Origin of the sequence: Mycobacterium sp. E3298 (genome assembly GCF_001666895.1) — a bacterium.
Taxonomy (GTDB): Bacteria; Actinomycetota; Actinomycetes; order Mycobacteriales; family Mycobacteriaceae; genus Mycobacterium.
The window spans coordinates 1-47,683 of sequence record NZ_LZJB01000399.1 but is presented as its reverse complement, the minus strand read 5'-3'; the positions used below and the strand labels follow the sequence as shown (position 1 = coordinate 47,683).

The 47,683-nt window shown below is 69.1% G+C and carries 53 protein-coding genes, 1 tRNA gene and 4 pseudogenes; 23 read left to right on the top strand and 35 right to left on the bottom strand.

Going from position 1 to position 47,683, the window contains the following annotated elements; translation table 11 throughout:
• Window positions 1–182: pseudogene (locus A9X05_RS31205) on the top strand (hypothetical protein); the annotation flags it as partial.
• Here the strand turns inward: A9X05_RS31205 and A9X05_RS19050 are convergent.
• From A9X05_RS19050 to ssd, 8 genes and pseudogenes are all read right to left on the bottom strand, one after another.
• Window positions 164–976, bottom strand: a complete 813-nt coding sequence (locus tag A9X05_RS19050; protein ID WP_082971012.1) for a prolipoprotein diacylglyceryl transferase — start codon at window positions 974–976, stop codon at window positions 164–166. The pseudogene A9X05_RS31205 and the gene A9X05_RS19050 overlap by 19 nt on opposite strands.
• 28 nt (window positions 977–1,004) lie before the next feature.
• Window positions 1,005–1,295: an Rv3654c family TadE-like protein gene (locus A9X05_RS19045; RefSeq protein WP_368664938.1), complete on the bottom strand. Its 291-nt coding sequence runs from the start codon at window positions 1,293–1,295 to the stop codon at window positions 1,005–1,007.
• 14 nt (window positions 1,296–1,309) lie between these two features.
• A pseudogene (locus A9X05_RS19040) lies at window positions 1,310–1,629 on the bottom strand (TadE family type IV pilus minor pilin); the annotation flags it as partial.
• A 23-nt stretch (window positions 1,630–1,652) separates the two neighbouring features.
• Complete coding sequence (locus A9X05_RS19035; RefSeq protein ID WP_067749537.1) at window positions 1,653–1,856, bottom strand: DUF4244 domain-containing protein; 204 nt, start codon at window positions 1,854–1,856, stop codon at window positions 1,653–1,655.
• 15 nt (window positions 1,857–1,871) lie between these two features.
• Window positions 1,872–2,468, bottom strand: coding sequence for a type II secretion system F family protein (locus A9X05_RS19030; protein ID WP_197499127.1), 597 nt, complete (start codon window positions 2,466–2,468; stop codon window positions 1,872–1,874).
• The gene (locus tag A9X05_RS19025; RefSeq protein ID WP_067749539.1) at window positions 2,465–3,268 is read right to left on the bottom strand and encodes a type II secretion system F family protein; all 804 of its coding nucleotides are present in this window, start codon (window positions 3,266–3,268) and stop codon (window positions 2,465–2,467) included. The genes A9X05_RS19030 and A9X05_RS19025 overlap by 4 nt, the downstream gene beginning before the upstream one ends.
• A pseudogene (locus A9X05_RS19020) lies at window positions 3,265–4,424 on the bottom strand (TadA family conjugal transfer-associated ATPase). The gene A9X05_RS19025 and the pseudogene A9X05_RS19020 overlap by 4 nt, the downstream one beginning before the upstream one ends.
• Window positions 4,421–5,470, bottom strand: coding sequence for a septum site-determining protein Ssd (gene ssd, locus A9X05_RS19015; RefSeq protein WP_067749585.1), 1,050 nt, complete (start codon window positions 5,468–5,470; stop codon window positions 4,421–4,423). Before ssd ends, A9X05_RS19020 begins: the two are co-directional and overlap by 4 nt.
• A 481-nt stretch (window positions 5,471–5,951) precedes the next feature.
• On the opposite strand from ssd, the gene A9X05_RS19010 reads away from it, so the two are divergent.
• Entirely contained in the window at window positions 5,952–6,797 is an 846-nt protein-coding gene (locus tag A9X05_RS19010) for an HAD-IB family hydrolase (protein ID WP_067749543.1), read from the top strand.
• A 438-nt stretch (window positions 6,798–7,235) separates the two neighbouring features.
• Here the strand turns inward: A9X05_RS19010 and A9X05_RS19005 are convergent, their stop codons facing one another.
• From A9X05_RS19005 to A9X05_RS18985, 5 genes are read right to left on the bottom strand one after another with little or no spacing between them, the layout of a single operon-like run.
• On the bottom strand, window positions 7,236–7,994 hold the full coding sequence (locus A9X05_RS19005) for an oxidoreductase (protein ID WP_067749544.1): 759 nt from the start codon (window positions 7,992–7,994) through the stop codon (window positions 7,236–7,238).
• Between the two features lie 22 nt (window positions 7,995–8,016).
• Window positions 8,017–9,642, bottom strand: coding sequence for an ABC transporter ATP-binding protein (locus tag A9X05_RS19000; RefSeq protein WP_067783369.1), 1,626 nt, complete (start codon window positions 9,640–9,642; stop codon window positions 8,017–8,019).
• Window positions 9,630–10,493, bottom strand: coding sequence for an ABC transporter permease (locus tag A9X05_RS18995; protein WP_067749547.1), 864 nt, complete (start codon window positions 10,491–10,493; stop codon window positions 9,630–9,632). Before A9X05_RS18995 ends, A9X05_RS19000 begins: the two co-directional genes overlap by 13 nt.
• A complete protein-coding gene (locus tag A9X05_RS18990; protein ID WP_067749549.1) occupies window positions 10,486–11,412 on the bottom strand; it encodes an ABC transporter permease in 927 nt (308 codons plus the stop codon). The genes A9X05_RS18995 and A9X05_RS18990 overlap by 8 nt, the downstream gene beginning before the upstream one ends.
• Window positions 11,413–11,416: 4 nt before the next feature.
• On the bottom strand, window positions 11,417–13,036 hold the full coding sequence (locus A9X05_RS18985) for an ABC transporter substrate-binding protein (RefSeq protein ID WP_067783366.1): 1,620 nt from the start codon (window positions 13,034–13,036) through the stop codon (window positions 11,417–11,419).
• 73 nt (window positions 13,037–13,109) lie between these two features.
• Between A9X05_RS18985 and A9X05_RS32280 the strand changes: the two genes are divergently transcribed.
• On the top strand, window positions 13,110–13,379 hold the full coding sequence (locus A9X05_RS32280) for a hypothetical protein (protein ID WP_231978434.1): 270 nt from the start codon (window positions 13,110–13,112) through the stop codon (window positions 13,377–13,379).
• Window positions 13,380–13,399: 20 nt separating this feature from the next.
• A complete protein-coding gene (locus A9X05_RS32275) occupies window positions 13,400–13,888 on the top strand; it encodes a hypothetical protein (protein ID WP_231978433.1) in 489 nt (162 codons plus the stop codon).
• Between the two features lie 6 nt (window positions 13,889–13,894).
• Here A9X05_RS32275 and A9X05_RS18975 read toward each other — a convergent pair whose 3' ends face one another.
• Window positions 13,895–14,437, bottom strand: a complete 543-nt coding sequence (locus A9X05_RS18975) for a DUF4232 domain-containing protein (RefSeq protein WP_082971010.1) — start codon at window positions 14,435–14,437, stop codon at window positions 13,895–13,897.
• A gap of 113 nt (window positions 14,438–14,550) precedes the next feature.
• Here A9X05_RS18975 and acs point away from each other — a divergent pair, with 113 nt between their 5' ends.
• A complete protein-coding gene (gene acs, locus A9X05_RS18970; RefSeq protein ID WP_067749553.1) occupies window positions 14,551–16,500 on the top strand; it encodes an acetate--CoA ligase in 1,950 nt (649 codons plus the stop codon).
• Window positions 16,501–16,506: 6 nt separating this feature from the next.
• On the opposite strand, the gene A9X05_RS18965 is transcribed toward acs, so the two are convergent.
• Window positions 16,507–17,205, bottom strand: a complete 699-nt coding sequence (locus tag A9X05_RS18965; RefSeq protein WP_156669929.1) for a serine protease — start codon at window positions 17,203–17,205, stop codon at window positions 16,507–16,509.
• A 330-nt stretch (window positions 17,206–17,535) separates the two neighbouring features.
• On the opposite strand from A9X05_RS18965, the gene A9X05_RS18960 reads away from it, so the two are divergent.
• Complete coding sequence (locus A9X05_RS18960) at window positions 17,536–18,063, top strand: phage holin family protein (RefSeq protein ID WP_067749555.1); 528 nt, start codon at window positions 17,536–17,538, stop codon at window positions 18,061–18,063.
• Window positions 18,064–19,017, top strand: a complete 954-nt coding sequence (locus A9X05_RS18955) for an alpha/beta fold hydrolase (RefSeq protein WP_067749557.1) — start codon at window positions 18,064–18,066, stop codon at window positions 19,015–19,017.
• On the opposite strand, the gene marP is transcribed toward A9X05_RS18955, so the two are convergent.
• The 4 genes from marP to nth are packed head-to-tail and all read right to left on the bottom strand — an operon-like array spanning window position 19,010 to window position 22,397.
• The gene (marP, locus tag A9X05_RS18950; RefSeq protein WP_156736826.1) at window positions 19,010–20,203 is read right to left on the bottom strand and encodes an acid resistance serine protease MarP; all 1,194 of its coding nucleotides are present in this window, start codon (window positions 20,201–20,203) and stop codon (window positions 19,010–19,012) included. The two genes, A9X05_RS18955 and marP, sit on opposite strands and share 8 nt — an antisense overlap.
• Window positions 20,204–20,214: 11 nt before the next feature.
• The gene (locus A9X05_RS18945; protein WP_067783360.1) at window positions 20,215–21,030 is read right to left on the bottom strand and encodes a CoA pyrophosphatase; all 816 of its coding nucleotides are present in this window, start codon (window positions 21,028–21,030) and stop codon (window positions 20,215–20,217) included.
• Between the two features lie 29 nt (window positions 21,031–21,059).
• A complete protein-coding gene (locus A9X05_RS18940) occupies window positions 21,060–21,707 on the bottom strand; it encodes a TlpA disulfide reductase family protein (protein WP_067749563.1) in 648 nt (215 codons plus the stop codon).
• A gap of 9 nt (window positions 21,708–21,716) precedes the next feature.
• A complete protein-coding gene (nth, locus tag A9X05_RS18935) occupies window positions 21,717–22,397 on the bottom strand; it encodes an endonuclease III (RefSeq protein WP_067749565.1) in 681 nt (226 codons plus the stop codon).
• 173 nt (window positions 22,398–22,570) lie between these two features.
• On the opposite strand from nth, the gene A9X05_RS18930 reads away from it, so the two are divergent.
• Together A9X05_RS18930 and crp are read left to right on the top strand one after the other, a co-directional pair.
• Window positions 22,571–22,966, top strand: coding sequence for a hypothetical protein (locus A9X05_RS18930; protein ID WP_231975325.1), 396 nt, complete (start codon window positions 22,571–22,573; stop codon window positions 22,964–22,966).
• 98 nt (window positions 22,967–23,064) lie between these two features.
• The gene (gene crp, locus A9X05_RS18925; RefSeq protein ID WP_044508824.1) at window positions 23,065–23,739 is read left to right on the top strand and encodes a cAMP-activated global transcriptional regulator CRP; all 675 of its coding nucleotides are present in this window, start codon (window positions 23,065–23,067) and stop codon (window positions 23,737–23,739) included.
• A gap of 227 nt (window positions 23,740–23,966) precedes the next feature.
• Here the strand turns inward: crp and A9X05_RS18920 are convergent, their stop codons facing one another.
• The 3 genes from A9X05_RS18920 to A9X05_RS31200 are packed head-to-tail and all read right to left on the bottom strand — an operon-like array spanning window position 23,967 to window position 25,384.
• A complete protein-coding gene (locus tag A9X05_RS18920) occupies window positions 23,967–24,761 on the bottom strand; it encodes an MBL fold metallo-hydrolase (RefSeq protein ID WP_067749569.1) in 795 nt (264 codons plus the stop codon).
• Entirely contained in the window at window positions 24,758–25,222 is a 465-nt protein-coding gene (locus tag A9X05_RS18915) for a RidA family protein (RefSeq protein WP_067749572.1), read from the bottom strand. The genes A9X05_RS18920 and A9X05_RS18915 overlap by 4 nt, the downstream gene beginning before the upstream one ends.
• The gene (locus A9X05_RS31200; protein ID WP_073871548.1) at window positions 25,223–25,384 is read right to left on the bottom strand and encodes a DUF4177 domain-containing protein; all 162 of its coding nucleotides are present in this window, start codon (window positions 25,382–25,384) and stop codon (window positions 25,223–25,225) included.
• 77 nt (window positions 25,385–25,461) lie between these two features.
• Here A9X05_RS31200 and A9X05_RS18910 point away from each other — a divergent pair, with 77 nt between their 5' ends.
• Complete coding sequence (locus tag A9X05_RS18910; protein WP_067749574.1) at window positions 25,462–26,484, top strand: ArsA family ATPase; 1,023 nt, start codon at window positions 25,462–25,464, stop codon at window positions 26,482–26,484.
• Window positions 26,481–27,650 (top strand): ArsA family ATPase, encoded by a 1,170-nt coding sequence (locus tag A9X05_RS18905; protein ID WP_067783353.1) that lies wholly within the window; start codon window positions 26,481–26,483, stop codon window positions 27,648–27,650. The genes A9X05_RS18910 and A9X05_RS18905 overlap by 4 nt, the downstream gene beginning before the upstream one ends.
• A 21-nt stretch (window positions 27,651–27,671) precedes the next feature.
• Here A9X05_RS18905 and A9X05_RS18900 read toward each other — a convergent pair whose 3' ends face one another.
• A complete protein-coding gene (locus tag A9X05_RS18900) occupies window positions 27,672–28,022 on the bottom strand; it encodes a WhiB family transcriptional regulator (protein ID WP_065443482.1) in 351 nt (116 codons plus the stop codon).
• 364 nt (window positions 28,023–28,386) lie between these two features.
• Here A9X05_RS18900 and ponA2 point away from each other — a divergent pair, with 364 nt between their 5' ends.
• The 5 genes from ponA2 (at window position 28,387) to A9X05_RS18875 (ending at window position 33,809) form a co-directional block, all read left to right on the top strand.
• Window positions 28,387–30,816 (top strand): transglycosylase/D,D-transpeptidase PonA2, encoded by a 2,430-nt coding sequence (ponA2, locus tag A9X05_RS18895; RefSeq protein WP_067783346.1) that lies wholly within the window; start codon window positions 28,387–28,389, stop codon window positions 30,814–30,816.
• A gap of 88 nt (window positions 30,817–30,904) precedes the next feature.
• Window positions 30,905–31,903, top strand: a complete 999-nt coding sequence (locus tag A9X05_RS18890; protein ID WP_082969819.1) for a metallophosphoesterase — start codon at window positions 30,905–30,907, stop codon at window positions 31,901–31,903.
• On the top strand, window positions 31,900–33,015 hold the full coding sequence (locus A9X05_RS18885) for a PLP-dependent cysteine synthase family protein (RefSeq protein WP_067783343.1): 1,116 nt from the start codon (window positions 31,900–31,902) through the stop codon (window positions 33,013–33,015). The genes A9X05_RS18890 and A9X05_RS18885 overlap by 4 nt, the downstream gene beginning before the upstream one ends.
• Before the next feature lie 61 nt (window positions 33,016–33,076).
• A tRNA-Pro gene (locus A9X05_RS18880) sits at window positions 33,077–33,150 on the top strand.
• An 83-nt stretch (window positions 33,151–33,233) separates the two neighbouring features.
• Complete coding sequence (locus A9X05_RS18875) at window positions 33,234–33,809, top strand: hypothetical protein (protein ID WP_067783340.1); 576 nt, start codon at window positions 33,234–33,236, stop codon at window positions 33,807–33,809.
• A gap of 46 nt (window positions 33,810–33,855) precedes the next feature.
• Here A9X05_RS18875 and A9X05_RS18870 read toward each other — a convergent pair whose 3' ends face one another.
• The 3 genes from A9X05_RS18870 to A9X05_RS31195 all read right to left on the bottom strand — a co-directional run bounded on the left by A9X05_RS18870 (window position 33,856) and on the right by A9X05_RS31195 (window position 34,916).
• Entirely contained in the window at window positions 33,856–34,158 is a 303-nt protein-coding gene (locus A9X05_RS18870) for a DUF4193 domain-containing protein (protein WP_067749329.1), read from the bottom strand.
• Between the two features lie 76 nt (window positions 34,159–34,234).
• Window positions 34,235–34,525 (bottom strand): hypothetical protein, encoded by a 291-nt coding sequence (locus tag A9X05_RS18865; protein ID WP_082950332.1) that lies wholly within the window; start codon window positions 34,523–34,525, stop codon window positions 34,235–34,237.
• 79 nt (window positions 34,526–34,604) lie between these two features.
• Window positions 34,605–34,916, bottom strand: coding sequence for a hypothetical protein (locus A9X05_RS31195; RefSeq protein ID WP_067749326.1), 312 nt, complete (start codon window positions 34,914–34,916; stop codon window positions 34,605–34,607).
• Between the two features lie 210 nt (window positions 34,917–35,126).
• Here A9X05_RS31195 and A9X05_RS29940 point away from each other — a divergent pair, with 210 nt between their 5' ends.
• The gene (locus A9X05_RS29940) at window positions 35,127–35,810 is read left to right on the top strand and encodes an HAD family hydrolase (RefSeq protein ID WP_067749315.1); all 684 of its coding nucleotides are present in this window, start codon (window positions 35,127–35,129) and stop codon (window positions 35,808–35,810) included.
• Here A9X05_RS29940 and A9X05_RS18850 read toward each other — a convergent pair.
• Window positions 35,787–36,287: a DUF6328 family protein gene (locus tag A9X05_RS18850; RefSeq protein ID WP_067749333.1), complete on the bottom strand. Its 501-nt coding sequence runs from the start codon at window positions 36,285–36,287 to the stop codon at window positions 35,787–35,789. The two genes, A9X05_RS29940 and A9X05_RS18850, sit on opposite strands and share 24 nt — an antisense overlap.
• A gap of 151 nt (window positions 36,288–36,438) precedes the next feature.
• Window positions 36,439–36,807, bottom strand: coding sequence for an STAS domain-containing protein (locus A9X05_RS18845; RefSeq protein ID WP_156669914.1), 369 nt, complete (start codon window positions 36,805–36,807; stop codon window positions 36,439–36,441).
• Window positions 36,808–36,969: 162 nt separating this feature from the next.
• Here A9X05_RS18845 and A9X05_RS18840 point away from each other — a divergent pair, with 162 nt between their 5' ends.
• From A9X05_RS18840 to A9X05_RS18815, 6 genes are read left to right on the top strand one after another with little or no spacing between them, the layout of a single operon-like run.
• A complete protein-coding gene (locus A9X05_RS18840) occupies window positions 36,970–37,872 on the top strand; it encodes an STAS domain-containing protein (protein WP_067749310.1) in 903 nt (300 codons plus the stop codon).
• A gap of 22 nt (window positions 37,873–37,894) precedes the next feature.
• The gene (locus tag A9X05_RS18835) at window positions 37,895–38,284 is read left to right on the top strand and encodes an STAS domain-containing protein (protein ID WP_067270791.1); all 390 of its coding nucleotides are present in this window, start codon (window positions 37,895–37,897) and stop codon (window positions 38,282–38,284) included.
• The gene (locus tag A9X05_RS18830; RefSeq protein ID WP_067749308.1) at window positions 38,274–38,684 is read left to right on the top strand and encodes an anti-sigma regulatory factor; all 411 of its coding nucleotides are present in this window, start codon (window positions 38,274–38,276) and stop codon (window positions 38,682–38,684) included. Before A9X05_RS18835 ends, A9X05_RS18830 begins: the two co-directional genes overlap by 11 nt.
• Entirely contained in the window at window positions 38,677–39,303 is a 627-nt protein-coding gene (locus A9X05_RS18825; RefSeq protein WP_067749307.1) for a SpoIIE family protein phosphatase, read from the top strand. Before A9X05_RS18830 ends, A9X05_RS18825 begins: the two co-directional genes overlap by 8 nt.
• Entirely contained in the window at window positions 39,300–41,522 is a 2,223-nt protein-coding gene (locus A9X05_RS18820; RefSeq protein ID WP_067783337.1) for a SpoIIE family protein phosphatase, read from the top strand. The genes A9X05_RS18825 and A9X05_RS18820 overlap by 4 nt, the downstream gene beginning before the upstream one ends.
• A gap of 43 nt (window positions 41,523–41,565) precedes the next feature.
• Complete coding sequence (locus tag A9X05_RS18815; RefSeq protein WP_067754259.1) at window positions 41,566–42,585, top strand: iron-containing redox enzyme family protein; 1,020 nt, start codon at window positions 41,566–41,568, stop codon at window positions 42,583–42,585.
• Here A9X05_RS18815 and A9X05_RS29935 read toward each other — a convergent pair.
• The 7 genes and pseudogenes from A9X05_RS29935 to A9X05_RS31190 all read right to left on the bottom strand — a co-directional run.
• Complete coding sequence (locus A9X05_RS29935) at window positions 42,533–42,781, bottom strand: CDGSH iron-sulfur domain-containing protein (protein ID WP_082950333.1); 249 nt, start codon at window positions 42,779–42,781, stop codon at window positions 42,533–42,535. The genes A9X05_RS18815 and A9X05_RS29935 overlap by 53 nt on opposite strands.
• Window positions 42,778–43,467: a HemK2/MTQ2 family protein methyltransferase gene (locus A9X05_RS18810; RefSeq protein ID WP_067754253.1), complete on the bottom strand. Its 690-nt coding sequence runs from the start codon at window positions 43,465–43,467 to the stop codon at window positions 42,778–42,780. The genes A9X05_RS29935 and A9X05_RS18810 overlap by 4 nt, the downstream gene beginning before the upstream one ends.
• A 99-nt stretch (window positions 43,468–43,566) precedes the next feature.
• Window positions 43,567–44,121 carry a type 1 glutamine amidotransferase domain-containing protein gene (locus tag A9X05_RS18805; RefSeq protein WP_067754250.1) on the bottom strand — a complete coding sequence of 185 codons (555 nt, stop codon included), beginning with the start codon at window positions 44,119–44,121 and terminating at the stop codon, window positions 43,567–43,569.
• Between the two features lie 29 nt (window positions 44,122–44,150).
• Window positions 44,151–45,323, bottom strand: a complete 1,173-nt coding sequence (locus A9X05_RS18800) for a zinc-dependent alcohol dehydrogenase (protein ID WP_067783334.1) — start codon at window positions 45,321–45,323, stop codon at window positions 44,151–44,153.
• Window positions 45,320–46,249: an SRPBCC family protein gene (locus tag A9X05_RS18795; protein ID WP_067783332.1), complete on the bottom strand. Its 930-nt coding sequence runs from the start codon at window positions 46,247–46,249 to the stop codon at window positions 45,320–45,322. Before A9X05_RS18795 ends, A9X05_RS18800 begins: the two co-directional genes overlap by 4 nt.
• A gap of 180 nt (window positions 46,250–46,429) precedes the next feature.
• Window positions 46,430–47,416, bottom strand: a complete 987-nt coding sequence (locus A9X05_RS18790) for an LLM class F420-dependent oxidoreductase (RefSeq protein ID WP_067783329.1) — start codon at window positions 47,414–47,416, stop codon at window positions 46,430–46,432.
• A 107-nt stretch (window positions 47,417–47,523) separates the two neighbouring features.
• Window positions 47,524–47,683, bottom strand: a pseudogene (locus A9X05_RS31190) (nitrite reductase); the annotation flags it as partial.

Below are 47,683 nucleotides of genomic sequence, written 5' to 3'. Positions count from 1 at the left end.
CGGGGGCCGTCATGCTCGGGCTGATCGCCTTCGGCGGCGGGGGCGCGCTGCTGTTCGTCAAGGGCAGCGCGTGGGCGAGGGGGATCGGCATGGGACTGATGATCGGCTGGGCGCTCACCTCCATCTTCACCGTCGGCATCTGCACCGGATTGAACCCGATGCTCTACCACATCACCCGATGAACGGCATGGAACTGCGCGGTGACCGAATCCACCGCTACGTCAACGCTTTTGCCCCGCCGATATCCCACGCGCAGCCTAACGGCGATGACGAGCAGGGAGGGCAGCAGAAACCACTGCGGCCGGGTCAGGCCCAGCCACACCGTTTCGTTGGCGCGGAAGAACTCGACGAAAAACCGGAATACCGCGTAGCCGGCCACGTAGAGGACGAACAGCTCGCCCGGGTGGCTCACCCGGTTGCGCAGCCAGAGCAGCACCGCGAATGCGGCCAGCTGGAAGGCGATTTCGTAGAGGAACGACGGGTGCATCGCCGCGCCGGTGAGGCAGCCCGGGCACTTCGGCACGCCGGCGGGGGCATGCACGCCCCATGGCAGGTTCGTCGGGCGCCCCGGCGCCTCGGTGAGGTGGCAGCCGACCCGGCCGATCGCCATGCCGAGGGCGACGGCGGGGGCGAACAGGTCACCGGTCTTGCCGGTGTAGCCGCCGAGGCGCTTAGCGATCAGCACGCCGAGGTAGGCGCCCAGCAGCCCGCCCAGAATGCTGCGCGACCCGAATTCCCACGCCTGCAACATCGTCGGGTTGAGGCGGAGGTCCAGGTGCTCGGCCCAGCCGGACAGGCGCATTCCCACCGCGCCGCCGACGAGGGCGCCGGTCACCGCGACCAGCGATTGCTCGTTGACCTCTCCGCGCCGGCGGGCTTCGGCGATGAACACGACCGCGGCGGCCAGGACGCCCAGCGCCACGAAGACACCGTGCATCGGCAGCATCACCGAACCGATCCGCCAGTGCGGCACCACGCCGACAGACTATTACGTCGGGACCGCGTCAGCCGGTGGCCGGGCCCGCCCGCGCGGCGGCGCTCGCCGCGCTGCCGAAGACCGCCACGCGGACCGTGACGACCACATCCGGGCCGTCCACCGCACACCCGGTGTCGTCGGCCCGCATCCGCCGGGCCACCGCCGTCGCGCGGGCGCAGGCCGCATCGGCTCCGGACGGCAGCCGGGCCGCGGCGGCCAGCGCGGCCAGATCGGCCGCCGCCTGTGCGCGGTGACGCGCCACCACCACCGCACCCAGGTAAGCGCCGGCACCCGCGACGCCAAGCAACACCGCCACCATCCAGGCCGCGACCAGGGTGGCCGAGCCCCGATCATCCCGACGGCTCCGCCGCCGAGACCGCCTTGGCGGCAATGTCGAGCGCCGGCAACACCTTCGAGCGCGCGACGACGGTGGCAACCAGGAATTCACCTTCGCGGTGCACCTCGACCCGCGCCCCGCCGGGGGCGATGCGGCGGGCCGCGTTGAGGGCTGAGCGGTCGTCGCCGCGCGCGGCGAGCCTGGCGGCTTCGCGAGCGGCGTCCACGCAGCGAACCTGCATCGAGACGGCGGTGACACCGGCCAGACACAGCACCAGCACGACCACCAGGGTGGCGACGCCCAGGGCCGCCTCCACGGTGCTGGCGCCCGCACTGCCGGTCAGGCCTTGGTGTTGAGCGCGCGACCGATGATGTTGGTCAGCGCCGACACGATGGAGTCCCCGGTGACGACGGTGTACAGAATCGCACCGAAGGCGGCGGCCGCCACAGTGCCGATGGCGTATTCGACCGTGGACATGCCCGACTCGTCGGACACCACGACCGTCAGGCGCGCGATCAGCGACCGAAAAATGTTGTGCAGCAATGCTTCCCTTTCTCTTCACCATAATCCCGATTGAAAGACTTCGCCGGCGAGCCCCGCCACCACGGGAATGATTCCCAGGCACACGAACGCCGGCAGGAAACACAACCCGAGCGGCCCGGCGATCAGCACCCCGGCGCGTTCGGCGGCGGAGGTGGCCGCGTGCGCGGCACCGTGCCGGGAGTCTTCGGCCAACTCGGCGACTCCCTCGGCCAGCGCCGCACCCGAGGCCGCCGAACGCCGAGCGAGCCGCAGCAACGCCTCGACCTGCGCGTCGGCCTCGTGCGGCCGCCGATCCGGCGAGATCGTCCAGGCGACAACGGGATCGGCGCCCAACGCCAGCAGGTCGGCGGCGCGCCGCAGCACGCGGGCCAGCGCGGGCGGGGCGGACGCCGCGGCGGCGGACGCGGCGGCGGCCACGGCCATGCCGGCGCCCAGGCACACCGCCAGCACGTCGAGACAGGACGCGACCGCCAACGGGTCGGGGCCGTTCGCCATCCCGCGCCCCGGGCGCGGCCGATGCCGGCGGACCGGTGCGCGCGCCCGCGTTCGCACCAGCGCCGGGCCCGGACCGATCCACGCCGCCACAGCCAGCAACACCGCCGCCGTGGTCACGACCCGAGCCGATCGGTGATGCGGTCGGCCCATAACAGGCCGCCACACGCCAGCGCCGAACCCACCACCAACAGCCAGCCACCCGCGCGCCCATTGAACAGGAAGGCCAACGGTCGCGCGCCGATCAGCTCGCCCAGCAGCACGCCGAGCGCCGGCAGACCCGCCAGGATCGCCGCGGTCGCCCGCGCGCCGGCCATGTTCGACGTCACCCGGGCCGAAAATCGTTGCCGCTCGGCGATATCGCGCTGCGCGGCGCGCATCAGGGTGGCGATCGCCAGACCGTGCTGGCTGGCCAGCTGCCAGCCCAGCGCGAGGCGATCCCAATGCCCGGGCAGGGCCGACGATTTCGCCGCGGCGCGTAGGCCGGCCGCGACGTCGGCCCCCAACCTGGCCCGGGCCGCGACCGCCCGAAACGACTCCGCCACCGCACCGGCGGTTTCGCCGGCAGCCACCCCGAACGCGCGCACCGGGTGGGAGCCGACACGCAGCTCACCGACGAGCACGTCGAGCGCACCTTCCAGCGCCTGCCCCTCGCGCTGGGCGCACCGGGTGCGATGGCGGCGGCGATAGCGCAGGTTCGCGGTCGTGCCGACCACCGCGACGGCGAGCACCGTCGTCAGCGGTAACAACACCGCGGCCGCACCCACGGCGACCACGGCAAGGCAAGCCGCCTCGCGTGGCCCGGCGACCGGGCGCCACCGGCGGTTCGACGCCATCGGCGCCAGGCGGCGCCGCGGCGACGCCGGAAGCACGAGCAGCGCGAGCGCCAACAGCAGCGCACCGGTGGCCGGGCCGTTCATGCCGGCAACCTGCCCCGCAGCACGCGGTGTAAGAGCTCGGCTTCGTCGGTCATGCCTTCGTCGGCACGCCACACGGTGACCGCCCGCACCCGCCCCGCGACCTGGCGAAGAACGGCGACCTCGCCGAGCCTGCGCCGCCCGCTGCGGTCGCGCGCGACGTGCAACAGCACCTGCACGGCCGCGGCGAGCTGACTGTGCAGCGCCGCGCGATCGAGACCGCCCAGCGCGCCCAGCGCCTCCAGCCGGGCGGGGACCTCGGCCGGGTTGTTCGCGTGCACCGTGCCCGCTCCCCCGTCGTGGCCCGTGTTCAGCGCCGCGAGCAGGTCCACCACCTCGGCGCCCCGCACCTCGCCGACCACGATGCGGTCCGGCCGCATCCGCAGGGCCTGGCGAACGAGCTGGCGCACCGGAACTTCGCCGATGCCTTCGACATTCGCGCACCGCGCGACGAGTTTCACCAGGTGCGGGTGCCGGGGCGCCAGCTCGGCGGCATCCTCGACGCAGACGATCCGCTCGGTGGGCGCGACCGCGCCGAGCATCGCCGCCAACAGCGTCGTCTTGCCCGCTCCTGTTCCGCCGCACACCAGGAAGGCCAACCGGGCGGCGATGATGTCGGCGACCATCGCGGCGGCCTCGGGCGCCAGCGCGCCCGCCGCGATCAGGGCCGCCAGGTCCTGACTGGCCGGCCGCAGCACCCGCAATGACAGGCACGTGCCCGCGGCCGCCACCGGCGGCAGCACGGCGTGCAATCGCACCGCGAACCCGGCGCCGATCCCGGTCAGCTGGCCATCCACCCACGGCTGCGCGTCGTCCAGCCGGCGACCGGCCGCCAGCGCCAGCCGCTGCGCCAGGCGCCGCACCGCCGCTTCGTCGGCGAACCGGACCTGCGTGCGCCGCAAGCCATTTCCGTCGTCAACCCAGACCGCGTCGGGCGCGGTGACCAACACGTCCGTGGTGCCGTCGGCGCACAACAACGGCTCGAGGATGCGGCGCCGGTGAGCTCCGTCTGCAAGACCCGCAGGTTGGCCAGCACCTCGGTATCGCCGAGCATGCCGCCCGACTCGGCCCGAATGGCGGCGGCCACGACGTTGGCCCCCAGCGGCGCGGATTCGGCGGCCAGCCGCTCCCGTACCCGGTCGATCAGCGAACCACTCACGCGGCCTCGCCTTTTCGTGCCGGCCCCGACGCGCGCGGCAGCACCGCCAGCACCTGCCGAGCCGCCGCCGCGAGCGTAGATCGCCGCCCCAGACGCAGGCCGCCTCGCTCCAGCTGCTCGGCGACCCGGGGCTGTGCTTTGACCGACGCCAGCAACGGCAGCCCGGCGATCTCGGCGATCTCGGCTGCCCGCAACCCACCCGGTGATGGACCGCGCACCACCAATCCCACGTTGGGGTTGACCGCGGCGAGCACCGGCGCCAGCGCACCCGTCGCGGCGCACGCCGGCACGTCGCAGCGGCTGACCACGACGACGAGGTCGGCGGCATCCAGCGCGGCGTGCGCCGCATCGGTGAGACGGCGCGGCAGGTCGCAGACCACCGTCACCGCGCCGCGGCGGCCGGCGTCGACGATGGCGTGCACGGGGCCGGCCGCCAGCTCGTATCCGCGCCGGGTGCCGGAGAGCACGCTGATGCCCCGGTGCCGCGGCAACGCCGCCCGCACGGACGACCAGCTGAGCCGGCCGTCCTGCAGCGCCAGGTCCGGCCAGCGCAAGCCCGCCGCGTTCTCGGCGCCAAGCCGCAGATCGATCCCGCCGCCCCATGGGTCGAGGTCCACCAGCAGCGCGTCCGCCGCCGCGTGCGCCAAGCCGACCGCCAGCGTCGAGGCGCCGGCCCCGCCGCATCCCCCGATGACCGCGACCACCGCGCCGCGAGTCCCGTCGTCGCGCGACGATTCGGCCGCCTCTGCGAGCGCGCGCACCATGTCACGCTCCCGCTCGGGCAGCCGCAGCACGTGCTCGGCGCCGACGGCGACGGCCGCCGTCCATGTCGAGGTCGCCGGGTCGGCCGCCGCCAGCACGGTCACGTGAGCGCGGCGGGGCAGCGCCGCCCGCCCGCACCGTTCGGCCGCCGCCTCGTCCAGCACGACGGCCGCCGCCGCCGACCACGTCTTGCGGCTCACGACGCCACCGGCATGGACTACCCGGACGCCGACGGCCGCGGCCACGCGCTCCAAGTCGCGGCGCAGCTCCGGGTCCGCCAGCATCGCGAGCACGCCCGCGGGAGCCGTCGCGTCGGCCTGCGAGGTGCTCGTCACGTGCCCCACTCTGCGGGCCCGCGATATTGGACACCAGTCCCAAACTGCGGATTTGTGGAGAGAGACGCGAGTGTGCACAAACACGTCGGGCGGCGCACACGATGCGGAAAGCCCGCAACCAATCGGACGGCCACGCCAGGCGGCCCGGTGTCGGCGGAATTTACCCCAGAAAAGGGACGACCCCCGCCAGGGGGGGAGGAGGCGAGGGTCGTCGTGCATCAGCCCCGGGGGGTCGGGCTGATACACCCTCGGCTCAGGCCGAGTAATGCTTACTATACACATGACAAGCGGCGGTAACGCAATAGCTCTTTCTATGAAAGAACACGTTGAGCCGCAAAAACACTGCCGTTACCGTCGGTCCCACTTTGCTGAGCGGCCATTTCGGTCCCAGAACCGCAGCCCGGACCGACGACCCACCTATGCTGGGGCGGTGACCGTCTTCGACCCGGCCGAGGAGCAGCACACGTCGGCTACCACCGCTCCCCGCGCCCGCACAGCGGCCTTCTTCGACTTAGACAAGACCATCATCGCCAAGTCCAGCACGCTGGCTTTCAGCAAACCATTCTTCAACCAAGGACTGCTCAACCGCCGCGCCGTGCTCAAATCCAGCTACGCCCAGTTCATCTATCTGCTCTCCGGTGCTGATCATGACCAGATGGACCGGATGCGCATCCACATGACGAACATGGTCGCCGGTTGGGACGTGGAACAGGTCAAGTCGATCGTCAACGAAACTCTGCACGACATCGTGACGCCGCTGGTGTTCGCCGAAGCGGCGGACCTGATCGCCGCGCACAAATTGTGCGGCCGCGACGTCGTCGTGGTCTCCGCCTCCGGCGAGGAGATCGTGGCGCCGATCGCCCGTGCGCTTGGCGCCACCCACGCGATGGCGACCCGCATGGTCGTCGAGGACGGTCGGTACACCGGGGAGATAGCGTTCTATTGCTACGGCGAGGGCAAGGTGCAGGCGATCCGCGAGCTGGCCGCCCGCGAGGGCTACCCGCTGGAGCATTGCTACGCCTACTCCGACTCGATCACCGACCTGCCGATGCTCGAGTCCGTCGGCCACCCCAGCGTGGTGAATCCCGACCGTGGGCTGCGCCGGGAAGCCGTCGAGCGCGGTTGGCCGGTGCTGTCGTTCTCCCGGCCGGTGTCGCTGCGCGACCGCATCCCGGCACCGTCGGGCGCCGCGATCGCGACGACCGCCGCGGTGGGCGTCAGTGCGTTGGCCGCCGGCGCGGTCACCTATTCGCTGCTGCGCCGCTTCGCGTTCTAGGCCCCGCGTTTCGCAGCAAACGCATTTCCGCATCGGTGCGCGATTTCGAACAAAATTGGGCCTTGCTGCGCTAGAGGTCTAGTAGTACAAAGGAACCACGGAAGCCCGATGAGGCCAAGGTCGATCCGGAAGAGAAGGATCGTTCTCCCGAACCGGGCGCCCAGCACGGAACCCGGCACCCACGCGGAGTCATAGCCGCGATAATGGCAGAAGTGTTGCGGGCCTGCGTAATTGCGAAATACGGACGGTGTCGACGGCCCTTTGGGTGGGGTTGCAACCGGAAGTATCGCAAGATCGCCGAGGCCAACCCACGCAGCCCCGAAATGCACGCATGGTAACCGAGCTCCGTGTTAGCGGGCGGCGGACCGAATCCTTCGGGACGTCGCCCGCTTTACATTGTCCGGCGGTGTTTTCGCCCGGCTCCGGCTACCGATCCAGCTACCGGCTCGACACCGACTCCGCGATCGTCAACGCCTCCTGTGCACCGGCTCGCATCGCCCGGCAGCAGAGCAGCAGCCACGCCCCCACCCCGGCCGGAGTTCCATCCGCAAAGCCTTGCGCCGCATCGCGATAGTCGGCGGGCTGGCGCATCCAGCTCACCTCGGGTACCCCCAACCCGTGCGGGTCCAGCCCGCTGGCGATGGTCACCAACCGCGAGACCGCGCGGGCCACCACGCCGTCCGCGCTGCCGAACGGCCGCAGCGTCAACAGCTCGCCGTGCGCGACCGCGGCGACCACCGGCGCCGGTGCCTCGGTGCCACCACTCACCAAATCCGCCAGCAACTCCAGCCGCGGCCCGACGCCGGCATCGGCGCGGGGCCGGCCCAGCCGCTCCTCGTCGACTTGGTCGGCCGCCGCCAGCATGTGCAGCCGCGCGAGCGCCTGCAGCGGGGCCCGCCGCCACACCCCGACCAGCGGACCCTCGCCGCCCTCCAGCGCCTGCGCCACCCGCAGCGCCCCACCGAACACCGGATCGCTGACCACCGCCGCATCGGCGAGGTCCTCCAGCCGAACGGGGCCGCCGTCCAGCACCGACGAGGCGCGCGCGGCCCGCAACGCCGCCTCGGCGGCGGTCACCGGCCAGCCCCGCAGGTTGGCCCGGTGGCGATGGGCGCGGCCCAGCGCGTCGCGGGCCCGGTCACTGGCCTCGGCGACGCCCGGCAACTCCATCAGCGGGGCCAGTGGATCGGCGGTCACAGGTTGCCAACCTATCCCGGCTTCAACGATCGGGTGTCGGCGCCTTCGGGATGGCCTCCAGCAGCTGGCGGGTGTATTCGTGCCGGGGGCGGGTGAACAGCTCCTCGGTGGCGCCCCGCTCCACCACGCGGCCGGCGCGCATCACCAAGACGTCGTCGGCGATCTGCCGGATCACCGCCAGGTCGTGGCTGATGAACAGGTAGGCGAGGCCCAGCTCGGTTTGCAGGTCGGCCAGCAGATCCAAGATCTGCGCCTGCACCAGGACGTCGAGCGCGGAGACCGCCTCGTCGCAGACCAGCACGTCGGGCCGCAGTGCCAGCGCACGGGCGATCGCCACCCGCTGCCGTTGGCCGCCCGACAGCTCACGGGGCAGCCGCCCCAGCACCGACGACGGCAGGGCCACCTGTTCGACGAGGTCGCGCACCGCGCGCCCGCGCTGCCGGCGGTCGCCGACGCGGTGAATGCGCAGCGGTTCCTCGATGGCGCGAAACACCGTATACATGGGATCCAGGCTGCTGTAGGGGTTTTGAAAGATCGGCTGCACGCGGCGCCGGAAGGCCAGTTGCTGGTCCCGGCTCAGCGCGGCGTCGATGCGGGTGCCGTCGAAGACGACGGTGCCGGAGCTTGGCGCCAGCAGGCCGAGCACCATTCGCGCCAGGGTGGATTTGCCCGACCCCGATTCGCCGGCGATCGCCAGGGTGCTGGCCCGCCGCAGCCCGAACGAAACTCCCTCCACCGCAATGACTTCCGCCCGTCTCCACGGCACACCGCGCGAGTCGCGGTAGACCTTGGTCAGCTCCGAGGCGACCAGGACCGCGTCGGACCCGCCGTCGTCCGCCGGACGCGGCCGGGCGGGGCTCCGCACCGTCAGCGACGGCGCGGCGGCCACCAGCCGCCGGGTGTACTCGTGCTGCGGCTCGCGCAGGATCGACCGCGCCGCACCGGATTCCACCACGGCGCCCTCGCGCATCACGACGACGGACCCGGCGCGTTCTGCGGCCAGCGCCAGGTCGTGGGTGATCAGGAGCAGCGCGGTGCCGAGTTCCGCGGTCAGCCCCTGCAGGTGGTCGAGCACCTGACGCTGCACGGTGACATCCAGCGCCGACGTCGGCTCGTCGGCGATCAGCAGCCGCGGCCGGCCCGCCAACCCGATCGCGATCAGTGCGCGCTGGCACATGCCGCCGGACAGCTGGTGCGGGTAGCGGCCCGCTTGTTTCGCCGGGTCCGGCATGCCGGCCTGACCGAGCAGCTCGACCGCGCGCCGCCGCGTCTGCCGGTCGGAAGTGTTGGCCCGCAACGCTTCCGAGACCTGGAAACCGACCTTCCAGACCGGGTTGAGATTGCTCATCAGGTCCTGTGGAATGTAGCCGATCTCGCGCCCCCGGATGGCGCGCAGCGTCCGTCGGTTGCCGCCGGCGATGTCGGAACCGTCGAAGACGATGCGCCCGGCGGTGATCCGCCCGCCGGGGGGAAGCAGCCCGAGGATCGCGGCCGCCGTGGTGGATTTCCCCGATCCCGATTCGCCGACCACCGCGATGGTTTCGCCCGGCAGGACGGTGAGGTCCACGCCGCGGACGGCGGCGTGATCGCCGAAGCTGACTCGGAGCCCCTCGACGGCCAGCAACGGCGCGCCGGTCACGGCCGCCACGCTCGGGACGCCGGGTCCAGGGCGTCGCGCAACGCGTCACCCATCATCATGAACGCCAGGACCGTGATCGCCAGCGCGCCGGCCGGGTAGAACAGAATCGGCGAGCCCGCCCGCAGCCGCGTCTGGGCGAGGTTGATGTCGCCACCCCAGGAGACCACCGTCGGCGGCAGCCCGACGCCCAGGTAGGACAGCGTGGCTTCGGTGACGATGAAGGCGCCAAGGGCGATGGTGGCCATCGCGATGACCGGGCCCAGTGCGTTGGGCAGCGCGTGGCGCAGCAGTATCTGAAAGCGACTCAGCCCCAATGCTTTCGCGGCGAGCACGTAATCGCTGGCGCGCACGGAGAGCACCGATCCGCGGGCGATGCGGGCCACCTGTGGCCAGCCGAACAAGGCGAGGATGGCGATGACGGTCCACACCGTGCGGTGGTGCATGACCTGCATGAGCACGATGGCCGCCAACAGCAGCGGCAGGCCGAAGAAGACGTCGCTGACGCGGGAGACCAGCGTGTCGACCCAGCCCCCGTAGAAGCCGGCCAGCGCGCCGAGCGCGCCGCCGACGACGAACACCACCACCGCGGCCCCCAGGCCGACGGTGACCGAGGCCCGCGCGCCGTAGACGGTGCGGGCGTAGACGTCGTGGCCTTGCAGGTCCGTGCCGAACCAGTGCGCGCCCGATGGCGGAAGCAGGCTCTGGCTGGGATCGGCGTAACTCGGGTCGGCCCCGGTGAACAACGCCGGAAACGTGGCGACCGCAACGATAAACAGGATCAGCAGGCCGGCGAAGACGAACTTCGGCCGGCCGCGCAGCCCCCGCCACGTGTCGCGCCAGAAGCCGCTGCGCTCAGCCATACCGGATCCTCGGATCCAGCGTGGCATACAGCAGGTCCACCGCGAGGTTGGTGATCAGGTAGATCAGCACCAGCACCGTCACGATCGACACCACGGTCGGCGCCTCCTGGCGGGTGACGGCCTGATACAACACACCGCCGACGCCGTGGATGTTGAAAATTCCTTCCGTGACAATGGCTCCGCCCATCAGCGCCCCGAGGTCCGCCCCCAGGAACGTCACCACCGGGATCAGCGAATTGCGCAGGATGTGCACGGTCACCACGCGCGGCCGGGACAACCCCTTGGCGGTGGCGGTGCGGACATGGTCGGCGTGCGCGTTGGCGGCGACCGCCGACCGGGTCAACCGCACCACGTAGGCGAACGACACCGAACCCAGCACGACGCCGGGTAGCAGCAGGCGCCCGATCGTCGACCTCTCGCCCACCGTGACCGGTGCGATGCCCAGCTTCACCCCGAACACGAACTGGGCCAGGAACCCCAGCACGAAGATGGGGACCGCGATGATGACGAGCCCCGCGATCAGGACGGTCGAGTCGAAGATCCCGCCGGTGCGCAGCCCGGCGATCACCCCGAAGCCGATGCCCAGCACCGCTTCGACGACCAGGGCGATCAGCGCCAGCCGCAGAGTCACCGGAAAGGCGTGTGCGAGAACGTCGCTCACCGGCAGCCCCGAGTAGGAGCGGCCCAAGTCACCGTGCAGGACGCCGCCGAGGTAGCGCAGGTACTGGACGATGAACGGGTCGTCGAGGTGGTAGCGGGCCCGAAGCTGCGCGGCGACCTCGGGCGTCAGCGGGCGGTCCCCGGCGATCGCGGCCACCGGGTCGCCGGGCAACAGGAACACCATGCCGTAGATCAGCAACGTGGCGCCGAGGAAGACGGGAACCATGACGGCGATCCGGCGCGCGATGTAGGAACCCATGCCGTTACGCCTTAACGATGTTCTCGTAGTCGGGCAGACCGTTCCACGTGAGCTTGACGCCGCTCACCGGCGACGACCATCCGACCACCGCGATGTAGTACCACAGCGGCACGGCGGGCATGTCGCGCAACAGGATCCGCTGGGCCTTATTGACCAGCACGTCCGCCTGTTGCAGGTCGGGTGCGGCCTCGGCGGCGGCGAGGCCGGCGTCGAAGTCCCGGTTCGAGTATCCGACGTCGTTGGATCCCGCTCCGGTGGCGTACAGCGGGGCGAGGAACTCGATCATCGACGGGTAGTCGCCGATCCAGCCCGCGCGGAACGCGGTATCGATGGTGCGGTTGGTGATCTGGGTGCGGAAACCCGCGAACGTGGGGTGGGGCGCGCCGGCCGCGTCGATACCGAGCACGTTCTTGATGCTGTTGGCCACGGCGTCCACCCACTCCTGATGGCCGCTGTCGGCGTTGTAGGCGATCGAGTACCGTCCGCTCCATGGCGAGATCGCGTTGGCTTGCGCCCAGAGTTGGCGGGCCCGTTCGGGATTGAAGTCCAATGCGTCGTTGCCCGGGATGTGCGGATCGAATCCGGGCAACGAGCTCGCGGTGAAGTCGCGGGCAGGGCTGCGGGTGGCGTTGAAGATCTGCCGGCAGATCTGTGGCCGGTTGATCGCAGCCGACAACGCCAACCGGCGCAGCCGGCCTTCTTCGCCGCCGAAATGCGGCAGCCGCAGTGGCGTGTCGAGCGATTGGCTGACCGCGACCGGTCCACTGGCCGCGTTGCCGCCCAGGTCACGCTTGTAGATTGTGAGTGCACTCGACGGAATCGTGTCCAGCACATCGAGATTGCCCGACAGCAGGTCGGCGTAGGCGGTGTCGAGGTTGGCGTAGAACTCGAACCGCAGGCCCTTGTTGTGGGGCTTGCGACTGCCGTGGTAGTCGGGGTTGGGTTTCAGGTCGATCTTGACGTTGTGTTCCCAGGCCGGCCCGTCGGGACCGTCAGCCAACTCGTAGGGGCCGTTGCCGACCGGGTTGCGGCCGAACGCGGCCATGTCCCGAAAAGCCCTTTCCGGCAACGGGTAAAAGGCATTGTGTCCCAGCCGCAACGTGAAGTCGACGGTCGGCGCCTTGAGCCGCACGTCGAACTCGAGATCGTTGACGACTTGCAGCCCGGACATGGTGGTCCGGGCCGGCTTCCCGTCTGCGGTCAGGGCGGCGACCTCGTCGTACCCGACGATCGGGCTGAAAAAGCTTTGTTGCAGTTGGGCATTGGTGCTCAGCGCGCCGTAATTCCACGCGTCGACGAACGAATGGGCCGTCACCGGCGAGCCGTCGGTGAACTTCCAGCCGGGCTTGAGCAAGATCCGGTAGTTCACGTTGTCGGTGGTCTCGACCGACCGCGCCACTTCCGGTGAGGGTTTGCCTGCGGCGTCATAGGACACCAAGCCGGCGAACAGCCGATCCAGGATTCGCCCGCCGAGGCTGTCGTTCGTGCCGGTCGGAACCAGCGGGTTCGGCGGTTCCCCGCCGTTGACCACCACCAGCTCGGGGCTCAGGGCCCCGCCGCCGCAACCCGTGAGCGCGGCGAGCGCCACGACCACGGTGGCCGCCACGGCCCGCATCCGGTGCATGACCCGACCCTAGGGCCTGCCGCGCAGCGGCGGTGAAGTGCCCGCACGGGCTTCGGCGACCTACGATCCCGTGGTGGTCGTCGCGTATCTTGCCTCCGCCGAGGATTCCGCCGTGCACGCGGGCCGGCTGATGTTCTTGCTCGGCCTCCCGACGGCCGGCTTGATCTGTCTGGTGATCGGGCTGTGGGAGCTCTCGCGTGGCCGCCGAAAGCAACCCCCGCCCGCCTACCCGTATCCCCCGGGCCCGCCACCGCAGGCGATCGGCTACCCCGGTTGGCCCCTCCCGGTTACCCGCCCGGGGCCCCGCCGCGGCCGCGGACGAGCAAGTCCGCCACCACGCTGATCACCGTCGGTTTGGTCTTGGTGGCGCTGGGCGGGTTCGGGATCGTCAGCCACGCCGCGCGCGCGATCTCGAGCCAAAAGGACGAGTCCTTGCTGCGGGTGGGCGATTGCATCAGCGAAAGTGATTACCGGGCAAACCGTTTCGACGCCCGCCTGATCAGCGGCTGTAGCGACCCCGCGGCGACTTACGAACTCGCGTTCAAGGGGAATGCCTCGGACAGCTGCCCCGACGGTAAACGGGAGCACTCGATCTACGAGCGTGCGAGCAACCACTCGACGACACTGTGCTTTCTCATCAACCTGCAACAGGGCCGTTGCTATCTGTACATCAGCGACGGCGAAGCCGTGAGCCTGAGGCCGGGCGACTGCGGCGACTCAAACCGGGTACAGGTGAAAATCCTGCAGCGCATCGATGGCAGCACGGACAAAACCCAATGCCCGCAATGGTCAAAGGGCGTCAGCTACCCGGAGCCGGCCCGCGTGTATTGCCTGGCGAGGGCCGACTCGTAACGTCACTCAGACGGGCGTCACCGGATGCACCTGCAGCGCGCAGGCGTCGATGGTGGCCGGCACGCTCAGCACGACGGTCGTGTCCGGCGGATTGACCAGCAGATCGGTGTAGGTCGGGCACGGCTCGCCGTTCGCGTCGATGGCCACCCCCTCCACCACGGCCTGCGCCTGGGTGGACAAGGACAGGATCACGGTGGGCGGCACGTCGGCGCCGCCGGGTAGGCCGCCCATGTAGCCGCGCAGGGTGGGCTGGGCGTGGATCAGCGGTCCGCCGGACCCCGAGTCGACGCCGGGATATCCGGTCAGCGTGCAGGGCTCCGCGCCGCCGGCAAGGCTGAACACCAGCGTGGCCCCGCGGTGGCCCACGGCGGCCTGGGTCGGCGATGCGGTGACGGCGATCTGGTCCGACCAGCACGGGGTTGGTGCGTCGGCGGTGTCGATCGGGACGGCCCGCGCCGCTGGCCCCGGCAGGGCGGCGGCCGCGTAAACCGTTGCGGCCGCGGCGAAGCTGGGAACGAGTCGGCGGATGCGCCGCCGCTGGCCGGGCACACCGGTGATTATCCGTCATGGGGCTGCGGTTCGACCTGAATTTGAAGCTTCCCTTTTTACCTTGCGGCGTTAGGCTCTGACGGTTGACGAGCCTCGACACTAGGAGGAAGCCAGTGACCACCACCGACGCCGTAGGCCCGTCGTCGTATCCCCCGCCGCCGGCGTTCGCCGAGCAGGCCAACGCCGGCGAGGAGTTGTATCGCGAGGCCGAAGAGGACCGGCTGGCCTTCTGGGCCGAACAGGCGAACCGGCTCTCCTGGTCGACGCCGTTCACCGAGGTGCTCGACTGGTCGCAGGCGCCGTTCGCGAAATGGTTCGCCGACGGCAAGCTCAACGTCGCCTACAACTGCGTGGACCGCCACGTCGAGGCCGGCCTCGGCGACCGCGTCGCCATCCACTGGGAGGGCGAGCCCGGCGACAGCCGCAGCCTGAGCTATTCCGAGCTGCAGGCCGAGGTGTGCAAGGCGGCCAACGCGCTGACCGCCCTGGGCCTGGTCGCCGGCGACCGCGTCGCGATCTACCTGCCGTTGATCCCCGAAGCGGTGATATCGATGCTCGCCTGCGCCCGGCTGGGCATCATGCACAGCGTGGTGTTCGCCGGCTTCACCGCGAAGGCGCTACGGGCCCGCATCGCCGATGCCCAGGCCAAGTTGGTGATCACCAGCGACGGGCAGTTCCGCCGCGGCAAGCCCGCACCGTTGAAGGACGCCGCCGACGAGGCGGTCGACGATCCCGAGAGCCCCGTCGAGCACATCCTGGTGGTGCGGCGCACCGGGATCGACGTGTCGTGGAACGACGACCGCGACGTGTGGTGGCACGACGTCGTCGACGACGCGTCGCCCGAACACACGCCGGAGCCCTTCGACGCGGAGCAGCCACTGTTCCTGCTGTACACCTCCGGCACCACCGGCAAGCCCAAGGGCATCGTGCACACCAGCGGCGGCTACCTGACCCAGTGCTCCTACACGCACTACTACATCTTCGACATCAAGCCCGAACGCGACGTCTTCTGGTGCACCGCCGACATCGGCTGGGTCACCGGCCACACCTACGGCGTCTACGGCCCGCTGTCCAACGGGGTCACCGAGGTGCTCTACGAGGGCACGCCCGACTCGCCGACCCAGCACCGGCACTTCGAGATCATCGAAAAGTACGGCGTCACAATCTATTACACCGCGCCGACGCTCATCCGGACGTTCATGAAGTGGGGCCGCGAGATTCCCGACGCGCATGACCTGTCCAGCCTGCGACTGCTGGGCACCGTGGGCGAGCCGATCAACCCCGAGGCGTGGCGCTGGTACCGCAAGGTGATCGGCGCCGACAGCCTGCCGATCGTCGACACCTGGTGGCAGACCGAGACGGGCGCGGCGATGATCTCCCCGCTGCCCGGCGTCGCCGCGGCCAAACCGGGTTCGGCGATGAGGGCGCTGCCGGGCATCTCCGCGAGCATCGTCGACGACCACGGCGAACACCTGACGCCCACCGTCCATCACGGCGAACACGTCACCGGCTACCTGGTGTTGGACCAGCCGTGGCCGTCCATGCTGCGCGGCATCTGGGGCGACCCGGACCGCTACGTCGAGACCTACTGGTCTCGGTTCGCCGAGCAGGGCTGGTATTTCGCCGGGGACAGCGCCTATTACGACCGCGACGGCGCCATCTGGGTGGTGGGCCGCATCGACGACGTGATGAACGTGTCGGGGCACCGGCTCTCGAGCGCCGAGTTGGAGTCGGCGCTCGTCGGCCACCACGGAGTGGCCGAGGCCGCGGTGGTCGCCAAGACCGACGAGACCACGGGCCAGGCCGTCTGTGCGTTCGTCGTCTTGTGCGCCGAGTACGAGGTGCACGACGGAATCGTCGACGAGCTGCGCGCCGAGGTGGCCCGCGAGATCTCACCCATCGCCAAGCCGCGGGAGATTCACGTGGTGCCCGAACTGCCCAAGACCCGCAGCGGCAAGATCATGCGCAGGCTCCTGCGTGACGTCGCCGAGAAGCGGGAACTCGGAGACACGTCGACCCTGCTGGACCCCGGCGTTTTCGACGCGATCCAGGCCGCGAAGTAGCTCAGATCAGGCCGGTAGCGGGGTGAAACCCGCGCCCGGCCGGTGCTTGGCGTTGACGTCGGCCAGGATCGCGTTGAAGGACTGCACCACGGCCGGCGTGTGCAGCGGGATGTACTTGATGATGCAGGTCGGCAGGTTGTCGCTGAACGCCCCGTGGATCATGCCGACCAGCATGTTGTTCACCGTCACCGGCGCGCCGGAATCGCCGGGCTGCCCGCACACCTGCATGACGATCGTGCCGGGGTCCTGGCCCGGGCCCCAGGTGACGCCGCACGAGTTCCCGGTGGTGCGGCCCTGCTTGCAGGCGATCTCGCCGAAGGCCGGGTCCGGGCCCAGGCCGTTGATCGCGAAGCCGTTGTAGTTGGCCGTCGGTGTCACCTTCGCGGGATCGAACTTGATGACCGCGTAGTCCAGGTTGTCGTTGCCGGCCACCATGGTGCCCAGGGTGCCGGCGTTCTCCGCGCCCTCGGCGGCGACCTGCGCGCCCGGGCCGCCGCAGTGCGCCGAGGTGAAGCCGATCAGGTCTCCGGCGGTATCGCCCCCGATGGTCGTCAGGGTGCACATGGTGTCCCCGTTGATGACGATGCCGGCGCCGCCGCCCATCGGGATCCTGACATCGGCGGCCGCGGCGCGCACGGGGTAGCCCACCAGGACCAGGAGCGCCGCCCCCATTGCCGCCACGAAGCACCGGTGCGCCGTCTGCACAGCACCACTCCCATCGACAGGCCGGACCCGGACCGGCTTGGCCAGTCTAGTCGGCCGGGCCCCTCGCCCGCCGTGCCCAGCGCGGCCCGCGGGGCGATGGCCCCGGGGCGGTGTGATGCGGCAACGGCCCGCCTCGCGCGTGGGCCCCCGGCAAAGGGCCTGGTTCGGCGCGTTCCGATCGGGTATCAGTTGGCCGACGGGCCGGAGACGGCCTGGTCGACCCGGACCCGGACGTGGCCGGCTTCGGCTGGCCTCGTCTGGCCCGGCGGCGCATGGCAACATGAACCGCGACGACAGCGAGCCGGGCAGTGACGAAAGAGGGGACCGTCTGTGAGCAAAGCCGATGGCAAGAACGGTGTGCCCAGCACCCTGACCACGATCCCCCTCGCCGACCCGCACGCCCGCCCCGCGGAGCCGTCGATCGGTGACCTGATCAAGGACGCGACCACCCAGGTGTCCACGCTGGTGCGCGCCGAGGTGGAGCTGGCCCGCGCGGAGATCACCCGCGATGTCAAGAAAGGCCTGACCGGCAGCGTCTTCTTCATCGCCGCGCTGGTGGTGCTGTTCTACTCCACCTTCTTTTTCTTCTTCTTCGTGGCCGAGCTGCTCGACACCTGGCTGTGGCGCTGGGCGGCTTTCCTGATCGTGTTCGGAATTCAGGTGGTGGTCGGGGCCGTGCTGGCCCTGCTGGGCTTCCTCAAGGTGCGCCGGATCCGCGGGCCGCGGGAGACCATCGAGTCGGTCAAGGAGACGCGCACCGCACTCACCCCGGGTCACGACAAGGCGCAGGGCGCGGTCAGGCAGCTCGATGGGCGCGGGAAGCACGAGAAGCCCGAATCCGATCCGTCGGGTTGGTAAATGGCACCGCCGGACCCGTCGGTAACCCGCATCGACGGGCCGTGGCGGCATTTCGACGTGCACGCCAACGGGATCCGGTTCCATGTCGTGGAGGCGCTGCCCGCCGACACCGACTCGGCCGCGCCGCCCACGGCCCGACCGCTGGTGATGCTGCTGCATGGTTTCGGTTCGTTCTGGTGGTCGTGGCGCCATCAGCTGCGGGGACTGACCGGGGCGCGGGTGGTCGCGGTCGACCTTCGTGGCTACGGCGGCAGCGATAAGCCCCCCCGGGGCTACGACGGCTGGACGCTGGCCGGCGACACCGCGGGCCTCATCCGCGCGCTGGGCCACTCCTCGGCGACGCTGGTCGGCCACGCCGACGGCGGGCTGGCGTGCTGGGCCACCGCGCTGCTGCACGCGCGGTTGGTGTCGGCCATCGCGCTGGTCAGTTCCCCGCACCCCGCGGCCCTGCGCCGGTCCACGCTGACCCGCCGCGACCAGGGTTACGCGCTGTTGGCGACGCTGCTGCGCTACCAGGTGCCCGTGTGGCCGGAACGGCTGCTGACCCGCGACAACGGGGCCGAGATCGAGCGCCTCGTCCGCAGCCGCAGCTGCGCGAAATGGGTTGCCTCCGAAGACTTTTCCGAAGCCATCCGCTACCAGCGGCTGGCGATCCAGATTCCCTCGGCGGCGCACTGCGCGCTGGAATATCAGCGCTGGGCGGTTCGCAGCCAACTGCGTGATGAGGGCCGGCGATTCATGAAGTCGATGAGCCGGCAGCTCGGCGTGCCGCTGCTACACCTGCGCGGCGAGGCCGACCCCTACGTACTGGCCGACCCGGTCGACCGGACGCAGCGTTATGCCCCGCAGGGGCGTTACGTATCCGTCGCCGGCGCAGGGCATTTCAGCCACGAGGAGGCGCCGGAGGAAATCAACCGGCACTTGATGCGGTTCCTGGACTCCGTGGTCAGCTGACGCAGGCGCCGGTGGTGACCTGTTGGGTGTCGCCGATCTTGGCGAGCTGACTGTTCACCTCGTCGGCCGTCAACACGAACCCGGTGTCGGGGTCGTCGACGGCGGCACCGAACACGACGCCGAGCACCTGACCGTTCAGGTCGATCAATGGCCCGCCCGAATTCCCTTGCTCCACATTAGCTCTGATGGTGTAGACGTCGCGGGTGACCGGGGCGGGGTCGCGGTAGATGTCGGGGCCGCTGAGCTTGATGACCTCGCGGATGCGGGCCGGGGTGGCGGTGAAGTTGCCGCCGCCGGGATAACCGAGCACCACGACGCTGGTACCGGTTTTCGCCTCGGTCTGCGCGAAGGCCAACGGCGGGGGCGGCAGGTTGGGGACGGCGAGGATCGCGATGTCGACCGACGGGTCGTAGGACACGACGGTGGCGTCCAGCGGGCTTCCGCTGGCGTAGATCTGCACGCTGTTGGAGCCGGCCACCACGTGCGCGTTGGTCATCACACGGTCGGGTGCGACCACAAACCCACTGCCCTCCAACACTTTCTGGCAACTCGGCGCCAGGCTGCGCACCTTGACGACGCTGGGCGCGGTGGACTGAACCACCGGATTGTTGGCCAGCGCAGGGTCCGGCGAGGCGACCGGGATCACCGGGGTGCGGCTGAACGGCTCCAGCACCGCGGGCAGGCCCGAGGTGTTCAGCAGCGCCGAAAGCCGTTTGGGCACCGTCTTCAGCCACGGCGGGGCGACCTCGTTGACCTGGGCCAGCACCCGCGAGCCGCGGACTGCGGCGGCCAGCTCCGGCTGGTCCTTGGACTGCGTCAGCGGCGTGGCCAGCAACCAGGCCGCGGTCAAGACCACCACCAACTGGACGCCCACCCCGATGAACGAGTCGACCGTGCGGATGGTGCGGCTGCGGATCGCGCCGCGCACCGCCCGTCCAAGCACAACTCCGGCGACCTCGCCGATGACCACCAGCGCGAGGATCAAGAACAGGGCGGCGAACAGCTTGGCCCGCGGCGCCGCGATGTGGCTGACCAGGTGGGGCGCCAGCAGCACACCCGCGATCGCGCCCAGCAACACCCCGACGAACGAGAACATTGAGCCCACCGCGCCGGACCGCCAGCCCGAGACGGCCGCGATGAAGGCGACCGACAGCACGGCGATGTCCAGCCACTGGGACGGGGTCATCGAGTTCATGTTCATCGGTGGGCACCACCCTGGTCGCCGACCAGCGCCATCGCCGCGTCCAATTCGCGGACGTCGGTGGTGTCCCAGGGCTGGGCCCAGCCGGCGACGTCGAGCATCGCACAAATCACCTGGCCAGTGAATCCCCAAACCAGCATCTCATTCAGCAGAAACGCCGGTCCGGCCCACCGGCGCCCGAGGTCGCCCCGATACACCATCAGCCGGTTGGCCGGATTGATGAAGGCGCGCAACGGAACTCGCGCGACGATCGCGGTTTCGGCCTCGTTGACGACGGCCACCGGACCCGGATCCGGCGAGTAGGCCAGCACCGGGACGACGTGAAACCGCGACGGCGCGATGAACGTGCGTTCCATCGTGACCAGGGGGCGCAACCGGGAGACGTCGATCCCGGTCTCCTCCTGAGCTTCCCGCAGGGCGGTGGCCACCGGGCCGTCGTCCGTCGGATCGGAGGCTCCGCCGGGGAACGCGGCCTGGCCCGCGTGGTGGCGCAGCGTGGAGGCCCGCACGGTGACCAGTAAGTCGGCGTCGTCGGGGACGCCGCCGTCGGCCGCCGCGGACTCCGGCCCGGAGAACAACACCAGGACGGCGGCTTCCCGGCCGCTGCCGCGCAGCGCCGATACCGCCTTGCCGGTGATTAAGGCCAGCACGTCGGCCGGCAGCCGGCGCCGGTACGCCTCCGGCATCCGCTCGACGTTATCGACCAGGGGGCGCAGCCACGGCGGGGAGGCGTCGGGCGTCAGGGGCAGCGCCGCGCGCGCGGCGCCCTGGGCCGCACCGCCCGCGGGCGGGGGCGTGCCCCCAACACTCACCGGGCGCTCCAGTCGGTCCAATTTTCGGCTTATCCCTTGTCTTTTCCGACCGCGGCCGCGATCTCGTCGGCACTGTCGAAGGCCCGCGGCAGCATCTGCGCAACGCTACCGTCCGGCCGCAGAACCACCGTCGCGGGCATGACGTTTACGACACCGAGCGCCGCCGCGACCCGGCGGCGGCCGTCCTGCAGGGTCGGCAGCCGAACGCCCAGTTCGGCCAGCCGCAGCAACGCGGCCGTCTCGTTCTCGTCCTGATGCACCGTCACCACCGTCACGTCCGGCCCGGCCCGGCGTTGATACTCCGCCATCGCGGGCAGTTCGGCCGCACACGGCGCGCACCAATACGCCCAGAGGTTGAGGACCACCCGACGCCCGGCCAGCGCGCGAGCGACGTCGACAACCGAGCCGTCCGCCGCGCAATCGACCGTGATCCCCCGCAGCGCCGGCGGTCCGGGACCGTCGCCGGCGCCCGGACAGGGCGCCAGATCGGCCCGCTGCCGCGGCCCCGCCAGCGCCGCCGGCGTGTCGGCGTCCCGGTGTTCACGGTCCGGCGCGTTCACCGCGGTGCCGGGCCGGGTCGTCGTCGCGGACTGGTCGCGCAGCTGGGCCACCAGGGCCGCGACCAACGCCGCCACCACCGCGAGGATCGCGATCGTCCAGCGCGTGGTGCGCGTCAAGGCCGTGCTCTACAGGCCGGCCAGCGCCAGCAGGTGCTCGGTCTCCGGGCCGCGCACCAGGGGCGCCGCCAGCAGCGGCTCGGTGGGGCCGAGGCCGAAGGACGGGCAGTCCTTGGCCACCACGCACACCCCGCAGGCCGGCTTGCGCGCGTGGCACACCCGTCGGCCATGGAAGATCACCCGGTGGCTCAACATGGTCCACTCGCTGCGTTCGATCAGTTCGCCCGCCGCGCGCTCGATCTTGACCGGGTCCTTGTCGGTGGTCCAGCGCCAGCGGTGCAGCAGCCGGGCGAAATGGGTGTCGACGGTGATGCCGGGAACCCCAAAAGCGTTGCCCAAGATGACGTTGGCGGTCTTGCGGCCCACCCCGGGCAGCGTGACCAGTTCTTCCATGGTGGAGGGCACCTCGCCGTCGAACCGTTCGACCAGGGCCTGACCGAGGCCGATGAGCGAGGTCGCCTTGTTCCGGAAGAACCCCGTCGGGCGGATGAGCGCTTCCAGTTCGTCGCGGTCGGCCTGCGCGTAGTCCAGCGCGCTGGGGTACCGCTTGAACAAGGCCGGCGTCGTCAGGTTCACCCTCTTGTCGGTGCTCTGCGCGGACAGGATGGTGGCGACCGTCAGCTCCAGTGGCGTGGTGAAGTCCAGCTCGCAGTGCGCGTCCGGAAACGCCTGCGCGAGCGCCCGATTCATCCGGCGGGCCCGTCGCACCAGGCCGACCCGGGTCTCCTCGGCCCACCGTTGCCCGGTGTCACCGCCCGCAGGGGCCGATGCCGACTTCGCCCGCCCGGACGACTTTGCCGCTGTCACCTACGACAGAGTACTGATTTCGTGATCTCGCCGAGACCTCGTGTTGATTGAAGGCCCTGTTTACTCTCCTTGTGTCATGGTTGCTGGTGGCCTGCGTTCCTGGGCTACTGATGCTGGCGGCGCTCGGCTTGGGACGGCTCGAACGGGGGCTGGCCCGCGAGGACGTCGCGATGATCGCGGTCACCGAGCTTTTCGAACACACCGAGCTCGTGGACCTGCGCACGTTGGCGCGGGAGGGCATGCCCGAGGCGCTGGAGCTCCTGCATCGCCGCGATGCCCGGGAACTCGCCGAGGCCGCGCTGGCCGGGCTGACGGCCGCGCCGCGCCACGCCGCGCCGTCGTTTGCCGCCAGCTTCATCGACCACACCGAGCTGACATTGCCGACGCGAATACACGCGCATTCGCGGATCAATCCGCAGTTTAGGGCCACTAGACACGTCAATCGTGTGTAGCGTTGCACGTTGGACAAAATGTCCTACCGCTAGACTCATCACGCGAGCACGGGATTAACCTGGCCGTATCACAAACATTGAAACTTTGAAGAGGCAATGTGGACGAGATCCTGGCAAGGGCAGGAATCTTCCAAGGGGTTGAGCCGGGCGCGGTCGCCGCGCTTACCAAGCAGCTGCAACCCGTCGACTTTCCCCGTGGGCACACGGTCTTCGCCGAAGGCGAGCCGGGCGATCGGCTCTACATCATCGTCTCCGGGAAGGTGAAGATCGGCCGTCGCTCACCCGATGGCCGGGAGAACCTGCTGACGATCATGGGCCCGTCGGACATGTTCGGCGAATTGTCGATTTTCGACCCGGGCCCGCGGACCTCCAGCGCGACCACCATCACCGAGGTGCGCGCGGTGTCGATGGACCGCGACGCGCTGCGGGCGTGGATCGCCGACCGCCCCGAGATCGCCGAGCAGCTGTTGCGGGTGCTGGCCCGGCGGCTGCGCCGCACCAACAACAATCTGGCCGACCTGATCTTCACCGACGTGCCCGGCCGGGTGGCCAAGCAGCTGCTGCAGCTCGCCCAGCGTTTCGGCACCCAGGAGGGTGGCGCCATGCGGGTCACCCACGACCTGACCCAGGAGGAGATCGCCCAGCTGGTGGGCGCCTCGCGGGAGACGGTGAATAAGGCGCTGGCCGACTTCGCCCACCGCGGCTGGATCCGCCTGGAGGGCAAGAGCGTGCTGATTTCGGACTCCGAAAGGCTGGCCCGCCGAGCGAGGTAAGCGCGCGCGGAGCGCGGGCGCAACCGAGTGAGAATCCGACCCCGAGCGAGGTAAGCGCGCCCGGAGCGCGGGCGCCACCGAGTGAGAATCCGACCCCGAGCGAGGTAAGCGCGCCCGGAGCGCGGGCGCAACCGAGCGAGAATCCGACCCCGAGCGAGGTAAGCGCGCGGGAATTGCGCCGAGCCGGTAATTTCGCAGGCCCTTACTCGCAGTTCTCCTGCAGATTTTCAGGTTCGCTGCAAATAGTTCAGCTGCGCCTGAACGGACCATTCGGCCGCGTCCCAGAGTTTCTCGTCGACGTCCACATAGACGTGTTCGACGACCTGCCGCGCGGTGGCGTCCTCGCCGATGTCACGCAGCGCCGCGCGCACCTGCTCCAGGCGCTCGTGCCGGTGCACCAGGTAGCCCGATGCGACGGCCTCCAGGTTGGCCAGGTCCGGCCCGTGACCGGGCAGCACCGTGCGGGGCCCTAGGCCGCGGAGCCGCCGCAACGATTCCAGGTAGTCGGCCAGGCTGCCGTCTTCTTTATCTATGACGGCGGTGCCACGGCCCAGCACGCTGTCCGCGGTGAGCACCGCGTCGTCGACCAGAAACGACAGCGAGTCGGCGGTGTGGCCGGGGGTGGCCATCACCTTGATCTTCAGGCCGGCCGCGTCGATCACCTCGCCGTCGGTCAGGTGACCGCCGAGGCCGCGCAAGAACCCGCTGCCCGCCGACCGCACCGTCGCGCCGGTGCGCTCGACGAGCTTGTCGATACCGTCGGTGTGGTCGCCGTGCCGGTGACTGATCAGCACCAGCGTGATCCGGCCCAGCCCGGCAACGCGGTCGATGTGCTCGTCGTCGTCCGGGCCGGGGTCCACGACCACCAGCTCGTCGCTGCCCTTGCCGCGAAGCACCCAGGTGTTGGTGCCCTCGAGGGTCAGCAATCCCGGGTTGTCGGCCAGCAGGACCGAGGCGGTCTCGGTGACCGCCCGCAGCCTGCCGTAGGCGGGGTGGCTCAGCGACTCGGGCGCGGCGGTCACGGTCGTGAGCCGACCTCCACGATCAGCTCCACCTCTACCGGCGCATCCAGGGGCAGCTCGGACACGCCGACCGCCGAGCGCGCGTGGGCGCCGGCATCGCCGAACACCTCGGCCAGCAGCTGGGAGGCCCCGTTGATGACGCTGGGCTGGCCGTTGAAACCGGGGGCCGACGCAACGAAGCCGACGACCTTGACCACCCGCGTCACCGCGTCGATGCCCACCAGCGAGTCGATGGCGGCCAGGGCGTTGAGTGCGCAGATCCGCGCGAGCGCCTTGCCCTCTTCCGGGCTGACGTGGGCCCCGACCTTACCCGTCCCGGCGAGCTGTCCGTCCTGCATCGGCAGCTGACCGGCGGTGTAGACCAGGTCACCCGTCCGCACCGCGGGCACGTAGGCGGCCAGCGGGGCCACCACCGCGGGCAGCGCGACACCGAGTTCGGAGAGCCGGGCCGACGCCGTCATCTACTTCGGGCGCTTCAGATACGCGACGTGTTGCTCCCCGGTGGGCCCGGGCAGCACGGACACCAGTTCCCAACCGTCGGCGCCCCACTGGTCGAGGATCTGTTTGGTGGCGTGCGTCAGCAGCGGGACCGTGACGTATTCCCATGCGATCGGTTGGCTCATGGCGCGAGCTTATCGGTCGGGTGTGAACGCCTCTGGCCTGCCCGGGGGCCCGGCGCCGGCCGGGCTAGCATGCGAAGGTGGCAAACATATCGAGCGGCGGTAGCGCCGTCGGCTGGCCGGCGCGGTTGTCGAAGGCCCGCCTGCATTTCGTCACCGGCAAAGGCGGCACGGGCAAGTCGACGATAGCGGCCGCGCTCGCGCTCACCCTGGCAGCCGGGGGCCGAAAGGTTCTCCTCGTGGAAGTCGAAGGGCGGCAAGGCATTGCGCAGCTCTTCGACGTGCCGCCGCTGCCCTACCAGGAGGTCAAGATCGCGACCGCCGAGCGCGGCGGCCAGGTCAACGCCCTGGCGATCGACATCGAGGCGGCCTTCCTGGAATACCTGGACATGTTCTACAACCTCGGTATCGCCGGGCGGGCGATGCGCCGCATCGGCGCCATCGAATTCGCGACGACGATCGCGCCCGGTCTGCGCGACGTGCTGCTGACCGGAAAGATCAAGGAATCGGTGGTGCGGCTGAACAAGGGGGCCAAGACCCCGGTTTACGACGCGGTTGTGGTCGACGCACCGCCGACGGGTCGGATCGCCCGCTTCCTGGACGTCACCAAGGCCGTCTCGGATCTGGCCAAGGGCGGCCCGGTGCACTCGCAGAGCGAGGGCGTGGTGAAGCTGCTGCACTCTGAGCAGACCGCCATCCACCTCGTCACCCTGTTGGAGGCGCTGCCGGTGCAGGAAACGCTCGAGGCCATCGAGGAGCTCGCCGAGATGGAGCTGCCGATCGGCAGCGTGATCGTGAACCGCAACATCGCCTCGTACCTGCAGCCCGCCGACCTGGCCAAGGCCGCCGAGGGACACGTCGACGCGGACTCGGTGCGGACGGGGCTGGAAATGGCTGGGATCAAGCTGAATGACAACGACTTCGCGGGCCTGCTGACCGAAACCATCGAGCACGCGACGGTCATCGCCGCGCGAGCCGAGATCGCGCAACAACTGGACGCGTTGAAGGTGCCGCGGCTCGAACTGCCGACGATCTCCGACGGCGTCGACCTCGGCAGCCTCTATGAGCTTTCGGAAGTGCTTGCGCAGCAGGGGGTTCGATGAGTACCACGCCGAACAAGCTTGATATGGCCACGATCCTGGCCGACACGACCAACCGGGTGGTGGTGTGCTGCGGCGCGGGCGGGGTGGGCAAGACCACCACTGCTGCCGCGATGGCCTTGCGCGCGGCCGAATACGGCCGCAACGTCTGCGTTTTGACGATCGACCCGGCCAAGCGGCTGGCCCAGGCGCTCGGGGTCAACGACCTGGGCAACACCCCTCAGCGCGTGCCGTTGGCGCCGGAGGTTCCCGGCGAGCTGCACGCGATGATGCTCGACATGCGCCGCACGTTCGACGAAATGGTGGTCCAGTACTCCGGAACCGGCCGCGCGCAAGCGATTCTGGACAACCAGTTCTATCAAACGGTCGCCAGCTCGCTCGCCGGCACGCAGGAGTACATGGCGATGGAGAAGCTCGGCCAACTGCTGGCCGAGGACCGCTGGGACCTGGTGGTGGTGGACACCCCGCCGTCGCGCAACGCGCTGGACTTCCTGGACGCGCCCAAGCGGCTGGGTAGCTTCATGGACAGTAGGCTGTGGCGACTGCTGCTCGCGCCGGGCCGGGGTATCGGCCGATTGGTCACCGGCGCAATGGGTTTGGCGATGAAGGCGATGTCAACCGTGCTCGGCTCACAGATGTTGAGCGACGCGGCGGCCTTCGTGCAATCGCTGGACGCCACCTTCGGTGGTTTCCGGGAGAAGGCCGACCGTACCTACGCGCTGCTGAAGCGGCGGGGCACGCAGTTCGTCGTGGTCTCGGCGGCCGAACCCGATGCGCTGCGCGAGGCCTCCTTCTTCGTCGACCGGTTGTCCACCGAAGGAATGCCGCTCGCCGGGCTGGTCTTGAACCGCACCCACCCGACGTTGTGCTCGCTTCCCGCCGAGCGGGCGATCGACGGAACCGAAACGCTGGAGGCCGAAGCGGACTCCGAGGCGGCGTCGCTGGCCGCGGCCGTGCTCAGGATTCATGCCGACCGTGCGCAGACCGCGAAACGGGAAATCAGGTTGCTGTCGCGGTTCACCGGGGCCAATCCGCACGTGCCCGTCGTCGGGGTTCCGTCGCTGCCCTTCGACGTCTCGGACCTGGAAGCGTTGCGCGCCCTCGCCGATCAGATCGCACCGGTTGGCGACGACGCGGCCCGCGCGGCGGCGCAGGGGCCCCTGCACTAGCGGGAGCGATGGGTCCGCGGGTCAGCCGACGCTGCGGGTGCGCCTCTTGTCGAAGAAGTCGGCCCAGGAGACCACCTCGGGGTGCTGCTTGAGCAGGGCGCGGCGTTGACGCTCGGTCATGCCGCCCCAGACGCCGAACTCGACCTTATTGTCGAGGGCGTCGGCCCCGCACTCCTGCATCACCGGGCAGTGCCGGCAAATAACGGCCGCTTTGCGCTGCGCGGCGCCACGGACGAATAGCTCGTCCGGGTCGGTGGTTCGACACAGTGCTTTGGAAACCCAGGCGATCCGTTCTTCGGCATCAACGCTGCGGAGTACCCCTTGAGCGGCCGCAATGTTTGTCCTACGCGCCGCAGGCCGTGTTCCTGACACGAACTGTTCCCTTCCCTACCGGCCGCTCTCGCGACCGCCCTCCTGGGGTGCAGATCCTGACCTGCGATCTACGCCACACTGTGTACATCGGTGTTACCTGAATCTCACCGTGTGTCTAAGTTAGGTGGTCAGCCACCAATTGCGCAACAGTCCGATAACGCTTTTTTTGGGACGGGCGTGCCGTCTCGTCCAAAACGGCGGGCCAAGAAGTGATCTTGGACACGCCCGTTCGGGGGGTCCATTCACTGACGCACGCGCAAATTTTATCCCTGCCGCGGCCGTAAAGCGCTGGTCAATGACGGGGTGAAAAAGTGGGTGAACGCGCAGCGTGGCGGCGTGACAGGGGGCCGCTACTGTAGTAGCCATGTCAGACCGGCCCCAGGCCTTTCTCACCATCCTCAAGCTCGCGGGTTACTGCTTGCTGGCCGGTGTCGTCGCCACGGCGCTGATGTTTCCGTTCGCGGGCGGATTGGGACTGGTGTCCAACCGGGCCTCCGAAGTCGTCGCCAACGGCTCGGCCCAACTCCTCGAGGGTGAGGTCCCCGCGGTTTCGACGATGGTCGACGCGAAGGGCAACACCATCGCCTGGCTGTACTCCCAGCGCCGCTTCGAGGTGCCCACCGACAAGATCGCCAACACCATGAAGCTGGCGATCGTGTCCATCGAGGACAAGCGGTTCGCCGAGCATGCCGGGGTGGACTGGAAGGGCACGCTGACCGGGCTGGCCGGCTACGCCCGCGGCGACGTCGACACCCGCGGCGGGTCGACCATCGAGCAGCAGTACATCAAGAACTACCAACTGCTGGTGACGGCGAAGACCGACGCCGAGAAGCGCGCCGCCGTGGAGACCACCCCGGCGCGCAAGCTGCGCGAGATCCGGATGGCGCTCACGCTCGACAAGACCTTCACCAAGCCCGAGATTCTCACCCGCTACCTGAACCTGGTGTCGTTCGGCAACGGGTCGTTCGGGGTGCAGGACGCGGCGCAGACCTACTTCGGCATCAACGCTTCGGACCTGAACTGGCAGCAGGCGGCGCTGCTGGCGGGCATGGTGCAGTCGACCAGCGCGCTCAACCCCTACACCAATCCCGAGGGCGCGCTGGCGCGGCGAAACCTGGTGCTGGACACCATGATCGAGAACATCCCGCAGGAGGCCGACGCGCTGCGCGCCGCCAAGGCCACACCGCTGGGCGTGCTGCCGCAGCCCAATGAGCTACCGCGGGGTTGCATCGCCGCCGGCGATCGCGCGTTCTTCTGCGACTACGTCCAGGAGTACCTGTCGCGGGCGGGGATCAGCAAAGAGCAGGTGGCCCGCGGCGGCTACCTGATCCGCACCACGCTGGACCCGGACGTGCAGGTGCCGGTCAAGTCGGCGATCGACCAGTTCGCGAGCCCGACGCTGCCGGGCATCTCCAGCGTGATGAGCGTGATCCAGCCCGGCAAGACCTCGCACAAGGTGATGGCGATGGCCAGCAACCGGACCTACGGGCTGGACAGCGACGCCGGGCAGACCATGCGGCCGCAGCCCTTCTCGCTGGTCGGTGACGGCGCGGGCTCGGTCTTCAAGATCTTCACGACGGCCGCCGCCCTGGACATGGGCATGGGCATCAACGCAACCCTCGACGTGCCGCCGCGCTTCCAGACCAAGGGCATGGGTCGCGGTGGAGCCAAGGGCTGCCCCAAGGACAACTGGTGTGTGGTCAACGCCGGCAACTACCGCGGGTCGATGAATGTCACCGAGGCCCTCGCCACCTCGCCCAATACCGCCTTCGCCAAGCTGATTCAGCAGGTCGGGGTGACCCGCACCGTGGACATGGCGATCAAGCTGGGGCTGCGGTCCTACGCCGACCCCGGCACCGCGCGCGACTACAACCCGGACAGCAACGAGAGCCTGGCCGACTTCGTCAAACGGCAGAACATCGGCTCGTTCACGCTGGGCCCCATCGAAGTCAACGCGCTGGAGCTGTCCAACGTCGCGGCGACGCTGGCCTCGGGCGGCACCTGGTGCCCGCCCAACCCGATCGACAAGCTGATCGACCGGCACGGCAACGAGGTCGCCGTGACCACCGAGACCTGTGACCAGGTGGTGCCCGAAGGCCTGGCCAACACCCTGGCGAACGCGATGAGCAAAGACGCGGTGGGCGGCGGCACCGCCTCCGGTTCCGCCGGCGCCGCGGGGTGGACGCTGCCGATGTCCGGCAAGACCGGCACCACCGAGGCGCACCGCTCCTCCGGCTTCGTGGGCTTCACCAACCACTACGCCGCGGCCAACTACATCTATGACGACTCACCCTCGCCGACGGACCTGTGCTCGTCGCCGCTGCGCCACTGCGGCGAGGGCGACTTGTACGGCGGTAACGAGCCGGCCCGCACCTGGTTCACGGCGATGAAGCCGATCGCCACCAATTTCGGCCCGGTGCAGCTGCCGCCCACCGATCCCCGCTACGTCGACGGCTCACCCGGGTCGCGGGTGCCCAGCGTCGCCGGGTTGGACATCGATGCCGCGCGCGCCCGCCTCAAGGAGGCCGGCTTCCAGGTCGCCGACCAGAACAACTTCGTCAACAGCTCCGCCAAGCAGGGCGAGGTGGTCGGGACCTCGCCGAGCGGCGCGACGATCCCCGGGTCGATCATCACCATCCAGGTCAGCAACGGCATCCCGCCTGCCCCACCGCCGCCCCCGGAGGGCGCGCCGGTGCCGGTCGGCTCGCAGGTGGTGGAGATCCCGGGTCTGCCCCCGATCACCATTCCGCTCCTGGCGCCACCGCCCCCGCCGCCGGGGCAGCCGCCCCCGTAGACCGGGCGAGCTGTGACGCCGCGGCGCAAGCTATACGTTGCCAAAGCGCAACCGGCAGTAGGCTGCCAGCATGGCTGATGCAAGCTCAATGGCCCCCCTCCACGGCGGTCCGCTGCGCGGACCGCATCGTCGCGGGGCGTTGCCCACGCTGATACGCACCGGTGCCGTCGCGCTCGGTTCGGCCGTCGCCGGTATCGGTTACGCCGCCGTCGTCGAGCGCAACGCCTTCGTCCTGCGCGAGATCACGATGCCCGTCCTGACGCCGGGTTCCACGCCGCTGCGGGTGCTGCACATCAGCGATCTGCACATGCTGCCCACCCAGCGCCGAAAACAGGCCTGGCTGCGGGAGCTGAGCAACTGGGAACCCGACCTGGTGGTCAACACCGGGGACAACCTGGCGCACCCGAAGGCGGTGCCCGCGGTGGTGCAGGCCCTGGGCGACCTGCTGTCGCGGCCCGGCGTCTTCGTGTTCGGCAGCAACGACTACTTCGGGCCGCGCCTGAAGAACCCCCTGAATTACGTGACCAACCCGTCGCACCGGGTCCACGGCGAACCGCTGCCCTGGCAGGACCTGCGGGCGGCGTTCACCGAGCGCGGCTGGCTCGACCTGACCCACACGCGGCGCGAGTTCGAGGTGGCCGGCCTGCACGTCGCCGCGGCCGGCGTCGACGACCCGCACATCGACCGGGACCGCTACGAGACGATCGCCGGCCCGGCCAGCCCGGCCGCGAACCTGCGCCTGGGACTTACCCATTCGCCGGAGCCGCGCGTGCTGGACCGCTTCGCCGCCGACGGCTATCAGCTGGTGATGGCCGGCCACACCCACGGCGGGCAGGTCTGCCTGCCGCTCTACGGCGCGCTGGTGACCAACTGCGGCCTGGACCGGTCCCGCGCCAAGGGACCGTCCCGGTGGGGCGCGAACATGGCACTGCACGTCTCCGGCGGCATCGGCACCTCCCCATTCGCCCCGGTGCGGTTCTGCTGCCGGCCCGAGGCCACCCTGCTGACGTTGATCGCCACGCCGATGGGCGGTCACGACTCGGCCAGCGACCTGAGCCGTTCGCAGCCAACAGTTTCGGTGCGTTGACCGAGCGGACCCGGATCGCGGTCCGCAGCCACTCCCGGTCCTGGACGGACAACGCGGTCCGGCTGATCCAGGCCGACGCCCGCCGCAGCGCGGACACGCACCTGCTGCGCTACCCGCTGCCGGAGGCATGGGCTAGAAACGGCTCAGACGCCGATGTGGCGCTGTACCTCAAGGACGAGACCACCCACATCACCGGCAGCCTGAAACACCGGCTGGCGCGCTCGCTGTTCCTCTACGCACTCTGCAACGGGTGGATCAACGAGAAGACCACGGTGGTCGAGGCCTCGTCGGGATCGACGGCGGTGTCGGAGGCCTACTTCGCGGCCCTGCTGGGTCTGCCGTTCGTCGCCGTGATGCCGGCGTCGACCAGCTCGTCCAAGGTGGCCCTGATCGAAGCCCAGGGCGGCCGTTGCCATTTCGTGCAGAAGTCCAGCGAGGTGTACGCCGAGGCCGAACGCGTGGCCCGCGACACCGGCGGGCATTACCTCGACCAGTTCACCAACGCCGAACGCGCCACCGACTGGCGGGGCAACAACAACATCGCCGAGTCGATCTTCGAGCAGATGGGCGAGGAGACGCATCCGATTCCGGAGTGGATCGTCGTCGGGGCGGGCACCGGCGGCACCAGCGCCACGATCGGCCGCTACATCCGCTACCGGCGGCACACGACCCGGTTGTGCGTCGTCGACCCGGAGAACTCCGCGTTCTTCCCCGCCTACGAAGACGACCGGTACGACCTCGTGATGCCCACCTCGTCGCGCATCGAGGGCATCGGCAGGCCGCGCGTGGAGCCGTCGTTTCTGCCCGGTGTGGTCGACCGGATGGTGGCAGTGCCCGACGCGGCGTCCGTCGCCGCCGCCCGCCACGTCAGCACCGTCCTGGGCCGCCGGGTGGGTCCCTCGACGGGCACGAACCTATGGGGCGCCTTCGGCTTGCTCGCCGAGATGGTCGCCGAACGGCGCAGCGGTTCGGTGGTCACGCTGCTCGCCGACAGTGGCGACCGCTATCACGACACCTACTTCGACGACGACTGGGTCGCCGCGCAGGGACTCGATCCGAGCGGTCCGGCCGCGGCGCTGGTGGAGTTCGAGCGTTCCTGCCGGTGGCAGTGACCCGGCGCACCGCGGTTTGGCCAGCCGATGGGCGGGTGCGATAGGCTGTCGGAGCTTCAAGCGGGGTGTGGCGCAGCTTGGTAGCGCGCTTCGTTCGGGACGAAGAGGCCGTGGGTTCAAATCCCGCCACCCCGACTCAGTTCGTGTTAGCTGGCAGGACAGCCGGCCAGAGCGTCTGACACTGCGGACGCGCGGCTTTGCCATTAAGCTCAGCCCGCATGGCGCTGGTAAGCCGGACGCCCGAGCAAGGGCGGCGACGCGAGGTCGGCCGACAGGTCGCCCGGTTTGCTGACACCGCGTCGTCGGATGAGGATCCCGCGCACCCGACCCTGGCGGAGATCGCCCGGCGCAAGCAGGAGATCGAGGCCTGGGAAGCGTTCGACGTCGGCGGTTACCGCTTCGCCAAACCCGGCACCATCATCGGGGCGCTGGTCTCCGCCGTGCTGGTGGTTCTCGTGCTGACCCCTCTCCCGCCGAACTGGCCGTGGGACATTCCGACCATGATCCTGGCCGTCTTCACGGCGGTGGCCACGGTGACGTGTGGCCTGTTGTGGTTCGACAATCCGCACCCGCTGCCCCGCCCCGATTCGCTGGTGATCGTGCCTTTCACCCGGGCGGAGAACCTGCGACTGATGGCGGCTCAACCGGTGGAGCCCTACCGCGCGATCTGCGCCTGCCCGGGCTGCGGCGACACGTCCGCGCACCTGATCCGCGAGCCCGGCAAGGACGAACCTGACTGGGCGATGGTCACCCGGCGCTGCGCCGTGTGCGAGCGCGAATGGGCGCAATCCTGAAATTCGTTGCCCGCCAACGCTCTAACCCTGCCCAGGGTTTACGGCCCTAGGCGCAGTCGGCGCAGATCTGCAGGCCCGCCTTCGTGCTGCGCAACCGGCTGCGGTGCTGCACCAAGAAACAACTCGAGCAGGTGAACTCGTCGGAGCGCTGGGGAATCACCGTCACCGACAGCTCTTCACCGGACAGGTCGGCGCCGGGCAGCTCGAAGAAGTGGACGTCGTTGGGATCCTCATCGACCACTGCGGTGACCGAGCCCTGCAAGGTCGGGGCCAGCTCGCGTATCGCGGACTTGTCCTGAGTGTCCATGTCGGAGACCCGGCGTGCGTCATAGTCGCTTGCGGTCGCCATGGCAGTTCCTTCCTGCTGATGAGCCGGGCTGACGCACTTTCCTGTACTCATCCCGTTGGCGCAGGCTGTACCCCGTTCAGGCGCGAGTTACACCGACCGTCTCGAAAAAGTTGCGCCGGCGGAACCTGAGCTGCCTCAGCCGCCGGGCCGCGGCAGGGTAATGCGCCAGCGCCAGGCCCAACCACGGCGCAACGACCGAGACCAGCAGCGCCCCGATGGCCACCCCTTCGTGCCCCACCAATAGCTCGAACAAACCGATCGCCAGGCTGACCGCCCAGACGGCCACGGCCGCGAGGCCGAGCAGCGGGAAATCCCGCTCGTACTCGGCCGGATAGTTTGCTGCTCGCAACGGGACTGGCGCGACCATGATCGACTCTTACCCGGTCACGACCGCGATCAAACGTGTGGTTGGCCCGAGGCGGGCAGGTGTTCGTTAGCTCACAGGGTCAGCTGCTCGGCGGCGGGGCGGGCTGGTCGGAATTCGCGGCGTGCCAGGCAAGTTCGGCGTCGCGCACCTTGCGATGGGTGCGCGCCAGCCACACCACGCTCGCCGCACCCAGCAGCGCGGCCAGGACCACCGCGGTCAGGCCCGCCGCAAAGTGCCGGGTCGCCAACTCGAACAGACCCACGATCAGGGCGAGCACCGCGACGGCCGAGCCCGCCAGGCCGGGTGCGTTGGCCCCGTTGGTGACGGTTTCACCGGCGTGCTGACGGAACGTCCGTTGGTGATCGATCGGGTCATCGTTGCGGGAATTCAACTGGCCTCCTCGCGAGAAATCTTGCGCGTCAGGGTGATTCGTGCGGCATCTGGCCCGCCGATCGAGCCGGCGCCTGAGGCGGCGGCCACCCCGCGACCCATAAACCGCAACCGCTTCGCGGGATCATCAACGGCGGTTACCCGCCGCCCCAGTCCCCAAACCGTTCGCCGCACCGGTGTCAGCCGGCCCCGAGGTGGGTATGCCGCGCAGATGAAACCCGCCGTTCTGTTCGACGTCGACGGAAGCCTGATCGACTCCAACTATCTGCACGTCTGCGCGTGGCTGCGCGCCTTCGACGACGAGGGACTGCCCGTGGCCGCCTGGCAGATCCACCGTTGCATCGGAATGGACGGCTCCACATTGGTCCGGACCCTCTCCGATGACGCACCGGACGAGGTTCAGGAGCGGCTGAGCGACGGGCACAGCCGTTACTACCGGGAGAGCACCCACCTGCTCACGCCCCTGCCCGGCGCCCAGGCGCTGCTGCGGCGGGTCGCCGACCTGGGCCTGCAGGTCGTGCTGGCGACGTCGGCGCCCGACGACGAATTAGAGATCTTGCGCAAGGTCCTCGATTGCGAGGAGGTCATTTCGGAGACCACGTCGTCGCGGGACGTCGACACCGCCAAACCCGAGCCGGGCATCGTGCAGGTCGCGCTGGACCGCGCCGGGGTCAACGCCGATCATGCGGTGTTCGTCGGGGACGCCGTGTGGGATGCGCACGCGGCGGGAGGCGCCAAGTTGCCGTGCATCGGCCTGCTCAGCGGCGGGATCGCGCGCGAGGAACTGCAGGCGGCGGGTGCGTCACCGATCTTCGCCGATCCCCAGGACCTGCTGAACCATCTGGACTCGACGCGAATCCACGAACTCGCGCTACATGCCGCGCGAGCGCAGTAGCAGCGGCAGCAGCCACCAGAAGAACGTAAACAGCGTCAGCGCACACGCTCCCGCGATCAGGGCCGGGCTGCGCCCCGCCACCGCGGCGAACACGATGACCGTCACCCCGGTCAGGGCGAGGCCGAGCAGCGCCAGCCCCGCGTAGGCGCACCGATGGGCGGCCGACACCAAGACCTGTAGGCGGTGCCGGCGGAACAGCATTCTGTGCATGCCTACCGGGGCGATCAGCAGGACGGTCGCGCCCACCGAACAACCCACCGTGATCAGGTAGGCGTCGCGCAGGACGGGCGCCAGGACGTCGAACCGCTGCTGGAACGGCAACGTCAGCAGGAAGCCGGTGAGCAGCTGCACCCCGGTCTGCACCACGCGCAGCTCCTGCAGCAGGCTGTTCCAATTGCGGTCCAGCCGTTGGATTTCAGTTTCGCCGCGCTCGCGGCTGTCCCAGTGCTGGTCGTCTTGCGGGTGATCGACGTCCATAGCCGTGATCATCGCACCTGGCGCACCCGCCAGCGCCGTTTCCCGACGAGGAATCGAGGTGTTGAATTCGAATTGCACTCGGCGGTCGGCCGATTTGCAATCGAATTCCACCAAATACGTTGTGCCGCAAGACACGGCGATACCCGAGCGCCTAGCGGCTGATGTTGTCGTCCCGGACCGCGGTCAGGGCGTCGTCGAGCGTCGGGTGCAGCGGGAAGGTCTTGTCCAGGCCGGTCAGGTGAATCGGCCGCCTGGTTGCCGGACCACGCGCGACCACCCCGAACCCCGTCGCCTCGCCCAGCTTCTCGTACGTCGCCGCCAGGATCTTCAGCCCCACCGAACCGAGGAACTCCACCGCCGAAAGATCGATGACCAGAGCCGCCGGGTTCTCCGCCACTACCGCGCCGATGGCCTGTTCCAGGGCCGGCGCCGTGACCAAATCGATTTCGCCGCTGACACTGACCACGGACACGCCATCGTGGTCCTCAACCAACGTGGTAATCGAATCAGGAGCTGACAATGGCGATCCTTTGTCCTGGGCCTTAAGTGTGGTGCAAGCCTAGCCTGCGTTGCGAACTGCGAGAAGAATATGCCCTCGACACCTGCCCCGCGACAACCCACGCTAGTCTCGCAAAATCGAGCCTGCACGCGACGGGGCGCGAACCGGCACTCGGGAGGCCACATGTCAGATTCGCCGTCGGAGTTCGGCAGCGCGGGTGCCGCCGCCCAGGCAGCCACCATTTCCAGCGAGGGCCTGCTGCCCCAGCTCGTCCAGCATCTGCGGCAGAACCGAACGGTGCTGCGCGAGGAATGGGCGCGCAGGATCACCGAGGCCGAACTGCTCACCGCGATGACGCCCGAGGAGCTGTTCTCCGAGGCGACCGCCGTCTACGACAACTACGTGGAGGTGCTCGAGACCGGTAGCGTCGAGGCGCTGCAGGCCTACGCGCGCGACCTGTCGGAGCGCATCATTCCGCGGGGCGTGGAAACCGACGAGGTCGTCGGCATCGTGTTGTTGCTGCGTGACGTGCTGGCGCGCTCGTTGTTCGAGAAGTACCAGGCCGAGTTCGAGATGCTCAACCGGGTGCTGGACGCCTACGAACCGGCGGCCAACCGCATCGCCAACACCGTGGCCGTGTCCTTCGTGCAGGAACGCGAGCGCATCATCCGCCAGCAGCAGGAGGCGATCCGCGAGCTGTCGACGCCGGTGCTGCAGGTGCGTGAGCAGTTGCTGATTCTGCCGATCATCGGTGTGCTCGATTCCCAGCGCGCCCGCCAGGTCACCGAGCAGCTGTTGAGAGCCATCCGCGCGAACCGCGCGAAGGTGGTGGTCATCGACATCACCGGCGTGCCGACCATCGACTCCACGGTGGCCAACCACCTGGTGCAGACGGTCGACGCGTCGGGCCTGATGGGCGCCAGCGTCATCATCACCGGCCTGTCCTCCGAAATCGCCCTGACCCTGGTGACGATCGGCCTGGACCTGTCCAAGATGAACGCGGTCGGCGACCTGCAGGGCGGCATCGAGGAAGCCGAGCGCCTGCTGGGCTACGAAGTCTCCCGCACCGGCGAGCAGCCAGGCTAGACATCAGGAACGCGAGCGCCCCATGCCAGTACCGATTCTGAAACAGGGTGCGATTCTGATCGCCTCGGTACAGGCCGCGCTCAGCGATTCCGACGCCGAGCGGCTGCGCTACGACCTGATGGAGCGGGTCAGCCGGTTCCGCGCGCAGGGCATCATCGTCGACGTCACCGCCATCGACGTGATGGACTCCTTCGCGGCCCGGTCGCTGCGCACGATCGCGCACATGACCCGGCTGCGCGGCGCGGACACGGTGATCGTCGGACTGCAGCCGGAAGTCGCCTTCGCCATGGTCCAGCTGGGGTTGGCGTTCGACGACATGAACACCGCGCTTGACCTCGAAGAGGGCCTGGCACTGCTGAATCGCCAACTGGCGCAACGAAAACCGACGATCGGGCGCGACGGTGGCGGCTGATATAGTCGTCGACATCGACAATTCCGACGACATCGTCGAAGCTCGCAAAGCCGGACACCAACTCGCCCTCGATCTGGGATTCTCCCTCACCGACGTCACGATGATCGCCACGGCGATCTCCGAGATCGCGCGCAACATCACCAGCTACGCCGGCCGGGGCACCGTCCGAGTGTTCGTGGCCGACCGCGACGGCCGCAAGGCCCTGGTGGTGCGCGCCGAGGACGAGGGTCCGGGCATCGCCGACATCGAGCGGGCGATGGAGGACGGTTATTCGACCGGTCGCGGGCTGGGAATGGGCCTGCCCGGCTCCCGCCGGCTGATGGACCGACTGTTCGTGGAGTCGGCGCTGGGCAAGGGAACGGCCGTCGAGATGTGGAAATGGGTGCCGCCCCGTGCATGAGAACGGCCGGTTCGGTCCCATCGAGTGGGCGAGGGCGGGGCGCCCTCTGCCCAGCGAGTACACCTCGGGTGACCGGGGCCTCGCCGTCGACCTCGCCGGCGCCGCCGCCCTGTTCGGCGTGGTCGACGGCCTCGGCCACGGCCCCGAAGCCGCAGCCGCCGCGCTGCGCGCCGTCGAAACGGTCCAGCGCTCCAGCACCGAGCGCCTGGAGGTGCTGATCCAGCTGTGTCACCGCGTGCTCGAGGGCAGCAGGGGCGTCGCGATGACCTTGGCGCGTATGGACTTCGCGGCCAACACGCTGACCTGGACCGGCGTCGGCAACGTCACCGCCGACCTGGTGGCCAAATCCCCGACCGGCGTGCAGATTCGACACAGCGCGCGGCTGACCGCGGGAATCGTCGGCTACCGCATACCGGAAATCCGGCCGGCGCAGATCATTTCGATCCGTCCCGGGGACCTGCTGGTGATCAGTACCGACGGGATCACCGAGAATTACCTGGACCACATCGACTTCTCGGCCACCGCCGTCGTCATCGCCGAGGAACTGCTCGGTAAGGACGCCAAGGAAACCGACGATGCCATGGTACTGACCGCTCGTCATCGGGGGACTTCGACGTGAGCGACAGCGACGACTTCCACGCCCAGTACGCCGCGGCCTTGCGCGCCTACATGCAGGCGCGGGACGAGGACAGCCTGGCCGCCGCGTACGAACTCGGCCGCCGGGCCCTGCAAGAGGAAGTCAGCCTGCTCGCGATCATCGAGCGGCACGTGCAGCTGATTCTCGGCCTGGCCAAGGACATTCAGATCGACGCGCCGATCGCGCTGGAATTCCTGTTGCAGATGCTGGTCCCCCTCGACATCGCCACCCGGGGCTTTCTGGACGGCACGCGCCGCTTCGCGCGCGAGCGCGCCCGCGCCGAGGGGCTGGCCGACCGCGACAGATTCCGCACCGCGGTCGTGAATTCGTTGCAGGAGGGATTCTTCGTCGCCGACCACGAGGGCTCCGTGATCGAGATGAACAACGCCCTGATCGAAATCCTGGGTTATCCGGCGGAGGGTCTGCCCTACCGATGGCCACATCCGTGGTTGGTCGACCAGAAGGGCGCGAGCCAACAACAGTCGCTGGTGCAAAGCATCGGCGCCACCGCCTACGAGACACCCATCCGCCATCGCGACGGGCATCTGGTCTGGGTAACGGTCAGTATCAACGCCGTTCAGGGCAGCGGCAGCGACCAGGACGTCTTCGTGGGGACGATCCGTGACATCACCGCCGAACGCGCCTTCGCCGCAAGGGAAAGCGCGGTCCTGCGCCTGGCGACGGCCGTGGCCGTCGCCAAAAGCGTGGACGAGCTGCTGTCCATCACGCTCGACGAGTGCAGCACGGCGATCGACGTGCAACGCGTGGTCGCGATCTCGTGGCCGACCGGCGAGGGTGAACCCACCGTGCAGGTGGCGGGCGAGTCGTCCCAAATACCTTGGCGCAGGCTGGATCCGTGGCTGCGCCGGACGTTTGAGGACGCCCGCCATCAGCTGCCGCTGACGGCGAGAACGGTCGAGCACCCCGACAATCCCGGCAAGGCACAGGGTTTGGTGGCGGTACTCTCCGGCGCGGGCGACCTGGCGTTGTGGTTGGAGCTGCGCTCGCCACGCTGGGTCAGTGCCGAAGACCGGCTGCTGGTCACCGTCCTCATCGGACACCTCAGCCTCGCGATGCAACACGTCCGCCAATTCGAGAGCGCCCGCGAGACGTCGCTGACCTTGCAGCGCGCCCTGCTGCCGACGATGGAGCCGCCGCCGGGCTTCGCCGTGCGTTACGAGCCCGCCGTCCCGCCGTTGGAGATCGGCGGCGACTGGTACGACGTGCTGCCGATCGGCGACCACCGCATCGGCATCGTGGTCGGCGACTGCGTGGGCCGTGGCCTGCCGGCGGCCGCGGTCATGGGTCAGCTACGCAGCTCCGCGCGGGCGTTGCTGATCAACGGGGCCGAGCCCGCGCTGCTGCTCGATCAACTGGACTCGGCGGCCTCGCTCATCCCGAACGCCTACTGCACCACCGTCTTCCTGGCGATCCTGGACACCGAATCCGGGGTCCTGCAGTACAGCAACGCCGGCCACATGCCCGCCCTGCTGGTGGGGCCGGAACCGGACACGACCGCGATGTTGACCGACGCGGCGTCGGTGCCGCTGGCCGTGCGCCGCGCGGAACCCCGCCCGCAGGCCAGTCGCGTACTGCCACCGGGGTCCACCCTGATGCTGTTCACCGACGGGCTGGTGGAGCGCAAGCACGAATCCATCGACGACGGGATCAACCGGGCCGCCGCGGTCCTGGTGAAGACGACCGCGCTGCCACTGGATTCCGTCGCCGATGCGGTTTTGCGTGAGTTGGCCCCTCCGGCTGGGTATGACGACGATGTGGCAATGGTGATCTACCGGCACCAGCAATCTCCCCTGCGGATCGAAACCGAGGCCAGCGCAGAGCGATTGGTCGGCATCCGGCATCGATTGGCCGACTGGCTGAACAGCGCAGGCGTGCCAGAGGAATTGGCCGCCGACATCGTGCTCGTCGTCAACGAGGCGTGTACGAACTGCGTCGAACACGCGTATTCGGAGCAGCCGTCGGGCGCGATGTCCCTCGACGTCGGCCTCGCAGACGGCGAGATCCGGGCGCGGATCACCGACCGCGGCTCCTGGAAGACGCCGGCAGCGGACCCGGGCAACGGTGGCAGGGGCCTGTTGCTGATGAGGGCGCTCAGCAACGCGATGGAACTGGACTGCACACCCACCGGCACCACGGCCGACATTACGTTTCGCCTGCCCGCCGTGGGGGGGCGGGAGTGACGCCGCATCGTTTGTGGCCCCCGGATAGCGGGTAGTCGTGGGCGTGACCCGCGCATCAGTCTCAACCGAACCCGCCTTGCCGGCGGCACACGGGCCGCTGTCGACCGCCGTGCGTCGCGCCCTGACTGGCCCGCCGTCACATGACCACCTGAGCCGCATCGGCGCCTCCGTTCGCGACTCGGACCCTTACGGCCTGGATCTGCAACTGGCACTGTGCATGTGCTATGAGTTGCACTACCGTGGCTTCGCGGGCGTGGACCCCGGCTGGGAGTGGAATCCTGCGCTGCTGGCGTTACGCGGCGAACTCGAGCGCGTCTTCCTGGCCGGTGTGCGCCGCGACGTCGGAGCCATCGCGTCGGACCAAACGGCGGCCGCCGAGATGGACGCCATTTCGGTGGAACCGGTCGACGGCACCGGCCCCTCGTATTACCTGCGCGACAGCGGAAGCTGGCAGCAGATGCGCGAGTACTTCGTGCACCGGTCGGTCTATCACCTCAAGGAGGGCGACCCGCATGCGTGGGCGATTCCACGTCTGATGGGCGTCGCGAAAGCCGCTTTCGTGGCAATCGAATTCGACGAATACGGCGCCGGGCAGGGCCCCCGGCTGCATCAGCAGCTTTTCGCCGATTTGATGACGGCGGCGCACCTGGACGCCACGTACCTGGCCTACGTGGACGCCGTCCCCGCCGAAGCGCTGGCGGCGGTCAACCTGATGTCACTGTTCGGGCTACATCGCGAGTTGCGTGGCGCCGCGATCGGGCACTTCGCGTCCACGGAGATCACCTCGCCGCCGGGATCCCGCCGCATGGTGCAGGCGCTGCGGCGCATGGGCGCACCGGCGTCTTGCGTCGAGTTCTATGCCGAGCACGTCGAGGCGGATGCGGTCCACGAGCACGTCGTTCGCATCGACGTGGTCGGGGACCTGGTCGCCCGGGAGCCGCAGCTCGATCGCGACATCGTGTTCGGGATCCGCGCGCACGCCGCGGTCGAAGATCGTTTGGCAGAAGCGGTTATGGCGTCGTGGCAGCAGGGTCGGACGTCGTTGCGGCGGTCGCTGGACTAGCGGTCCGGCGCGCCAGGTTTCGGCATCGGCGATGGCTGGTGTCGCACAGAGGATACTTCTCGCTGCGCCGACAGGTGCAGATCGCCACCATGAACCTGTCGGATTCCACGACCTCGCCGTTCGGCATCTCGATGCGCACCGGACCGGACACCAGCACCGGCCCGCCGGCAACCACCTGTACCCGGGTGGCGCTCATCGTTTGTCCGCCCGGATCACGATCAGTTCCTCGTGCCGGAGTCCGCGCGGGATCAGGCCGACGCTCTCCAGCCAGGCCGCCCGCGCCATCATCACCGGACCGAACGGTATCCGCTCGGACGCAACGACTCTCGCATCCATGCCCGCCCACTTGAGGGAATCCAGGGATTGCTGAACGCCGGCCAGCGCCGAGTGCACGAGCAGCAGGGAGCCTCCGTCGCACAACAGTTTCGGTGCCGCCTCGCACAGCGGATCCAACACCATCCGGCCATCCGGGCCGGCATTCCAGGCCCACGATGGGCCTGCGCTGGGGCTGATGTACTCGGTGTCGCCATTCGGCGGGGTCGGCACGTACGGCGGGTTGGACACGACAACGTCGAACGGCGCGCAGTCGAGCGCGTCGCTCCACGTGCCCTTGCGCACATCCACATTCACGCCGACGGCGGCCGCGTTGTTGCGAGAGCAACCCACGGCGTGTGGGCAGATGTCGAAGGCCGTCACGTCGGCGCCGCCCATCTCGGCCGCGGCGATCGCGACGAATCCGCTGCCAGTACACAGGTCCAGAACGCGCCGCCCCGGAATGAGCGCGCTTTGTCGCATCACATTCACCAGTAATCGGGAATCGTCCTGGGGCTGATACACGTTCGAAGCAGCCGAGACAGCGGGTCCTGGATACGTTGTGGTCAACTTTGGCCTTTCGACGGATCGCCGCGGCGATCACTGCTTGGCCTGTGTAATGCCCGCAAACCGTTGCCTTCAAACGGTTTGGGGAAAGGCCATTTTCGGCTAACCAGTGGGCGCATGCGCGAATTGCTTGACAATGGTCGCGCAGAAGGCCGGCAAGTCCGACGGTGAGCGACTCGAGATCAAATTGCCGTCGACGACGACCTCCTCGTCAACCACGTTCGCGCCCGCGTTGCGCAGGTCGGTGCGAATGGACGGGTACGACGTGAGCGTCCGGCCCTCCGCCACACCGGCTTCCACCAGGGTCCACGGGCCGTGACAAATTGCGGCGACAGGTTTTCCGGAGGCGACGAAGTCACGCACGAAGGAGACCGCGGAGCTGTCCATCCGGAGCTTGTCCGGATTCACCGTGCCACCCGGAAGCACCAGGCCGTCGAATTCGGATGCGGAGGCGTCCGACACCGCGCGGTCAACGCTGAAGGTTCCCGCCGGCTCGAGGTCGTGGTTGCGCGCCTGGATTTCTCCGGTCTTCAGCGAAAGAAGTTCGACTTCGGCACCAGCCTCTTTCAGGGCGGCGCGGGGTTGTTCGAGTTCGACCTTCTCCACGCCGTCCGCCGCCAGAATCGCGACCTTCTTCCCTTGCAATTCATTTGCCATGGTTATTCCCCTCTATTCCGGACTATGCATTACGTCGGATTGAGAATCACTTTGGTGCAGCGGTCCTCTTTGTTCTTGAAGATTTCGTAGCCATGGGGAGCCTGGTCGAGAGTCATATGGTGGCTGACGACAATGGTCGGATCGATGTCGCCGTTGCGAATACGCTCCAGCAGCGGGCGCATGTAGCGGTGGACGTGACACTGGCCGGTTTTGATGGTCAGCGACCGGTTCATCACCGCCCCGATGGGGAACTTGTCCATGAGGCCGCCGTACACCCCGATGATCGAAAGGGTGCCGCCGTTGCGGCAGCTCATCGCCGCTTCCCGGATGGCATGCGGCCGTTCGGTTTCCAGGCGAGCCGCCTGCTTGACACGGTCGTAGGCATCGACCGGAGTGGATCCGCTGCGCGCTTCCATCCCGGCAGCGTCGATGCAGTGGTCGGGTCCCCGACCGGCGGTCAGGTCGCGCAATTCCTCGAGCACCGACGTCTCGGCGAAGTTGACCGGTACGGCGCCGATCTTCTGTGCGAGCTCGAGGCGATACGGAACCCGATCGACGACAATGACTTTCGAGGCACCGAGCAGGTACGCGCTCATGATCGCGAACAGGCCGACCGGGCCGGCGCCCCACACCGCCACGATGTCACCGGGGGTGATGTCACACATCTCCGCACCCATGTAGCCCGTCGGCAGGATGTCCGACAGGAACAGCACCTGCTCGTCGGTCAGGTCGTCTTCGACCTTCAGCGGCCCGACGTCGGCGAAGGGCACCCGTGCGTATTCGGCTTGGCCGCCGGCGAAACCGCCCAGCATGTGCGAATAGCCGAACAGCCCCGCCGGCGAGTGGCCCATGAATTTCTCGGCGATGCCGGCGTTGGGGTTGGAGTTCTCGCACAGGGAGTAGAGGCTACGTTGGCAGGCGGAGCACGCCCCGCACGCGATCGGGAACGGGACCACTACCCGGTCGCCGACGGCCAGGTTGTTGACGCTCTTGCCGACTTCGACCACCTCGCCCATGAATTCGTGCCCGAGCACGTCGCCGTGCTTCACGGTGGGGATGTAGCCGTCGTACAGGTGCAGGTCCGAACCGCAGATCGCCGTCGAGGTGATGCGCACGATGGCGTCGCGATCGTTCAGAATCGTCGGGTCGGGGACCGACTCCACTTGGACGCTGTTGCGGCCCGCCCAGACGGTGGCCTTCATACGCTGGCTCCCTTGTTCGGTTGCGCCGGTTGCTGATGCATCTGGCGGCCCGACGCAGTGCCCTCCGGGGACCCGTCCGAACGCAGCACCTGCCCGGTCTCGAGGATTTGCTTGAAGCGGCGAAGGTCGTCGTTGACCTGCTGCTCGGGGGACTCGCCGAACAGGCTCGCCGCCGCCTTGCCGAACAGGCCGCCCGGGATGTGGTAGCCGATCCTGACGCGAATTTCGGTGCCGTCGCCGGTGGCGGTGGGTGTGAATTCGACGCTGCCGCCGTTCTCGATCACCGAGCCGGGCAGCGACTGCCAGGCGATCCGCTTGTTGGTGTCGTCCTCGGTGATCTGCGCGTCCCACTGGACCGACCGGCCGGCCGGGGCGTTGGCTATCCAATGCGACTGCCCGTCGGTGGTCGGCGTGACCGCCTTCAGGTGGTGCATGAAGCTGGGCAGGTTTTCCAGGTCCCGCCAGAAGCGGTACACCTCCTCGGGCGTGCGCCGCACGGTGACCGCGGCGCGCAAGGTGCGGTGTCGGGATCCATTCACGTGCCGGCCGCCACCGTCGACCGTGCGCAGCGCCGTGTAGAGGTCCAGCCCGCCGATGCCGGCGAGCACCACGGCCGAGATGGCGCCCTGCCGTCGCCGCCCCGGGCCGCGGGCGGCCCCCCCGGCCACCAGCAGCGCCATATCCAGCACGTCGCCGACCACCCGGGTCCAGACCATCTTTTGGGGACCGCCCAGCAGCGCCACCCCATGGCCGCACTCCCGCGCGCCCAGCGCGCGGATGACCGGGCGCGACCGGGCCGTGTCGTCGACCCCGGCGAGGGCAGCAACCTTTTCGGGGACCACCAACTCGCTCAAGCCCAGCGCGAAACTGGCGCACCCGAGCGCCTTGACCAACGCGGAGGTGGTATTGGCGGATCGATCGCCCATCGTCAGCTCTTTCTGCCTTGCGGCGAACTCATCTCGGGCAAAGTTGCTGCAAGACAGCTGCTTTGCAGGTCAACGGGCACCCGGCGCTGCTTGCCGGTGTTCGCGCCGCACACAAACACATACGGCCGGGCGCGCACGATGGGAGCCGGATACCCGGGCAGATACCGACCAAACGTGGGATTACTTCGCCGCGTCACGCAGCGCGGCAAGCAAAGGTTCGGCGGCCTCTTTCAGAAAAAGGTCTTGCGATTCGCCGCCGACCTGGACGAGGGCCACGTCGGTGAACCCGGCCTCCCAGTAGGGCCGGACGGCCTCGACGATCGCATCGAGGTCCGGCCCGCAGGGAATGGACTCCGCGACGTCTTCGGGACGGACGAACTGGGTCGCGCCGGCAAAACCGGCCGGCGTGGGGAGATCGGCGTTGACCTTCCATCCGCCGGCGAACCAGCGGAACTGGTCGTGAGCGCGTTCGATGGCGGTGTCGCGGTCGGGGTCCCAGCACACCGGGATCTGACCGACCACGCGGCCGCCGCCGGCGAGATTGGCGGCCTGGCGCGCGGCATGCCAGGCGTCGACGAGCTCCCCGTCGGGCTCGACCGCGATGAAGTGATCGGCCAGCCTGGCGAATCTCTCGATGCCCTTGTCGCCGGACAACGCCACCGCGATGGCGACCGGGACCTCGGGCACGTCCCACAGGCGCGCGGAGTCGACGTGGAAGTGTTCGCCACTGAAGTTCACCAGCTGGCCGCCGAACAATTCGCGGATGATCTTGATGGCCTCGCGCAGCATGTCCTGCCTGCGCTCGACGGTCGGCCAGCCCCTGCCCACGATGTGCTCGTTGAGGTTCTCGCCGCTGCCCAGGCCCAGGGTGAACCGGCCGTCGGACAGGATCTGCACGGTGGCGGCCTGCTGGGCGACCACGGCCGGGTGATAGCGCATCGTCGGGCAGGTCACGTAGGTGTAGAGGTCCACCCGTTCGGTGGCGTGCGCCACCGCGCCCAGCACCGCCCATGCGTTGGGCGCATGCCCTTGCGAGGTCAGCCAGGGGGTGAAGTGGTCGCTGCAGACCTCGAAGTCGAAACCGCGCTCCTCGGCTGAAACAGCCTGCCGTACAAGGTCTTTGGGTCCACTCTGCTCGGTCATCAGAGTGTAGCCAAATTTCGTCATAGCTGTGGGGATACCCAGACACTCGCCCGCGTAACGCCGGGGCTGAAATTCGGCCCGGTAACCGCCCTGGCGTTACGCCGCTCCGCGCTCGCGGGCACGGCCGCCGGTTAACCCGCGGTGGTGATCGAGTCCCCCGTGACGCCGGCCGCCCGACGCGCCTCCAGCCGGCGCCTCTGCGGTTCGATCGTGTACCGCGGGTCGCGCGTCGACTCCAGGCCCGCCTCGAAGAAACCGAACCGCAGCATCGCGGACGCCGACAACAACGCC

What these genes read in the sequence shown, in the direction of transcription:
- A9X05_RS18850 (WP_067749333.1), bottom strand. Translation starts at nt 36,287, where the DNA reads ATGGACGTCGATCACCCGCAAGACGACCAGCACTGGGACAGCCGCGAG.
- A9X05_RS18835 (WP_067270791.1), top strand. Translation starts at nt 37,895, where the DNA reads ATGCCAGTACCGATTCTGAAACAGGGTGCGATTCTGATCGCCTCGGTA.
- ssd (WP_067749585.1), bottom strand. Translation starts at nt 5,470, where the DNA reads ATGCTGGCGGACCCGGAGCTGCGCCGCGACTTGGAGCGCGTGGCCGCG.
- A9X05_RS29940 (WP_067749315.1), top strand. Translation starts at nt 35,127, where the DNA reads ATGAAACCCGCCGTTCTGTTCGACGTCGACGGAAGCCTGATCGACTCC.
- A9X05_RS31200 (WP_073871548.1), bottom strand. Translation starts at nt 25,384, where the DNA reads ATGAGCCAACCGATCGCATGGGAATACGTCACGGTCCCGCTGCTGACG.
- A9X05_RS18890 (WP_082969819.1), top strand. Translation starts at nt 30,905, where the DNA reads ATGGCCCCCCTCCACGGCGGTCCGCTGCGCGGACCGCATCGTCGCGGG.
- A9X05_RS18905 (WP_067783353.1), top strand. Translation starts at nt 26,481, where the DNA reads ATGAGTACCACGCCGAACAAGCTTGATATGGCCACGATCCTGGCCGAC.
- ponA2 (WP_067783346.1), top strand. Translation starts at nt 28,387, where the DNA reads ATGTCAGACCGGCCCCAGGCCTTTCTCACCATCCTCAAGCTCGCGGGT.
- A9X05_RS19045 (WP_368664938.1), bottom strand. Translation starts at nt 1,295, where the DNA reads ATGGTGGCGGTGTTGCTTGGCGTCGCGGGTGCCGGCGCTTACCTGGGT.
- A9X05_RS18985 (WP_067783366.1), bottom strand. Translation starts at nt 13,036, where the DNA reads ATGCACCGGATGCGGGCCGTGGCGGCCACCGTGGTCGTGGCGCTCGCC.
- A9X05_RS18875 (WP_067783340.1), top strand. Translation starts at nt 33,234, where the DNA reads ATGGCGCTGGTAAGCCGGACGCCCGAGCAAGGGCGGCGACGCGAGGTC.
- A9X05_RS18800 (WP_067783334.1), bottom strand. Translation starts at nt 45,323, where the DNA reads ATGAAGGCCACCGTCTGGGCGGGCCGCAACAGCGTCCAAGTGGAGTCG.
- A9X05_RS29935 (WP_082950333.1), bottom strand. Translation starts at nt 42,781, where the DNA reads ATGAGCGCCACCCGGGTACAGGTGGTTGCCGGCGGGCCGGTGCTGGTG.
- A9X05_RS18990 (WP_067749549.1), bottom strand. Translation starts at nt 11,412, where the DNA reads ATGGGTTCCTACATCGCGCGCCGGATCGCCGTCATGGTTCCCGTCTTC.
- A9X05_RS18865 (WP_082950332.1), bottom strand. Translation starts at nt 34,525, where the DNA reads ATGGTCGCGCCAGTCCCGTTGCGAGCAGCAAACTATCCGGCCGAGTAC.
- marP (WP_156736826.1), bottom strand. Translation starts at nt 20,203, where the DNA reads ATGACCCCGTCCCAGTGGCTGGACATCGCCGTGCTGTCGGTCGCCTTC.
- A9X05_RS18805 (WP_067754250.1), bottom strand. Translation starts at nt 44,121, where the DNA reads ATGGCAAATGAATTGCAAGGGAAGAAGGTCGCGATTCTGGCGGCGGAC.
- A9X05_RS18915 (WP_067749572.1), bottom strand. Translation starts at nt 25,222, where the DNA reads ATGACGGCGTCGGCCCGGCTCTCCGAACTCGGTGTCGCGCTGCCCGCG.
- A9X05_RS18790 (WP_067783329.1), bottom strand. Translation starts at nt 47,416, where the DNA reads ATGACGAAATTTGGCTACACTCTGATGACCGAGCAGAGTGGACCCAAA.
- nth (WP_067749565.1), bottom strand. Translation starts at nt 22,397, where the DNA reads ATGAATCGGGCGCTCGCGCAGGCGTTTCCGGACGCGCACTGCGAGCTG.
- A9X05_RS18795 (WP_067783332.1), bottom strand. Translation starts at nt 46,249, where the DNA reads ATGGGCGATCGATCCGCCAATACCACCTCCGCGTTGGTCAAGGCGCTC.
- A9X05_RS18870 (WP_067749329.1), bottom strand. Translation starts at nt 34,158, where the DNA reads ATGGCGACCGCAAGCGACTATGACGCACGCCGGGTCTCCGACATGGAC.
- A9X05_RS18955 (WP_067749557.1), top strand. Translation starts at nt 18,064, where the DNA reads ATGGCACCGCCGGACCCGTCGGTAACCCGCATCGACGGGCCGTGGCGG.
- A9X05_RS18840 (WP_067749310.1), top strand. Translation starts at nt 36,970, where the DNA reads ATGTCAGATTCGCCGTCGGAGTTCGGCAGCGCGGGTGCCGCCGCCCAG.
- A9X05_RS18995 (WP_067749547.1), bottom strand. Translation starts at nt 10,493, where the DNA reads ATGGCTGAGCGCAGCGGCTTCTGGCGCGACACGTGGCGGGGGCTGCGC.
- A9X05_RS19025 (WP_067749539.1), bottom strand. Translation starts at nt 3,268, where the DNA reads ATGAACGGCCCGGCCACCGGTGCGCTGCTGTTGGCGCTCGCGCTGCTC.